Consider the following 57,671-nt stretch of genomic DNA (forward strand, 5'->3'; position numbering starts at 1 on the left):
TGAGTTCTAGCTCCATCAGAGCAAAGGTATTTTCTGTTGTGCGGACGTAATCGGCGCGTGTATAGAGTGGTTCGGGCTGGATCATATCACGCATGGTACGTGCAACATCTATTAGCTCTTTTTCCGGTTCAACCAACGTTAACCTGCCACCGTGTTCTTCCTGTACGCGAAAGTCGTTGGTTTTGGGCGTTTTTAGAATGGTGTGGCTGTAGGTATCTCCAAAAAAGAAGACTGAAAATTCGCCCTCCTTAGTGATATAATCCATAAATGGCTGCACTAAAAAGGGTCGATTGTTGAAAATGGTTTTCAGATCGTCAACAAAGATGTCATAGTTCGATTTATGAATACGAAATGTATCATCAGCACCGGCACTGATGGTCGGTTTAATCACGATCTCTTCTGATTTTAAATCAGAAAAAACAGAAGGGAACAGATCTGAATGAAAGGACTGATACCACTGGCTTGGGACAATCTCAATGCCGCTGGATTCAAGATCACGGAGGTAGGTTTTATCAATATTCCATTTAACGATTTCAAGACTGTTTTCGAGCACTGCATCCGATTGTTCGATCTCGGTCAATACATCCAAAAAAGCCTGAGGGTCTTTTTGATAGTCCCACGGACTGCGGATAATGACAGCATCATAGGTATTCCAATCCACATTATTGCTACGCCAGGAAACCTCCTCGGCATGCCACCCCAACTCTTTGAGTGGCTCAAAGAGCAGATGATCATATACTTCAAAATCATCGAGGTTATCCATCGAAAGAAAGGCGCAGTTTTTCATCGTAGTTTGAATTATTGTCGTTTAAATTTGCGCTAAAGATAGGGTACGATATTATCAGCACCAAGTTGATTGCTAATTGGTTCCTTCTATAGACATAAATTTCCAGTATCGCTAATCCAATTGTTGGACTTTTGAATATCAAAATTATTATTGGACAACATCTGCCGTAATTTACCAAGCGAACGCGTGTTTATATATTCAGGGCTGGACCAGCGTATCAACGTGTTTAGTATTCTGAAGAATCCTTCTCGATTCCAATCCAGGATGTAGAGTTTTCCGCCCGGTTTAAGGAGTTTATAAAACCGATTCAAAACCTGATCCTGTTTTTCATAAAAGTGAAAAGAGTTCAGGCAGATAATTTTAGTAAAATAATTCTGCGGATAGGAGAGATCCTGAACCTTCTGATTCTTAAAGCTGATTATGGGCTTGTCGGAAAACCGTTGGCGGGCAATAGAAAGCATTTCCTCGGAGGGATCATTAATCACAAAATATGTGAAAGAATAATTTTGGTCGACTAGGTTTTTGGCAAGTAATCCCGTACCACCACTGATATCCAAAATAACATCTGATGATTCTATTACGATATGTTTGATTAGACTTTGGTGTGTGTGCTCGAGATACTTATGCCACTTTTGTTCATAATTTGCTGCTTTACGATTATAGTGGGTGATGGTAGAGTCAGCCAAAGCAACTTATTTTGTTAATAGTCGTGATGAATTAAGCAATATCCCGACATCGGGCAGTGACTGAGCCGCTGCGGCTAAAACGGGAGGAAGGATGCCGAATGCCGCGAGGGAAAGTCCCACTAAATTATAAACGGTCGTAAATCCGAAATTCCACTTGATAATACCCATCGTTTTGTTGGCGGACATAAAAAGTTCGGGCACCAGGTTCCAGTCATCGCGCATAAGGGTGATATCTGCCGTCTCGATGGCTACATCAGTGCCGGTTGTTCCCATAGCGATGCCTACATCGGCCTGCGCAAGGGCAGGAGCATCATTGACGCCATCCCCGATCATCACCACGGTTTGACCATTTGACTGATATTGTTTTACGATATTAATTTTGTCTTCAGGCAAGAGTTCAGCTCTGAAATCGATATTTAATTTATTTGCTAAATGGCGGGCCGTTTCGGTATTATCTCCCGTCAAAAGCTCAATAGCACCAAACGAATGTTGTTCACGTAGATTTTTAAGAGCAATGCCTGCTTCGGAGCGTTCAGCGTCTTGGGCAGCAAGCACTCCAATCGGCCGCCCATCTTTTTGCACGATGATAGCGGTTTTACCTTCTTCTTTAATGCTGGTGATGGTTGATCGGATATCTTGCTTACCGTTTTCAAGCAAGCGCTCATTACCAACGGTAACGGTATAATCTTCAAACGAAGCACGAACACCATTGGCGGTAATTTCTTCAAAGTTATCGGGTTTTTGTAAATTCAGATGACGTTTTCGGGCCGCTTCAACAACAGCTTTGCCGAGGGGATGATCTGAGTATTGCTCGGCACTGGCCGCCATAATGAGCAGTTCTCCCTCGGTAATACCGTTGAGAGGAATAATTTTTGAAATTTCGGGTCGGCCAAAAGTGAGCGTCCCGGTTTTATCGATCAGTAAAACATCGGCGCGGGCAAGGGCTTCAATATATTTTCCACCTTTGATAAGTACCCCACGTTTTGCATTGGATCCCACCGAAGCCAGCAGGGCAACGGGGGTTGCAAGAGCAAATGCGCAGGCACAGGCTACCACCATAACGGCAACGGTTGCCATCAGGTCCCCGCTGATGAGATAGGTTAACACTGCAATGAGAGATACTACCGGCAGATACCAGGCCGAGAATTTATCGGCGTAACGCTGTACAGCACCTTTTTGGGATTCGGCTTCTTCCACCATGTTAATAATTTTGCCAAACGTGGAATCACTTCCGATTGCTTCTGCACGTAGAGTTAGAAACCCGCCCTGTGCTATGGTAGATGCAAAAACACTGGACCCTTCCGTTTTTTCAATCGGCATGGATTCACCGGTTATGGGTGATTCGTCTATGGTGGCTTGTCCGTCAATTACCGTTCCATCTACAGGTATTTTTCCGCCCGGGCGCACTAAAATATGATCTCCCTTTTTAACCTGATCAATGGGGATTTCCTTTTCGGTACCGTCCCGCAATACGGTGGCTGTTTGCGGTGCAAGCTTTGTTAATGAGCGAAGTGAATCGCGGGCTTTTTCGGTAGTATAATTTTCGATATAATCGCCGGTGCGCATAAAAAATACGACAATGCCGGCCGTTACCCATTCTCCGGCAGCCAAAGCGGTCAGTGAACCCAGAGCCATAAGCGCGTGTGGGGTAACGAGTCCCTTTTTAGCGGCCACAATAACCTGCTTGAATACAGGATAACCCATTAAAAGTACCAAAGTAGCACCTGCCCAGAATGGAACCCACTCTGTTAACGCTTGAAAAAGTCCCAGCCATTCTCCGGCAATAACGACCAGTAAAATCGCCCCGAAAACGAGTCCGAATAGTCTGAAAGATTTCTGGGCTTTTTCTTTTAGTGATTCGTTTTCCTTCTGAGATTTATCAGAAGTTTTATCGGGAATATGATAGCCAATGTCCTCGACAACTTTTTTAAAGGACTGGATGTCAGGCTGATTATTTTTTGTTTGAATTTTGGCTTTCTCGGCTGAAAGAAAGACTTCCACTGATTCTACTTCCTCAAGCTGTTCAAGTGCACTTTTTACGTTGTTGGCACAGCCCGTGCAGTCCATACCTTTGACCGTGAGTTGAATCTCTTTTTTACTCATTATTTTCTAAGTCGTTAGTTGAGTCATATCGCGTGCAATTATACACCCCTTTGGCAACTTCTGAGAGAAGCTGTTCAGATTTTTGCAGGATCATTGTTATGCGGGGATCACTTAGGCTATAGTAGATATAACGCCCGTCTCGCTCTTTTTTTACAAGATTACAGTCAGCCAGACAGCGCAAGTGATTTGAGACATTTGGTTGAGAGAGCCCGGTAATTTCTACTAATTCTCCGACGCTTCTCTTACCATTGCGAAGCACCTCAATGAGCATTAATCTGGAGGGATCAGCAAAACCGCGAAACAATTTCGCCTTTATTTGAATGGCTTGTTCATCGAGCAATAATTTATCCGTATCCATAAACTATTAATATATTATTATATAGTGATATAAAATACAGATAACGGATGTTAATTGAAACTTATTCTGGGTATTGAAATGCCTACTAAGAAAAAAAGCCCCGGAATTATTTCCGAGGCTTTTAATAAATAAAAAAGTAAAACTTATCGCCGATTGCCGGCTTGTTCTTTGGGACGTGCTTTGTTCACTTTTACAGTACGGCCATTGATTTCGGCGCCATCGAGCTCATCGATAGCAGCTTGGGCTTCGTCATTATTTTCCATCTCTACGAAACCAAATCCTTTTGAGCGACCGGTTTCGCGGTCCTTGATTACCTTGGCAGAAGTTACATCACCAAATTCTTCAAATACTTCCATTAAATCTTGATCTGAAACCTTAAAGGAAAGGTTTCCTACGTAAATATTCATTCGTCTAATACCAATTTATTATAGGTTAATGCAGGACTCGTAATAGCTCCCACAAATATAATATTACGACGTTTTCAAATAGAAAAGAAATTAATTTTTTGATCTGACAGCCAGATTCATTTCCATGGATTCTAGTCTGTGGTTCTTTAAGTGAAGGAGATCAACACTTACAGCTTTTTGTACATATAAAGATGATCTCGATACTCACCATCGAAATGGAGGGCATCCGGGATACGTCCAGCTTCAGTGAAATCAAACTTTTTGAGGAGCGCAATACTGGGTTTATTTCCACTTACTAAAATGGCAACGGCAATTCGGTAGTTTGTGTCTCTGCAAAATTGAAGACCATATTGTACCAGCTCAGTAGCTATACCTTGGTCGTGATGGTCGTAATCTACGTAGTAGCTTATTTCAATGACCTCATTCAATGCTTGTCGGTCAGAGCGGTAAGGGGAGACCGAAAGCCAGCCAAGCACGGTATCATCATCCAGATAAACAAAAACAGGGTGGGTATTGCTGGGATGATTACTAAGCCATTGTCTTCGCTGTTTTAGAGAAACCGGCTGAGTATGTGCCGTTCGCAATCCATCTGCTACAGCCTGATTGTAGATGTCATTTATGGCTTTAAGATGTTCAGGCTCGGCCCGTGTAATCATTAATGAAGAAGGTCGGGACGTAACTAAGAGTTAACTTTTGATTTCTTTTTACCTACTTGTTCCTCCTGTCGTTTTTCGCAGGCTTCGGTATCCTGACAAGTTCCAAAAAAGTGGAGGGAATGCCCTGTAATGTTAAATTTGTGGATTTTCTCCATCATCGTTTTGATCTCCTGAATTCGGGGATCGCAAAATTCTAAGACTGTACCACATTTTTTACAGATGATGTGATCGTGTTGCTGGTAAGCATAAGCACGCTCATAATAATATTGATTTTCACCGAACTGCTGCCGTTGAACCAGTCCGCATTCCACCAAAAGATCAAGCGTATTATAAACCGTTGCACGGGAGACGCGGGTACCGCCTTCTTTCATATTGAAGAAGATATCATCGGCATCAAAGTGACCGTCGGCACTGTAAATCTCTTCCAAAACCATAAACCGCTCGGGCGTTTGCCGTTGATTATGCTCTTTGAGATAAGAGCTAAAAATCTCCTTTACTAAATCGATTGTTTCTTCACTTGCGGGGTGAGCCATAAAAAGAGGATCAATTTTTCTTTTAATATAAGGATTTGGGCTTCTTAAAAAAATTCATTCACTACTCTTGTAACCATTAAGACTGTAAATATTGGAGGGGTGCTGAATTTTCGATTCAGAATGTTATATTCGAGCTGTACAAATAGATTAAGATCAGTGGTTCTAAACAGTAACTAACTTTTGATTTATGCCCACAGTTGTAGCTTTTGAAACGTTAACGGAACTGTTTCTAAACTTATCTAAAAAATATAAAGGGACCGATAAAACAGCATTTGCCCGTAAACCCAAGACGGATGAACCTTACGAAACCATAACCTGGGATCAGGTCTATGAAGACGCTCATTCGCTGGCGGCCTATATGGTAAAGCACGGTATCGAGGCCGGAGATCGAGTAGCTATCCTCAGTGAAAACCGTTATGAGTGGGCCGTTGTTGATTTGGCTTTGCAATTGATTGGGGCAATAAATGTATCCCTGTACACCTCGCTGCCGCCCAAGCAGTGTGAGTATATCTTAAAGAATTCTGAGGCAGAAATGTTCTTTGTGTCTACGGGGATTCAGCTTAAGAAAGCGCGCGAAGTATTTGATAACTGTGAGGATTTAAATCGTGTTATTGCTTTTGACGAGCCCAATATTTCCAGTTACCTGGACGATGCTTACATTTCTCTTTTTGATGATGCTATGGCTGAGGGAGTGAAACAGTTGCCAAAGGTGGAAGACGAAATTGATCGACGAAGTAAGGCTATTGAGCCGGAGGACTTGGCAACGCTTATTTATACCTCAGGTACAACCGGAAAACCGAAGGGTGCAATGCTTACACACCGCAATATTGTGAGCAATATAAAGGCAGCTCATCAGCGTATCGATATTATGGAAACGGATCGCTGTTTATCATTTTTGCCGCTTTGCCATTCGTTTGAACGGACGGCCGGATACTATGCAATGATGGCGGGCGGAGCGGAGATCTACTACGCCGAAAGTGTGGATACGGTGGCAAAAAATATGACAGAGGCTAATCCCACGATTATTATAAGTGTGCCGCGGCTCTTTGAGAAGATCTTTAATCTTGTTTCTAAGAGTGTAGAAGAGGGCAGTGCCATTAAGCAGAAAATTTTTAACTGGGCGCAGAAAGTGGGTCGAAAATATGCCGATGGACAGCGCGGATTGGTATCGATGCAGAAAAAGCTGGCCGATAAGCTGGTATTTAATAAGCTGAAAGAACGTACTGGTGGACGTATTCGCTTTTTTGTTTCGGGTGGAGCTGCACTACCAGCAGAAATAGGTCATTTCTTTATGGGAGCCGGACTCCATATCATTGAGGGCTATGGGCTAACTGAGACATCGCCTGTTATGTGTTGCAATACCTACGGTGATGAGCAGATGGGTACGGTTGGCAAAGTGTTGCCCGGAGTTACAGTAGCTATTCAGCGGTTGGAGGATAGTAAAATTGTTGCTGAGATCAGCGGGGAGGATTATCCGACGGATCATGATTCTGAGCAGGGCGAAATTTTGTGTAAGGGTCCCAATGTGATGGAGGGTTACTGGAAGAATGAGGAGGCGACCCGCGAAATGATCGATGATGACGGTTATTTGCATACTGGGGATGTGGGAAAATTTGTGGATGGAAAACTGCAGATTACTGATCGAATTAAGCATATGATCGTAAATGCGGGTGGTAAAAATATTTATCCAGGACCGATTGAGGATCTGTTTAAAACCAGTAAGTGGATTGATCAACTGGTGGTTGTGGGTGAACGTCAGCCCTATATGGCGGCCTTAATAGTACCGGATTTTGAAGTGCTTGAAGCTCATGCCAAGGAGGAGGGAATTGAATATGATTCTATCGAAGATCTGATCCAAAAAGGTGAGATACAGAAAATTTATAACAAAGAATTACGGAGTCACTCCAAAGATTTGGCATCACACGAAAAATTGCGGGACTTCCGCATTGTACCCAACGAGTTTACAGTTGAGTCTGGTGAGTTAACTCCTACTCTAAAGATAAAGCGCCGAATTGTTGAGGATAAATACGGTCATCTTATTGATGATATTTTTTCTGATTAATAAAAGCCTTAGCAAAACCCCTACTGTCATCGCGCCTTGTTCCGCCCATGCGGGGAATGTAATGTAGCTAACATCCGCAACAACGCTAGTCATTGCGAGCGAAGCGTGGCAATCTACTGGAAATAGTTGTCTGCCTAATAAAAGATTACCCCTCAGATCCTACGCGAATTTCATCGAGGAGATTACCGCGGTCGGGCAAGCCGACCTCGTAATGACACTGCTTTTTTATGTGGTTTCTACTGGTAGTGGCATTGCCTAAAATAAATGACAAGCTCATTTTCCGGGTTTTGTAAAGGCCTCTAATACTTGAAATTACCAATAAATCAGAAAATTGTTTGCTCAGTTATTTATAAAACGGCAGATGGTTCAGGCATTCGTCTATGCTTTCTGCTGTTTTTAATAACGTTCGATTTGATTCGGTAATAAATTTATTTTCGACAGCCTCGTCAATAAACTCAATCAACTTATCGTAGTACCCATCAATATTGAATATAATTACTGTCTTTTCATGGATGCCAAGCTGTAGCCAGGTGATGGCTTCCATTAGCTCTTCGAACGTGCCAAAGCCGCCGGGTAGGGCGATAAACGCATCAGATAATTCGGCCATCATCGCTTTCCGTTCATGCATGGTATCGGTGATATGCAGGGCGGTGAGATTTTCGTGAGCGACCTCCATATCATATAGATGCTGTGGAATTACACCGTGGACTTGTCCGCCGCGAGAAAGAGTAGCATTGGCAATTTTATTCATTAATCCTACCGACCCGCCGCCATAAACCAGTCCAATATTATTGGATGCCAAGGCATGTCCCAATGCTTTGGTCTGCGGGATAAAGGAAGAATTATTACCAGTTTTGGATCCGCAGTAAACGCAAACTCGTTTTTTAAAACTCATACTTTAGCTGTTGACATCATGCGTTCTACGACAACTTCGATTTTTTCGAGAAAGTAGTCGATCTCTTCAATTGTATTTTGTTTACCCAGGCTGATACGAATACTTGAATTGGCAATTTTATCTTCGAGTCCGATGCCACTTAGCACATGGGAGGGTTCCATAGCCCCTGAAGTGCAGGCCGATCCGTTCGACACACAAATGTTTTCCACATCTAGATTTAGAATGAGCATCTCTCCGTCGATACCACTTCCGTTTGAATCCTTAAAGGAGACATTAATAATATGGGGAACGCCATTTTTAGTATCCCCATTAATGTGGTAGCGATCTCCAAATTTTTCATCAAGTCCGCTAATAAGCTTTTTGCGCAATTTGATGAAGTGTTTACGATGGTCGTCCATTTCGTTTTGTGCCAGTCCCATTGCTTTTGCCAAGCCTATGATGCCGGGAACATTTAGCGTGCCACCGCGTCGACGTCGTTCTTGCGAACCTCCGTGCATCCAGGGAATCCATGGTGTGGCATGACGCATATACATCACCCCAATACCTTTTGGGCCGTAAATTTTATGTCCGCTGATGCTCAAAAAATCGAGTCCCAGCTCATCCACATCAACCGGAATTTTACCAACGCTTTGAACGGTATCAGAATGGAAGGGAATGTTGTGTTCTTTACAAACTTTGCTGATTTCTGCTAAAGGATTGATGGAGCCAATTTCGTTATTGACGTGCATTAGCGAAACCATCGCCGTATTATCGTTGATCGCTTTCCTCGACTTTCTCCGCGGTGATAATCCCTTTAGAATTCGGCTCCAAGTACACAGGCTTGGCTCCATGGCGTTTTAAAGCCTCAGCGGTATGCAGTACGGCATGATGTTCAAGCGGAGAAGTGATGACTTCTGTTTTGCCCGTAGCGTTAACAACTCCTTTAATGGCACTGTTGTCACTTTCAGTACCTCCACTGGTAAAGATAATTTCGGCAGGTTCGGCACCGATCATTTCGGCAATATTCTCCCTTGCTTCCTCAACAGCAACTTTGGCATTATTACCTAATCCGTGGGGAGAATTGGCATTTCCATAGTGCTTCGTAAAGTAAGGGCTCATTGCTTCAAGTACGCGCTCATCCACCGGAGTAGTAGCGGCATGATCGAAATAAACGGTATCCATATCTACATTTTTAGTTTTTTAATTGATCAATCAAAGATATTTAATTTTGGATAGAAAAGCAGGGTTTGACTGTACTCATAGTTTATAGTACCATTGGTCTATTCAGACATCCTGTTTGCTCAAAAAATTGATTAATATTTAATCCCGACTATCATCAATGGACAACCGGTTTTCTTCCAGAATAGCATTTTTGAGTGTCTTGGTATTTGTTTTTCAACTTGCTCTATTCAATACTGCCAGTGCACAGGATTCCACATCAACAGCTACGTTACTGGGATGGGAGCAGAGAATCCGAAATTTTATGCTGGATCGTTCTCATAATTACGGTGGCACTCATTTTAATCGAGGATTGTTTCGCGAGCATCTTAACGAAATGAGTCCCGAGCACAATCTGGATTTAATTACTTACCGATTTACGTTATTTCAGGATTATGATTTTGAACAAGCTGAGAATGCGTATCGAATGACGACAGGCAGTTTAAATGCCACGGATTTTGCGGTCGAAAATACGATTAAAAGTGATATTACTTTTAATAATAAGAATCAACTTTCTATTGATGGGTATCATGCAGAAAACATTCGTGCAAATCGATTTCTGTTCAATCTCGGCTATACCAGAAATATTACTGGCAAGCACTATTTAGGAGTGAGTCATACACTGAGCCAGGAAAAAGCCGATCTTGATGCTACTTTGTTCTATCGGTACGGAAACTTTGATGACGGTATGATTGAAGTGAGTGCAAGTATACTTGATTGGGGCAGTAATGTTGTTCAGGATTTAGCAAAAGACAGTCGAAATAAATGGAATAAACGGTACGAGGTTACTCACCAATATTCCAATAGTCCGGAATTGTTTTCGCTGAAATATACGAGCTCCCAATCCAATAGGTTGAAAATAGAATTTATGGGAGGCTTGCAAACGTATTCGCGAAAAAGGGTAGAAGTACATGCCGATACCAGTAACTATATCGATGAAGAGTGGGCGCATTATGTGGGGGGATTGGTTGAATATGATCATCCTCTTTTTACTGTTGGATTAACATATCAGCGAACCTTCTCAAAATTAAAAAGAAAGCCCACGTTGAATTCGAATTATCACCTCAATTTTGGTAATTGGCAGATCACTAATCAGTTGGGTCTGTATGCCACCGGCAGAGTAAACTCATTTGTTTTGGAACAATGGCTTTGGTATGGGCACGATACCGATCGGCTGCAGGGAGAGAAGGTACCCGGAGATTTAAGGAGACACAGTTTCGAGAGGGTACCGTTCGACTACTTGGAAGAACCTGTCAGTTTTAAAAGCAGGGTGTTTTATGATCCTGTTGATACCGGGCTCAGAACAGGACTGGAGTTTCATGCCGAGTACAGCCGACCGCAGGGAGAAAAAGCATCAAACGGTGTGCGGAGTTTTGAATTTAGAAGGACATACAGCATCGTAAGGGATTATAATGCCCGTTTTACCTATTCCATTGGTTATCGATTTAGCCCCCACTTTTATTTACTGGCTGGGATCTCTTACGATCTTGATCGAGATTGGCAAACCGGACGAGGCACTGAAAAAGTAATAGGTGATCCTACATGGTTTGATGGCGGGTTTGGACGGCTTTCAATAAGCTGGTAAATTCCCCCATAAATTATTAGTTAATCAGCTTAAAAATTACTGCTACTTATGGATAAGATGACGCTTGAAGATGTACAGGTTGAAGGCAAAAAGGTATTGATGCGGGTAGATTTTAACGTGCCTATAAAAGATGGTAAAATTGGCGATGATAATCGTATGGTACAGGCATTGCCATCCATTAATTATGTAACGGAGAATGGTGGTAAGCTCATTCTTATGAGTCACCTTGGACGCCCCGGAGGAGAGGTTGACGATACACTGAGTTTAAAACCGGTAGCTGAGCACCTACAAACACTGGTCGATGCAAAAGTACACTTTGCCGAGGATTGTATCGGAGAGAAAGCAAAAACTGTTATAGATAAGGCTGAAGAAGGTGAGATTGTACTGCTGGAAAATGTTCGCTTTCACAAGGGAGAAAAAGCCAATGACGAAGAGTTTTGTAAGCAACTTGCTAAGCACGGCGACTTATTTTGTAATGATGCTTTTGGAAGTAGTCACCGGGCACACTCGTCGGTGGCCGGGGTAACGCGTTTTCTGCAGCCGGCTGTGTCGGGATATTTGTTGGAAAAGGAGATTAAATATTTGAATGACTCCATCAACGATCCTAACAGACCTTTTGTGGCGATTTTGGGTGGAGCTAAAGTATCTGACAAGATTGGAGTGATTGAAAATTTGTTGGATAAGGTGGACAGCATACTTATTGGAGGTGGGATGACGTACACATTCTATAAAGCCAAAGGTCTGCCTATTGGCGATTCGCTGGTTGAGGATGATAAAGTTGACTTGGCGAAAGAATTGATGCAGAAAGCCGATGAAAAGGACGTCAATTTTGTGTTGCCTGTTGATTCGGTGTCAGCCAAAGAATTCAAAAATGATGCAGAGCACAAAGTCGTTGATGAGGATGGTATTGAAGATGGTTGGATGGGCGTAGATATTGGTCCGCAAACTGCTATTTCGTTCGGCAATATCATTAAAAATGCAAAAACGGTAGTCTGGAATGGCCCAATGGGCGTTTTTGAGATGGAAAATTATGCTGACGGAACTAATGCTGTGGCAGAAGCTCTTGCAGAATCCACAAAGCTCGGTGGAACTACGATTATTGGCGGCGGTGATTCGGCATCAGCTATTAAACAAGCCGGACTTGAAGAAGCGGTATCGCATGTTTCTACCGGCGGCGGAGCTAGCCTGATGTTCCTCGAAGGCAAAGATCTGCCCGGTGTGGTGGCACTCACGGATAAGTAAACGTTTTTTAATTGAGATAGATGCCCGGCACTTTCAAAGTGCCGGGCATCTTATTTAATAAATAGCCCAGAGAGGTTTATCATGTCACATCCCAAAAATCAAGTGCTCACTGATGATTTCAAAACCAGCCAAAATTTTTACAAGTCTGATTTAATTCTCCGTGATTACATAAACCGGCATTTTACCGCGCAGGCCAAACAATTTCTGGATGGAAAATTGAATCAGTTGGGAGAAGTAGCGGCAACTCATATGGATGAGCTTTCGCAGAAGGCGGATAAAAACGGACCGGTATTAAAAAAGCGCAACAAGCTTGGTGAGGATATTGACGAAATCGAATTTCATCCTTCCTATTGGGATTTGATGGATATTGCCGCTGAATCGGAGATGTTTTATTTGAAATATCATCCCGAGAAAAAGGAAGCGTTTTTGGGGAAACGCCATCAAATGGGATTTGCGCTCGGTCAGCTGTATGCGATGAGCGAATTGGGACAGTACTGTCCCCATTGCATGACCGACGGCGCGGCCTATTTAGTGGAACAGTTTGCCGATAAGGAAGATAAAAAACGGCTTTTACCAAAGCTGGGAGCTAAAGAGGGAAATAGGCTTTATTCGGGAGCCATGTTTTTGACGGAGAAGTCCGGGGGCTCGGATGTAGGTGCTAATTTGTGCACAGCAGAAAAAATAAACGGAGATGAATACCGACTGAATGGTGAAAAATGGTTTTGTAGTAACGTCAACGCGGATGTTATTATGGTACTGGCCAGAACCGGGCCGGTGGAAAAGGGTACTCGTGGACTATCACTTTTCTTGGTGGAAAAAGAGTTGCCAAATGATGAGCGAAATCCAATGGAGATTATTCGTCTTAAAGATAAACTGGGTGTGCGCTCGATGGCTTCGGCAGAAGTTCGATTTCAAAATACGGTGGGGAAGAGGCTAGGGAAAGAGGGCGAAGGATTTAAAATTATGGCTCAGATGATCAATATTTCTCGAAATTATAACTCTGTGGCCGCTCTGGCTGGGAATCGCCGTGCGATTATTGAGGCATGGCAGTATCTGAATCATCGTAAAACCTTTGGAAAACGAGCGGTTGAACATGCACTTATCAGAGAAAAATTTCTCGAGTTGGGAGCAAAGTATTTGGCTGATTTTCTGCTTGTTTGGCGTGGATTGCGAGCGATGGATGCGGCTGAAAAAGGAGATGAGGATGAACAACATCTGTTGCGGATGATAACCCCCATGGCCAAGTGGTGGTCGGCTGAGAATGCTGTTTACGGCGTCCGAGAATGTATGGAACTGATGGGTGGCAACGGCTATATCGAGGATTTTGTAATGCCCAAATTACTTCGGGATATCAATGTGCTGCCCATCTGGGAGGGTTCGGGAAATATTATTGTGTTGGATATGCTTCGTGCTACGGAAAAATCACGGGGACTGGATATTATTTTTGAGATGATTGAACAAGCAGCTGACCAATCGTCGGAATACGGTGGACTTATGGCAGAGAAACTGACTAAAATAAAAACGATATGGAAAGATATTAGTACGTTGAATGATCGTGATAAGGTCGAGGCCACTGCGAAACCATTGTTCAAGCAATTAATCAGGCTTTTTCAGATGGCTTTACTTGTAGATGAAAAACAAACGGGTAATAATAAGCGATTTGGTATTGCGCTTAATTATCTTGCATCTACTTTTGATAACGGTCTAAGTCCACAGAATCCGCTGGAAATTGGTCAGATCGAAAGGTTGATTGGCTGGGAGTATTAGCCTGCACTTGCCGAAGCACCGCCACCCGCAGCACTGGCAGAAGCTCCTGTTCCGCCGGATGTACCAGGAAAAGAAGTTGTGCCGGTTGCCCCGAGTGTAGAAAAGCTGCTGGCAACATTTGCTACCGTGGAAGTATTTGAGCTAAAAGTAAACCAGGTTATAACAGGTACAGCGTCAGTATTTGTAGCGATGATGTTTTCAAGTTCTTCTTCTCCCAGGCCGAAAGCCAGTCCGTAGATAAAATGCTTATCCAGCTTATCGGAAGAAATATTGTGCTCCTTGGCATTTTTAAGGCCTTCTTTGTAGTTACTCCATTGATGATATACTTCTTCACCTTCGGAAGTGCGGCGAATGATCAGAAAAGAAAATATCAACGCAAATATAGTAACAAATAGGGCTATTAATCCAACCGGACCTGCATAAATGAGTGCCGGTATACTTGCTATAAGAAGTAATGATTGTATAGCAATATTTAGGTAGCAACCGGTGTAGCTTTGCTTGTCAATCCATTCTTGATCAAATGCATACTCTTTTAATTCATTTTTCCACTTAGTAAACCATGAAGATACCTCAGAATTAGTTCCTTCAAAGATTTTATGCAATTTCCGATGTCCATCTTTAATACGTTGCTCAACAAAGGTGAGAATTTGTTTCTCCCATTCCTGTAACTCTTTATTATTCAATTGTTTTGTTGTTCGTTCAATCGAAAAGGTAGGTTTGTCATCAGCCAAAAATCCTTCTTCGGGTGGTTCCTCTTGTATGTTAAAATATCCTTCTCTGGCCAGATCAAGAACTGTAGCCATGAGCAAGTTGCTGGTGATATTTCTCCCCAGCATAAGCCATCCAATAGCAGCAGGGCGAATTTGGGCCGGTACCATAATTGTTTCTGTGGATGAAAAACGGGAGGTGGAATGTCGCTTTCCGTATTTTTGATAGAGGAAATAAAATCCACCAACGCTAAATAGGATGATAATATAGTTCAGCGTTTCCCAAAGATCAGAAAGATACTCCTGTTGTTCTATTTTTTGATCACGTTTTTCCTGGTAGGCTTGCTCCTCTTTTTGAGCCTGATTAAGAGAGAAATCTTCGTTAGTGGTAGAAATTTGTGACTTATTTAGCACTGTTGTGGGAAATAACACTCTGACTTTCGCAAATTCATCATCATCAATATTGGAAGCATTGAATGTGAACGTTCCGGGGGATTGTTGGAGGTTAAATTGCCCTTTGGGCCTTCGTGTCCAACCGAAAAGCGAGTCAGCTGATACTGAATCGGGTAGCTGAATACTAATATTAAGCTGGCTGGTGGATTTGTCTCTTTCATCCGATAAATAATTCCAGAAAAACTGAGACCATTGAGGACCAACAGTTAGTGCTCCTACCAAGACATATGAAATGGTAAATATTCGTTTTTCATTCTCCGCTGTATAGTACCACCTAACCTTAATTGCTTTCTCATTTTGTGCTACGCTAAATGTCCCGGCTGATTTAGTATTTTTATTGACATACGATTTCCCATTTTCCTTAATCTGGATGTTTCTAATAGCCGAAAATCCTTGTCGGGGTATTTGGTATTCTGCCCAGGAAAAATCCCCATCAAAAACATAAGTCAGGTGTTCGGTAACATGAATAGTACCATCTTTGTTGATCGTAACTTCTACTCGAACATCAGGGATTTCAAATGATTTTGCCGAAGCAGAAAGAAAACTGCTTCCAATCAGTAACATTGAGAGAATGAGTGCTCTAATCCACATGCCAGAATATTATTCTTTAAGGATATACTGCTTTATTTCACAGCGATATGATAATGTAATAATTTTAATTCCGGATAATATTTTTTACCTATTTAATAATAGGTAAGGGGTTTACCAAGAATTTTTTCTGTAAGGATTTCCTCCGAAATATATCTTACCTTTAGAACGAAACAATAAAAACAAACGAGGAAATATTATGAGTTCACTCAATAAAGCAATGATTATCGGCCGATTGGGACAAGATCCAGACGTACGTTATACGCAGTCCAATACAGCCGTAGCAAACTTATCTGTTGCAACATCTGAGCGTTATAAGGATAAACAGGGCGAATGGAAAGAGAATACCGAATGGCACCGCGTTGTGGCCTGGGGAAGATTGGCCGAAATTTGCCAGGAATATCTAAAGAAGGGATCACAGGTTTATATTGAAGGTCCTATTCAAACACGCAAGTGGGAAGATAAAGAAGGTCAAACGCGTTACTCTACAGAGATAAAAGCGTTGACTATGACGATGCTTGACAGTAAAGGTGAAGGCGGCGGCGATGTGCCATCCAAGCCGGATAATTCGCAACCGGTATCGAGCAATGTCGACTTAAATGAAGATTTTGACGATATCGACGACGACCTACCATTTTAATGGTATCCGTATTATATTTAGCATAGATTTAAAAGCGGCGGGGAATTTCCTTGCCGCTTTTTACTTTTCTTGCACTGCATAGCTACAGTCAATAGCTTTAAGGCAATCCCAAAATAAAAATAGGTAGTTGGACGACCCGAGTAGTTTACTGTTTATTTTCGATTTTATTTCCCGCCAGGGGGAATCTGTTCTTATTGATTCTACAATAGATCCTGTAGCGTTAACAATACAGATTGTAATAATTATTTCAGGGCTTCTTTTTTCTGCTCTTTTTTCGGGCGCTGAGGTAGCCTTTTTCTCTGTTATTAATCAACAAGATCTGCTAACCGATAAGGATACAGAAGGATCCATAGATCGTCTTATTTCCAAAATGCTGGCGTATCCACGACGATTATTGGCTACAATTCTGATTTGTAATACGTTTGCTAATATTGTGGCATCAGTGTTGGCTGCCGTGGTAGCCGGGAATATTGTTGCCTATTTTGGGCTTTCTGAAGTTTTGATCTATACGTTGGAAGTAATTGTCTTGACGTTCATGATTTTAATTCTCAGCGAAATTACGCCCAAAGTTATTGCTATAAATAATCCCTTAAAAAGTGCGCGTCGGATAAGCTCTTTTATCTATGTGTTATTTAAGTTACTCACCCCGCTTTCGAGTCTTATTGCCAATAGTACGCTTAGTTTGGAAGAGAGATTGCCCAAACCGGATAGTAAGATGACCTCAGAAGATATAATGACGATGGCCGAGGTAAGTGAGCAGGAGGGATCCATAAGAAGTGACGAGCGAGAGATTATTGAAAATGTGATCGAATTCGGGACAACTACAGTTCGTGAGATAATGACCTCACGGGTTAATATTGTTGCTATTTCTACTGACAACTCCCTGAATGAAGTATTGCAGCTCATCAGGGAAAAGGGACTCTCGCGGATGCCGATATATGAGAACGATTTGGATAATATATTGGGGGTTATTCACTCCAAAGATGTACTGCCTTATATTAACTCTGATATCGAACGGACAACCATAAATTGGCGTACTATTGCGCGTAAAGCTCTTTTTGTTCCGTCTACTAAAAAAGTAGATGATCTCCTTCGCGATTTTCAACAGGAAAAAACGCATATTGCTATTGTGGTTGATGAATACGGCGGTACTGAGGGACTAATCACGCTGGATGATATTTTGGAGGAAATTGTCGGAGAAATATCTGATGAGTATGATGATGTGGAAGAAAGTCTTTACACAAAATTTAAAAGTGGTGTATACATTTTTGATGCCAAGATTGACCTCGATGATATGGAGGATATACTAAATATTGAGCTCACCGCTGAAGATGATGAGTATGAAACACTCGGTGGACTCGTTTATCATCTTACGGAACGAATTCCCAATGTAGGCGAACGAGTTTACTATAATAATCTGGAGCTTACGATCCATTCAGTAAAAAATAATCGCGTAAAAAAGCTTCGTGTTAAAGTTCAGGATCGTCCTAAATCGTAAAATCTTTGCAAGCAAACAGTATAACCGTATAAATGAGCACCGATTTTGAATCGTTAGTAAAAACTGATGTTGATTTACAACCGTATAATACGCTGAATATTTCTGCGAAAGCGCGTTATTTTGCCTCGGTAGAATCGGAAATACAGCTTAAGGAAATATTACGACATCCCAAGACAGAAGGACTTAAAATTATGGTACTGGGTGGTGGTAGTAATGTTCTTTTTGGGGATGACTTTGACGGCTTAGTACTACATATCCGGATAAAGGGACGCGAAGTGGTTAAAGAAACAGATGACAATGTCTGGCTAAAGATTGGGGCGGGTGAGAATTGGCACCAAACGGTTCGTTATTGTGTGGATAAAGGATGGGGCGGCATCGAAAACCTTTCGCTTATTCCCGGGACGGTAGGTGCAGCTCCTATTCAAAATATAGGTGCTTATGGTGTGGAGCTTAAAGAAGTTTTTGAGTGGCTGGAGGCCGTGGATATTGAGGGCAGAGAAACACGGAGATATGAAAAGGAGCACTGCGAGTTTGGCTATCGTGACAGCATTTTTAAGGGGGAACTAAAGGGAGTTGTTATTGTCACCAATGTAGTTTTGAAACTGTCTAAGAATCCGGAATTAAATACTTCGTACGGAGCCATCCAGTCTGAACTTGATAAACGAAATATTGATCAACCAACGATTCATGATATCAGTGATATCGTAATTGATATCAGAAATAGCAAGCTGCCCAATCCCGATTTGCTTGGTAACGCAGGAAGCTTTTTTAAGAATCCCATTGTAAAAGATGATGACTATAAGCGCATCAAAAAGAAGTACCCTGAAGCACCGGGCTACGATATGGGAAATCAGAAAACCAAGGTGCCGGCGGGATGGCTGATTGAAGAGGCGGGTTGGAAAGGAAAGGTGGTGGGAAATACCGGGACTTATAAGCAGCAGGCGCTGGTAATTGTAAATCATGGTGGTGCGACCGGCAGAGAGATTTTGAATTTGGCCGGCCGTATCAAAAAGTCGGTAAAAGAAAAGTTCGGTATTGCTCTTGTTCCGGAAGTGAATATTGTGAGTTCGGATGGCAAGGTTTAACGATCGTGATAAATATTTTACCCGGCATCTTTTTGGCGCCGGTTTGGAGTGTCCGGTTAAGCTTTATTATTACCGTAAGGATTATCCCCAAAACCAGCAGTCGCGACCGTTTATTGAACATGCCATCTATAATAAAAGATTACTTACTGCTTTAGCTCGGTCCGTTTATCCCAATGGAATTTTTATAGACGCCAAGGAGATCAAAAAAGCAGCTGATAAAACCCGCCGGTTGTTGCAGGAGGATGAGGTTGTACTTTTTGACGCTATTTTTGAGTATCAGCAAATGATGGCCCGCTCACCCATTATTCATAAATACGGTAATAAGCTGACTGTTTTTTATATCCGCACCAAGGCTTTTGATTCTCGCAAACACAGCATTACAGATGCCAAAGGCCATATCAATAGTAAATGGGAAAAGTATATCCTGGATTTTGCCTACCAGGTATATTTGATTCAGATGAATCAACCCGACTTGGATATTCAAGCAATGCTGGTGATGCCGGAAAAGTCGAGCAGCGCATACACCGATAATCTACCTTTGTTATTACATCCTTTAGATAACAGTTCCAAAGCCGAATCTATTGATGTTTCAAATCAGGAGTTGTTGGCTAAATTAGATGTAACAGAAGTGGTGGAGAAGTTATTAACTCAACCAAGTTTTGCTGAAAACTATCTCCCAAAATCTACGTTCGCAGAGACCTTAAATTATTTTACAACGGTGTATTTTGGGGAGGAGAATCCCAATCCTGAGGTTGGCCTAAAGTGTAAAAAATGTGAATTTCGCATAGAGTCGGAAAGAATAAAAGAGGGTGAAGAAAGTGGATTTAACGAGTGCTGGTCGCCGGTGATGTCGGAAGAAAATCCATCCGAGAATCATATCTTTGATTTAATTGGTCCCGGTACCAATCGGCGACTTTCCAATGGAAATTATGATCAGAAAGATGTTCCCGCTGACACTATTTTTAGTTCAGCAAGCATCATCCAATCGGAAGGACGCATTTCCCAAGATATGCGTCAGGCTCTGCAGGTTCATAAAAGCAAGGATGAGGAGGTGCCCGAGGAGATTATCCGACCAGTACTATTTGAAGAACTAAGTAACTGGCAGTTTCCGTTGCACTTCCTTGATTTTGAGGCGGGAAACTATGCAGTACCAGTTCGAAAAAATCGCCGACCGTACCATCTGGTTGTTTTCCAGTTTTCATGTCATACATTGTATCAAGATGGTTCGTGGAAACATCGCGAGTGGATTGATGATCTCAAAAGTGGATATCCTAACTATGAACTGGTTCGCAAGTTGAAACGAATACCGGATATCGAAGAAGGTACTATCGTACAGTATTCTAACTTTGAACGCAATGCTTTAAAAACAATCCGCTCGGAATTAATAGATGAACGAGATGAAATCGCTGATGCCAATGAGCTTATACATTGGATAGAACAGATCATAAATCGACATGACTCTTCACATTCGCAGCCACCTTATATTGCAGATTTGAGTCGCTTGGTAAAGAACTTTTACTATAACAGGGCGATGGAAGACTCACTGAGTATCAAAGATGTGCTTCGTTCGGTGATGAGCCATAGTTCTCATCTAAAAAACATCTACTCAAAACCATATTCGAGCAACAATTTCGATCATATTATTTGGTGGCAGTCCGATGATGAGGGTGGAGCACGAAATCCCTATTCTATCTTAATGGAGACCGGAGATTCACCTATCCGCCGCGGTACTGAGGCCATGGTTGTATACGGTAAGATAATTGCGCAGGAATTGGAACCTGAAAGACATAAAGCTTTTCAAAATGCGTTGCTAAAGTATTGTGAGCTGGATACATTGGCTATGATGATGATTTACCAGCACTGGCAGGTAAAGATGGGGGGAATTTAAACTTGTGTAGCTGGAACATATAGGAATTACGTACATTTATAAATATTGACCACTGAACATTAATTCATCAACCCAATGACTTCTTCTCTAAGATTATTTTTTACAGCTGTATTACTGGTACTTTTCGTAGGCTCTTGTACTGTTCAAAAAAGTCCGATAACCGGTTCAAAAAGGGCCTATGGATATAGCTGGCAACAGGAGTTAAAGATCGGAAAAGAGGCTGATCAACAAATACAGCAGCAATATGGAGTGTATGATGATAAAGAGGTGCAGCAATATGTAGAGCGTATTGGTCAGGAAGTGCTGGAGGTGAGCCACATGCGTCGCGAAGATACAGATCCAAAGTATCGCAATACAGAGTTCTATTTCCGGGTACTCAACAGTCCGGTAGTTAACGCTTTTGCACTGCCCGGCGGCTATATTTATGTGACACGCGGATTGTTGGCCCATCTTAAAAATGAAGCACAGCTTGCTGTAGTCTTGGGGCACGAAATTGCGCACGTGGCCGCGCGACATGCTTCTCAACGTGCCTTTGAACAACAGATGGGACAACTTGCACTAATTGGCGGAGCGGTAGCCGGTGAGGAGTTATTGGGCGTACCCGGTCAAAGTGTTCTGCAATTGGGGAGTCAAGCGGCCCAATTTTTATTTCTGAGTTATAGTCGTGATGATGAACGCGAATCCGATCAGCTGGGCGTAGAATATGCTGCCATGAAAAACTATGAGGCTGAAGATGGGGCAGGGTTCTTTTCGGCGCTTGAACGAATATCAGAACAGTCGGGACAAAGTATCCCAAGCTGGCAATCTTCGCATCCCGATCCTTCGGAGCGTGCCAAGCGTATTCCGGAATTGGCACAGCAATGGCAACAAAAAGGATATGAGCAGAATATCGAAAATACGGATCAGTATATGAATGTGATTGATGGGATGATTTATGGTGAAAATCCGCGCGAAGGATTTACCGAAGATGGCAACTTTTATCATCCGGATTTGAAGTTTCAGTTCGACTATCCCGATAATTGGAAAATTGTCAATCAACCTACATTGGTAGCAGCTGTCAATGAAAACAAGGATGCCATTTCTCTTATGCAGATCGATAGTGAAGCGGATACGCCTCAGACTTCGGTGATGAATTATGTAACTCAGGATGGTTTTACGGTACAGTCGCAGAATACAACTCAAAAAAACGGATTGAACGGTTACGAGGCTACAGCAATAGCTACTACCGAGGATGGGACGAAGTATAAATTTTTGGTTTATGCGGTTTCCTATGATGGTAATATCTATCGATTTACGAACTATAGTTTGGCCGAAAAATTTGACAGTTATCGATCAAATTTTGAGCAAAATAGCTATTCTTTTGCCAAACTCACTGATCAAGAAAAGCTGAATCGGGAGCCTGTCCGCTTGCAAACACTAAAGGTGGATCAGTCTCAGCCTTTGTCATCATTAACGGATAATTTACCAATGGATATTACGTCCGAGAATGTGGCAATTCTCAATCAGGTTGATTCCGATGCCCTTATCGAACAGGGCAGCTGGATTAAAATTCCGCGCCGATAGTTTGCTAAGCAATAAGTAATATTGTTGGTTATTTATTACTTATTTACCTATTACTTTTGTAAAAAAATCCGATATCTTTGGGCGAACTTTCTATTTAATTACAGCCCAAATTTATTAATAATGATTGAGCGATATTCCCGTAAGGAGATGGCCGATATCTGGTCGCTGGAAAACCAATTTCAAGCTTGGCTGGAGGTTGAGCTGGCTGCCTGTAACGCATGGAGCAAATTGGGTAAGATCCCCAGAGAAGATGTCGAAAAGCTTTACCAAAATGCGTCTTTTGATGTTGATCGGATCAAAGAAATCGAAAAGCAGACCCGGCACGATGTAGTGGCGTTTACTCGATCGGTATCAGAATCGCTCGGCGAAGAGAAGAAGTGGGTGCACTACGGACTTACTTCCACTGATGTCGTGGATACTGCCAACGGTCTACGACTTAAGCAGGCTAACGAGATCCTGCGAAAAGATATTCAGCAAATCATTGATGTGCTGGCGGAAAAAGCCAAAAAACACAAATATACCGTGATGATGGGACGTACTCACGGAGTGCATGCCGAACCTACGACCTTTGGTCTCAAATGTGCACTGTGGTATGCCGAGATGAAGCGCAATCAAGAGCGTTTTGAGAAGGCTGCTAAAAATGTAGAGTTTGGTAAGATGAGTGGTTCAGTAGGTACGTTTGCCAATATTCCACCTGAAGTAGAAGCTTCTGTTTGTGAAGAGTTGGGCCTTTCTCCGGCACCTATTTCAACGCAAACTCTGCAGCGCGATCGTCATGCGGACTATATCTCAACGCTGGCACTGATCGGATCAACGATGGAAAAGATGGCCGTGGAAATTCGCCATCTGCAGCGCAGCGAAGTTCGTGAGGCCGAAGAGTTTTTCCGCAAGGGACAGAAGGGATCATCCTCGATGCCGCATAAACGTAATCCGGTAAGCTCGGAGAATATTTCGGGATGTTCACGGGTTCTTCGCGGGTATATGATGTCGGCTTATGAAAATATCCCGCTCTGGCACGAACGCGATATATCGCACTCATCCGTAGAGCGAATTATTCTGCCGGACGCTACCATTTTGCTGGATTACATGCTCAATCGCTTTTCGGGCGTGGTCGAAAAGTTAACCATCTTTGAAGATAATATGCATGATAATATCTATAAGACGTTTGGATTGACCTTTTCTCAGCGTGTGTTGCATAAGCTGATTGATACCGGCATGTCGCGCGAAAAGGCCTATGATACCGTGCAGCCTCTGGCGATGAAGGCTTGGGAAGAGAAAAGGATGTTTCGTGATCTGGTAGAAGCCGATGAGACGGTGCAGGAAAACTTAACTGAGGAAGAAATTGAGGAGGCTTTTGATTTGGATCATCACACGAGAAATGTGGATAGAATCTTTGAGCGCGTTGGATTAGAATAGAATACAGATTTGACGGATGCAGCAGATGACTGCGGATTAAAGATTTACGGTAAATCTGTATATACAGAGCTATCCTTATTCAATAAATAAATCAATTATGGAGAACTGGTCGGATATCATTTTTTCGGATGAGCTTTCTTTTGAGGAGAAAGCCAGTCAGGTATTCGAATACCAGTTAGAGAACAATTTCGTTTATCGACGGTATTGTGAGGCTTTAGGAAAGGTATCATCTGATCCTGACTCTTTTCCTTTATTGCCCATTAAGGCGTTTAAAGATACTAAGGTAACAACGCATCCCGATGATGAGGTTGAGCTCGTATTTAAAAGCAGCGGCACTTCCGATATGCAGCGAAGTATTCACAGGGTGTATGATTCAAATTTATATGAAGAGTCATTGTTAAAGGGTTTTAAGCAGTTTTATAATCTCAATAATGCCGTGATATGGGGCTATACGCCCGGTTACGCCGATAATCCGCATTCCTCGCTAATATATATGATTCAAAAGCTGATTGATCAGGATAACAGTGGATTGAGTCGTTTTTTACCGCTTGATGAGCCAATAAATCCCGGAGCAGTGAAGGAAGTCGATCGACAGGGAAAACAGTTAACTCTATTTGGCGCGGCTTTTGGATTGCTGGATTTATTGGAGATTGACGATATCAATTTGCCCTCGAAGAGCATTGTGATTGAGACAGGAGGAATGAAAACACATCGCAGAGAAATTTCTCGCGGGGAGCTTCATAAAATATTGGCCAAGGGATTTAACCTGGATGGGAGTCGCATCCATTCCGAATATGGTATGGCAGAGCTATTAAGTCAGGCATATGCTCCTGGAAAATGGTTTTCTACCGTTCCATGGATGCAGGTTACCATCCGTAACCCCGAAAATCCGGATGAAATTCTGCCGCCATACAAGGAAGGATTAATTGGTGTCATTGATCTGGCGAATGTACATAGCTGTTCATTTTTGTTGACGGGGGACAAGGGTGTTATGGATAAGAAAGGGCGTTTCCAGGTACTGGGACGCTGGAACCCCAAAGACTTGCGCGGCTGTAATTTTTTAATCGACGAAGATTAAATGGTTGAATAAAATTATAAACCCTGCGGGTTTCACAGGAGAAAATATATATGTTAGTAGCTTAGTTTTTGTCAAGCCCATAGGGTTTTAATGGTTATATATTTTTCTTATGTCAGATATCCAACAGCGAATAGATACCTTACTTAAAGCATGCAGCAACTGGCTTGCTGATGATAATCTGTTTCTAAAGGATGCTATAGATCAGACTGTACGGGAAGGATATTTCAGTTTTGAGGATGTCAATTTTGCTATTGAAGCAATTAGGGAAAGTATTAGTAAATCAGCTATAAGAAATTGGGTAGAACAGTCTGGATTGACTAATGAGAACAAGGCATCCCAAAAGAACGTACTATGTCTGCACGCAGGAAATTTGCCTCTGGTGGGCTTTCAGGATGCTTTTGCCACCCTGTTAAGTGGGGACCGTTATACGGGTAAAATTTCTCGCAAGGATCCGTACTTGTTGCCTACTTTTTTGAATGAGGTTAAGAAGACGGATTTATGGTCTGACCGGGACGTACAGTGGACTCATCGCTTGGATGATTTTGAAGGGATGCCGCATGATGCTGTTATCTTTGCCGGATCAGAGTCATCCGTTCCGGGAGTGAAGGAGGCTATTGAAGAATTTAATTTGGCAAAACGTGATGCTGGATTTTTGATTCGGACTTCCCACTTTTCGATGGCATATCTTGATAGAAAAGATGAGCATGCCATGCAGAATTTGACGGAATCAATATTTCGATATGGAGGTAAAGGGTGTCGATCGGTGGCCATCGTAGTTTCACCGTTTCCGTTGAATGAAGTAAAGGAGGAGTTAACAGATCATCTTAAAAGCTTCTGGCATAAAAATCCCCAGAACGAGTATCCATCCCCAAAATTGAAGCAGCAGTTTGCCTATAACGAAGCTGTCGAGCGCCCGCAGGTCTGGCTGGAGTACTTTCTGCTGCAGGAGGGAGGTTTGGAGCTGGATCAGGATTTTGTGTGTTACTGGATGCAGGGAGATGAGGGTACCGTGGCCGAGTTGGCGGATAAACATCGTGATGAGCTCCAAAGTATTTATGTGACGGATTCTGACGTTGAAATTTCAGAGTGGAAAGAGCGCACTGAGCTGCTATCGAAGGCTCAGCAGCCGCCCATATCGTGGAAGCCGGATGGTGTTGATACACTGGAATGGCTGATAGATATTAAGTAATTTTTTTATTTGTAAGAGCGTTGAATTTGTCATTTAACCTCGGATTCGCTGAATTGTCCAACCAGCTTATCACAGACAGTTTTTTCCAGGATCGAAAGAGCTAAGCTTTGATCTATTGCACTCCTGAATATTTCACAGCTGCAAAAATTTTACAAAATAAGAAAGGGACGCTTGAGCGTCCCTTTCTGTTAGTTAGATATCTGGGTTATAATTAACTGTCCTCAATCGGTGGTGCATCTGTAGCTTCGAGCGCTTTCTCGAGTTCAGGCATCACGTTTTCAACAAACTGGGTTAGATCTTGTTGGATAGTATCCAGCTCGGCTCTGCCGGCTTCAATAGTATTCACATGCATCGGCGTAGGTCCATATGTTGATCCAAGGGCGTTGTAACCTACATACAGACGTGAGCTGGGCGTTACTTGCGTGCGTTCACCGATCTCTTGCTTGGCTTTGCTGCCTTCCATCTGTTTCTGTAGATCAAGCAGCTGGGTTCGAGCTTCATGCAGTCGTTTTACCAATGCGGTATCTTCCTCCGAAGCTCTGGATAGCGCGGTTTTCATTGCGTTGACACGATTGATTTGCTCTTCAAGCTTGTTTTCGGTCTGCGTCAAGTTTTGCTGGAATGTTTCCAGTGTTTCCCGGAACTCAGTGATGGTTGTATTAGAGGCGCGTTCAAGCGTGCCTTCACGAAGAGGCTTAACTTCAAACTCTATCGGCTCGGAAAGCTGCTTAACTTCCCCCAGTACTTTTTGGGAAAGCGTTGCTGTGTAGGTACCGGGCGTGGCCATAAAGCCTCCGCTGTACCATCCGCCTTCTTCTTGATCAAGCTCTACGACATCTTTGGATGGATACCGGAGGTCCCAGTTCACGCGATGGAAACCAGAAGATGTTGGTCCTTCCACTTTGCGAACAACATTTCCATTGCTGTCTCTGATCGTGAGAATAATCTTGGGCCCTTTTTCGTGTTTTTCGGCCTCAAGGTTATCCCAGCCGGGAAAGGGGACATCTTCGTTCTCACCGAGTTCTTTTTCTCGTTCGAGCCGTTGCTCTCTTAGAGTTTTAAGGTCATCCTTCAGATAATAAGTGAATACAGCGCCAAATGGTGGGTTTTCGGCAGTGAAGAAATTAGAACCAAGATTTTCTACTTCTTCATCTGGCTTATACCAGAACGCGTCGCGGGCTTTAAACAGTTTTGCTTGTTGATCCAGCATCTCCGGGCTCACCTTTCTGAGCGGTGCATAATTATCGAGGATAAAAATGCCTCGTCCGAATGATCCTGCAACCAGATCATCACGCTGACGTTGAATGACCAAATCACGGATAGCAATAGTTGGCATGCCGCTTTCCAACTTCGTCCACTCTTCGCCACCGTCAACGGTAAAGAAGATGCCAAACTCGGTAGCGGCAAACATCAGATTTTTATTGACATCATCTTGCACAAGCCGCCAAACGACGTGATCATCCGGCAGATCATTACTGATGAACTCCCAGCTTTTGCCCAAGTCGGTGCTTTTAAGGATATACGGTTTCATGTCACCGTACTTGTGATTGTCAAGCACCAGATAAACCGTATTTTTGTCGAAAAGACTGGCTTTAATATCGTTGACGAAGGCGGTTTGCGGGACGCCGTCAATATCTCCAAGTTCGACTTCACGCCAACTCTCGCCGCCATTTGTGGTGACCTGAAAGAGTCCGTCGTCGGTACCGGCATATATCAATCCTTCTTGCAGAGGTGATTCAGCCAGTGATGTAATCGTGTTATAGTCCGACATCGCGTTTACATCCCAAGCATTGTCCCAGCTGCGTTTTTTGCCCATAATTTCAAATGCTAGGCGCTCTTGATCACCACGTGTCAAATCACCGGAGATCGCTTTCCAGGTATCTCCGCGATCTTCTGAAATCCAGACACGTTGCGAAGCAAAAAGGACTTTAGTGGGATTGTGTGGACTGATTTCTACGGGTGAATCCCAATTGAAACGCTCGTATTCTTCACCCTGTTCAGGTTGCGGCTGAATTAATGTAGCATCGCCGGTTTTTTTGTCCACACGGTGGAGAACACCCTGCTGATATTCGCCGTAGAAAATATTGGGATTTCCTGGCTCGGTAGCACCGTCGTGCCCGTCAGCTCCTAATGTTTTTTTCCAGTCCCGATTGGCGATACCCCTTTCATTATCCGTTCGTGATGGACCCATTTGAGAACCGTTATCCTGCGTGCCACCGTACACATTGTAGAAAGGCTCGGCATCGTCAACATAGATTTTGTGGAATTGGGTAATTGGAAGATTGCGAACCATATCCCAATCTTCCCCCAAGTTATGAGATTCATAAAGTCCACCGTCTGATCCCATCAACAAATACTCAGGTTCACCTTTTTTGAATGCCAGAGCATGGTTGTCAACATGTTTGTCGTCGTTATTAATATTTTCGAAAGTTGCTCCATGATTAGTGGAAACCTCAGCCACTACGTCCATCAAGTAAAGTCGTCCAAACTGGTGAGGAGAGGCATAAAGCTCCTGATAGTAATGCGGTCCAGTTCCGCCGCTAACGGCATCTGACATCTTCTTCCAGGATTCTCCTCGGTCATCCGATTTAAAGACACCGCCGTTTCGCCGATCGAGTTCAATAGCAGCGTATACGATATCTGGCTGTTGAGGGGAGATATCCATGCCAATTTTGCCGACATTTTCCGGAATTCCATTTTTCATTTTTTTCCACGTTTCTCCACCGTCGGTACTTTTGTGGATTCCAGATCCCGGACCACCGCCAACATAGATAGGCACAATGCGTTGTCGTTGCCACGTTGCGGCATATATGCGATCGGGATTGCGCGGATCAATTTCGATATCCGTAACGCCGGTCCATTCGTTGCCGCCGAGTTTCTTTTCCCAGTTTTCACCTCCATCGGTAGATTTGTAGAGACCTCGTTGGCCTCCACTGCTCCAGAGCGGACCTTGGGCTGCTACCCAGATAACATCCGAATTTTTGGGATGCACGACCACTTTTGATATGTGTTGCGACTCTTTGAGTCCCATATTTTTCCATGTTTGGCCGCCATCGGTACTTTTGTAGACGCCATCGCCATATCCAACATGACGACCACCGACATTTTCACCGGTACCTACCCAAATAGTGTTTGGGTTAGTAGGATCTATAGTAACACTGCCGATGGAAAATGATGACTGATTGTCAAATATTGGATCCCAGGTGACGCCATCATTAGTTGTTTTCCAAACGCCGCCGGAACCGACCGCTACATACCAGATGTTGTCATCATTGGGATGAATAGCAATATCTGCAATACGTCCCGAAAACAGGGCCGGACCAATATTGCGAAATTCAAGTCCGCTATAGCTAGCTTGCGAAACTGCTGATTTACTGTCTTGGGCGGTCGCGGTAAGGGATCCGCCAGCAATAAATATCAATAGCAGAAGATAGATAAGTTTGTTTTTCATACTGAGGTGATTAATTAACTGAATGATGATTAAAGAGCATAAAATTTTTAAAGCCATAGATCAAGGATCAAAAATGTTTTTACATTTGCTGGAAAATTGAAAAGTAGATTTTAGATTTTTTTCCTTATTTAAAATCTAATTTTATTATTCAGTCGAGATATCATTTTATCAAAGTAAACGTAGGTCAGGTAAGTTCGTTTCACCTACTTATACTCATAATTATTTTGTGGATAGGAGGGCCTCGAAAAATACGTCGAATAAATAGAGTAATACTATATACAGTTTGATCGGTTATTGGAAAGTGATATCAGCTATTTTTAGCAATGCTTATTGATACTACTGATTTCCAAAAACAATGGTGACCAAAAGAATAGTATCTTCTTTTACGCTGTACGAAAAAGGTTGTCCCTCTTTTAAGTACAGCCAGTCATCATCGGTAAGCGTTTCTGCCTTTGAGTTGATATGAAACAAGATTTCTCCCTTCAGGCACAGAACGGATAGTTCACTGTCAACAGAATGTTGTTCTACCGTTTTCCCCTTGGGTAATGCCATGCGAATAACTTCCATCTTGTCTGTCTTAACCAAGGCATAGGTGTTCTCTACGTCTAATTCCTCGCGCAGTGTTTGCAGGTTGATATGATCCCCTGATTTTACGTGTCCGTAACTCATGGTCAACCTCCGTTGGTTTAGTGGAAATTGCTATTAACAATCTACTTAGAAAAACCGAACGGGAAAAGAAATATGGACACGGTTAAGACATGTTATCCCTAGTTGAAAACCTCAGAAGTCGCTCAGCGGTTTTTGCATCACAACGTATATATCTCTACCGGTACCCTCTTCCGAACTGATAAGTGAAAACCCTGCGTGCTTAAGCTCTTCAATCACAGTTTTGGCGGTAACACCATGCTGGCTGCCTGATGCTCGTCCTCCGGGTTCTGCTTCGGATTCGCGCGGCTTAAAATCAATAATAGCCAAGCGACCGCCAGGTTTAAGAGATGCAAATAAGCTGCTGTTAAAGGCATCTGGGTTTGTGATATGATGGTATACGCGTCGCAAAAAGAGGGCCTCACAGCACTGCTCCGGGAGGTTTGTCCTCTCGGGATGTCCCTCGAGTACAGTTATATTACTGAGGTCAGTATTTGCTACTGATTGTTTCAATTCTTCAACTGATTCCTTTCCCAGTTCGGTGCTGTATATGGTGCCTTCGGAACCTATATGCTGGGCAATAGCTCGAGTCTGATCGCCGTCTCCAGCGCCGATATCGGCGACTGTAGATCCACTTTCGATCTCAAGAACTTCAATCAGCCAGTCTACATCTGATTGATTACCCGGAGCTTGGGCACAGGAAAGAGAGGTTGTTGCCAAAAGCACCAGGAAAATTAGGCATCCGTGTTTTGCAAACTTGTTTAAACTGAAGGATATCATTACTTGCGAAGTTTGATTGCTTTGCAAAAGTAGTATAAAATAATGTGTTGTTTAATACTAACAATATTGATTTCTGTTCTTTTTATTTCTGTAAAAAAATATTGATTTCCATTATGTTAATCCGCGCCTTTTTTTGGGATACAGTATATAGCTAATTTAGATCAGCACTAAAAAAACGAATAATGACTTATACGTTTTGGGATTTACTACAGCTTATAGGGGCACTTGCAGGCGTCAAGGTGAAAGCAGCCTACGAAAGAGATATCGAGTAAAGAGGATAATCCCTTCTTCAAACCAGTCTAAATTTTGCTTATCTTTGGCGACTAATCATTTAATTACAACATCCGCAAAAATTAGATTTAATGAGCTCGTACAAGCCGGAAGAGATCGAATCCAAATGGCAGGAATATTGGCAGAAGAACAAGACGTTTAAAACGCCGGAAGATCACAACAAGCCTAAGTACTATGTGCTGGATATGTTTCCCTATCCAAGTGGATCGGGGCTCCACGTGGGGCACCCTGAAGGATATACCGCTACCGATATTCTAGCCCGTTACAAACGGATGAATGGCTTTAATGTGTTGCATCCCATTGGATGGGATGCTTTTGGTTTGCCGGCCGAGCAGTATGCGGTAAAAACGGGAACACATCCGAGAGATACGACCCAGAAAAACGTAAACCGTTTTCGCGAGCAGCTGCAGGATCTGGGATTTAGTTATGACTGGGAGCGCGAAGTGAATACTACTGATCCGGATTATTACAAGTGGACACAGTGGATATTCCTGAAGCTCTATGAGAAAGGTTTAGCCTATGAAGATGATGTGCCCGTAAACTGGTGTCCGGAGTTGGGAACTGTATTGGCCAATGAGGAAGTAATTGACGGTAAGAGTGAAGTTGGCGGTTTTCCCGTAGTTAAAAAACCGATGCGTCAATGGGTTCTTAAAATAACCGAATATGCCGATCGTCTTCTTGAAGGATTGGATGATCTGGACTGGCCGGAATCCACAAAAAAGATGCAGCGCGACTGGATTGGAAAATCCATCGGGGCCAATATTGATTTCAAAGTGGCCGGACATGATGAGGGAATCCGCGTCTTTACTACGCGTCCTGACACTATTTTTGGAGCTACCTACATGGTTCTTGCGCCCGAGCATGACTTGGTGGATAAGATAACGACTGACGATCAGAAAGAGGACGTAGAGGAATATAAGGAAGAAGCGGTTCGCAAGTCGGATTTGGAACGCACCGAGCTCAGTGATGAAAAAACGGGCGTTTTTACCGGTGCGAATGCCATTAATCCGGCAACGGGAGAAGAAATCCCGATTTTGGTAGCTGACTATGTGCTGGTGACGTATGGAACCGGTGCGATTATGGCCGTGCCCGGGCATGATAATCGTGACTGGGAATTTGCCAAAAAGTTTGATCTGGATATCGTCGAAGTAGTCAAGGGTGGAGATGTATCTGAAGGAGCTTATACCGATGTTGAAGAAGGAAAACTGGTCAATTCTGAAAATGAAGATATCTCTTTAAACGGACTTAACGTTGACGAGGCGATTAAAAAAATTACTGACTGGCTCGAAGAAATTGAACAGGGTGAGAAAGCCGTAAATTATAAACTTCGCGACTGGTTGTTCTCACGTCAGCGTTACTGGGGTGAACCGTTTCCTATTATTCATGTTGATGGGGAACCTAAACCGGTAAGAGAAGATGATTTGCCGGTGACCTTGCCTGAAATGGATGATTTCCAACCTACTGAAGATGGTGAGCCGCCGCTGGCTAAAGCAACAGATTGGGTAAACACCGAAGATCTTGAAACCGGGAAGCCAGCCAAGCGCGAAACGAACACCATGCCGCAGTGGGCGGGTTCGTGTTGGTATTACCTGCGCTATTGCAGTCCTGAATTTGAAGAGGGGCCTGTAGATCCGGATGAAGAAAACTACTGGATGCCGGTAGATATGTATGTTGGCGGTGCCGAGCACAGTGTGTTACACCTGCTCTATGCTCGATTCTGGCATAAAGTGTTGTATGATTGTGGCGTAGTTTCCACAAAAGAGCCGTTTCAGCGATTGGTTCACCAAGGGATGATTCTCGGTGAGATGGAATTTACCGGTTATAAAAAAGACGGTAACTGGATTTCTGCCGATGTAGCTGATGAGATGGAGGACGTTAAGCGTGTAAAGCTGAATGAGGATCAGGTCGAGAAACAAGGTGACGATTTTGTGATCAAAGACACTGAGATCACGGTGGATGCCAAGGCGCACAAGATGTCAAAGTCGCGCGGTAATGTGGTAAATCCCGATGACATCGTGGAACAGTACGGTGCAGATTCGATGCGGCTGTACGAGATGTTTATGGGTCCTCTGGAGCAAGTGAAACCTTGGAGCACCAAAGATGTTGACGGTGTTTATCGTTTCTTGGGACGCGTGTGGCGCCTGATGATTGAAGAAGAAAGTGGAGAGCTTAATGATTCGGTTACGGATGCTGAACCTTCCAAAGAACAATTAAAGGTGCTGCACGAATGTATACAAAAAGTGACTGGAGATATCGAGGATCTGTCATTTAATACGGCCATTTCGGCGATGATGATTTTCATCAACGAAGCCAATAAATGGGAGACGCACCCAAAATCAGTTTTGGAGCCTTTTATTAAGTTGTTGTCTCCATTTGCCCCGCATATTGCTGAAGAGCTGTGGCGGAAACTGGGTCATGATGAATCGTATAGCATACGCTGACTGGCCGGAATTCAATGAGGAATACCTGATTTCCGATACACAGCTATATCCCATACAGGTAAACGGAAAAGTGCGCGGAGAGATTAACGTTCCTCGTGATAAGGCCAAGGATAAAGAGTTTGTACTTTCTGAAGCAAAATCTGAGGAGAATGTAAAAAAATATCTCGAGGAAGGAGATCTCGTAAAAGAGATTTTTGTCCCTGAACGTATTGTAAATCTGGTAGTAAAGTAAGACTACCAGCAGGATAACCTGTTTTTTAAAAAAAGGCTGGTGATTTTATAGATTGCCGGCCTTTTCTATATTAGCCTAATTATAGAGGCCTTTGCAAAACCCGAAAATTGAGCTTTTCATTTATTTAAGGCAATGCCACTACCAGTAGAAACCACATAAAAAGCAGTGTCATTACGAGGTCGGTTTACCCGACCGCGGTAATCTCCTCGATAAAATTCGCGTAGGATCTGAGGGGTAATCTTTTATGAGGCAGACAACTATTTCCGGTAGATTGCCGCGCTTCGCTCGCAATGACGAGCGTTGTTGAGGACAGTTCGCCGCATTACATTCGCGATGACAGTAAGGTTTTGCAAAGGCCTCAAACAAAATCTTTTTGCGTACCTTCGATTCTTCTTAAGATCCTCCATTAGCTCTGCCTCGGGGTCATTAATTTTGTGTAACAGGTTATACAAGAAATTTTGTTTTCAAATCAGCATATTCTTTTTTGAAGAAAATGAAAACGTAAAACGAAATAACAGCCGATCGTGATATTCCCTTTAATAGTTTTTATTGCCGGATTACTAATCATCGTCTATTTTTCTGAAAAGTTGGTAGAGGCAACGGTTGGTACTTCTCTGGGATTTGGTATATCCACTTTTCTGATTAGCGTCGTCGTCATTGGTTTTGATCCGGAGAACCTGGGACTTGGAGTGGTGGCTTCTTATGAAGAGGTTACCGGCATTGCCATAGGTACGATTATTGGCTCGGCAATGGTAGCTGTAGGACTTGCTTTGGGAATTACAGCCCTATTTGTTCCTATGAAATTTAAAGAAGTACCCATGCAAATTCCGTTAATCCCGGTAGGGGCTGTGTTGCTATTTGGGATTCTAAGTTTTGATGGGCATTTATCCCGAGTTGATGGGGCAATTTTATTGCTGGGCTATGTTATTTCAGTATGGTATCTGATTTATTTGGTCCGAAGAGGGTTAGATATTCGTCCCACGGGTGAGGCTGCTGAAGTTATAGAGGAGGGCTCGGATTTAAGCCGGTGGCAATCGGTCACCATGCTGGCGGGATCGTTGGTAGCAATTATTGTTGGGAGTGAATGGGTCGTATGGTCATCAAGAGAAATTATGGCTGGATTGGGATTATCAGAAACCCTATTTGGAATGACAATCATTGCTCTTTTGGTAAGTATCGAAGAGGTTGCCCGCGAGTTGCCCGCGGCATTAAAGGGGCATCCGGAAATTACTTTTGGCAATGTAGTTGGATCGGTGTTGGCTTTTTTTCTATGTAATGCGGGAATAATTGCGCTGGTTAATCCGGTGCCTATAAGTGGTGAAGTATTTAATTTTTATCTGCCTATAAGCTTGGGCATTGTGCTCTTTGTAACCTCGTTGATGATACAAAAATCTATTCCGCGTTGGGCAGGGGCATTATTAGTACTGGGATATCTGGTGTTTTTCGGCTGGGGATTTTGGTAATCATTTAAAAAAGGCTATGTCTTCCTCATCCCGTAAAATAGATGGCAGTTTGCCCTGTGCTTTATCTTTTCCCTTACTGGCCAGCCAGTTATTAATTTGCTGTTGAGAAATAGAATAAACTTTGGGAAGACCAAGCGCATCACTTTCTCTGCGAATAGCATAATGCCGATTGATTTCACAAACCTCTCGGTCAATTTTCTGGGCAAGTCGATCTAACGTATCGCGGTGAAGTTGATCTTGGGTACGGATAAACCAAAAGTGCTGAGGGGCAGATGCACCTTCTCGAAGAGTAGCACCAATCGTAAAATTACCGATTTCTAGATCCATTTCTTTTGAAATATTTTGCAATGCTTCTTCAGCTTCGTAGGCGTACAGTGCTTCACCGTAATCATCGAGCATTTCGCTAACGCGTCCCATCACCTTAATCCGGGGCGGATTTGTCTGTGTAAATTCTACTATATCGTTTAAAGCATAGCGCCAGAGGCCGGAATTGGTAGTTACGAGCATGGCATAGGGAGTATTTGGTTTTACTTCCCAGAGCGGTACTGTTTCCTGTATAGCCATGGATTCCTGATCGGGGAGGGGATTGGGGACGAATTCGTAGAAAATGCCGTTATCAACGACGAGTTTCATGTCTGTTTTAGTCAGCTTATCGGTGAAAGAGAAATAGCCCTCTGAAGCACCATAGGTTTCAATAAAATCGACGCCCGGTTTGCCAAGTAAATTTTCGATATGTGGTTTATAATTAGCCAATTTTACGCCCCCACAAACCAATAGTGTAAGGTTGGGCCACACTTCTTTAATGCTTTTGGCTCCAGTCTTATCAAGAACGTGTTTAAACATCGTAAGAATCCAGCTGGGCACGGCTGTAATTACGCGGACATCACTATTAATAGCCTTATTTACCGTTTGGTTTACCTTTTCATTAAAAGGAAGCTGGCTGAGTTTTGTTGGCGATATAACTTGAAATGGTGATAACCACCAAGGGGCATTATGTGCAGTATATGCACTAATTTCACCGATTTGATAGTCCTCTTTATGTTCAAGGGTGCCGGGAATACTAATATGTTTGCCCCAAAGATCTAAAATATTAGGCCGCTGGACGATATAGCTGCGAACAACTTTGCGCATGAAAGAGCGATCAGATTCCAGGCGCTCTTCTGTCAATGGCAGGTGTTTACCTTCACCGGACGTGCCCGCAGAAACAGCAAACTTATCAACTTTTCCGGGCCAGAATATATCTTGTTTCCCTTGTTTTAGTTCCTCTATCTGAGATTTAATATTCTTATAAAAGGAGATGGGGAGGCGGTCGGCAAAATCCTGATATCCCTTTATTGATTCAAAGTTATACTTTTGACCAAAATCAGTATGTTTAGCAGTTTCTACTAACGCTGATAGCTGCTCTTGTTGGATGTCTTTCAATTTTAAAGTGATAAGAGGTTAGCTAAAACGGTTTTTGTGTAAAATAAAAAAAGCCCCGGAATGTCGGGGCTTTTTATTTTTATGAATCAATCAAAATTTATCGGTTTTCAACGGGGACCCACTCTTTATTCTTTTCTCCGACATAAAGAGCACGTGGGCGAACGAGTTTGTTATTTTCGGCTTGTTCTATGTAGTGTCCTGTCCAACCTGAAACACGGCTCATGGCGAAGATACAGGTGAAGAGGTCGGGCTTAATTCCCATTGAGTAGTATACCGTAGCTGAGAAGAAGTCAACGTTGGGATCAATATCCTTCTCATCTTTCATAGTCTTGAGGATAGCTTCCGACCATTTGTAAAGATTTTCGTGGCCGGTTTCTTCTGAGAGTTCCTTGGACATACCGCGTAAGATTCGAGCGCGTGGATCCATTGTTTTGTATACGCGATGACCAAAGCCCATAATTTTTTCTTTGCGCTCCAGACGACCCTGTACATATTTAACAGGATCAGCATCTTTGTCGTCAATATCCATAAGCATGTTCATAACCTGCTGATTTGCCCCTCCGTGCAATGGTCCTTTAAGAGCCCCAATAGCTCCTGTTACCGAGGAATACATATCTGATTCAGTGGAGCAAATAGCCCGGTTGGTAAAGGTGGATGCATTCATGCCGTGTTCAGCGTGCAGAATAAGGCAGAGATCCATGGTCTGTTCAGCCTTTTCGCCCGGCTCTTCATCATTGAGCATGTAAAGGAAATTGTAGGCCGTGCTCTTTTTATCAAGTGGGGCTACAATATTTTTGTCATTTCGGGCACGATCAAAAGCGGCAATGATCGTCGGAATTTTAGCAGTAATTGAAATAGCTTGGTTAAGGCGAAATACCTTATCATTCTCTGTTTGCACTTCATGAAAGTCCCCAAGCATAGAAACAGCTGTTCGAAGCACAGCCATGGGCTCAGCATTTTTAGAGGTATTTTTGATGTAGGTTAATACCGGTCCGGGGAGCTCTCTATTGTTTTGTAGCTTGGAATTTAGCTCATTGAGTTCTTCCTGATTAGGGAGATGATCATTCCATAAAAGAAAGCAAACTTCTTCAAAGCTTGCGTTTTCAGCCAACGTGTCGATGTCGTATCCGGCATAGATAAGTTCGCCTTTTTCTCCGTCGATAAAACTTTTATTGCTGCTAAAGGCGACAATGCCTGCAAGGCCTTTATTTATGTGCGGATACTGACTTAAATCAATTTCTGTATTTTTGCTCTCAGCCATTCTATACTCCGAAATTTTGGATTGAATATATACTTTTTGTTTCGGTTAAATGTAATAAAAATAGATCTAAAAATCAGGGATAAGTTGAACGCTATCAATCAATAAAACCAATAATATAATTAGGTAACGAAAGTTTGGTTAACAGCGTTTACCTGAAAAGCTTAAATTAATACTTTTTAGTCTTAAATCGAAAGATTGGTGATAGTTATTTTGATTTTTTGGCTTCATTCCAATGTTTGTCCATATCTGCTAGCGTTGCATCGGATAGCGTCTTGTTTTCTTGATCGAGTTGGTCTTCAATGTATTGGAATCGATGGATAAATTTTTTGTTTGTTGATCGCAGGCTGTCTTCGGCATTAAGGTCAAAAAAGCGTCCGGCATTTACTAAAGAGAAAAGCAGATCACCAAACTCTTCGCGACTTTTTTGTGAGTCGCCTTCTTCCAGTACTTCTTTGAATTCCTGGAGTTCTTCTTCAAGTTTCTCCCAAACCTGGGAGAATTCTGGCCAGTCGAATCCAACATTTGCTGCTTTTTCCTGCATACGCTGGGCACGGATAAGGGCAGGGAGCTGTTTGGGGATGCCGTCCAACACGGATTGTTTTCCTTCTTTCATTTTTATGCTTTCCCAGTTCTCGGCTACTTGTTCTTCATCGTCAGCTGTTTCATCACCAAAAACATGTGGGTGACGGCGAATTAGTTTTTCCTGAATGGAGTAAATGACATCGGTGATAGAGAATGTATCCGTTTGCTCAGCCATTCTGCTGTGAAAAACGACGTGCAGCAACACATCGCCCAGCTCTTTTTCGAGCTCTTCGAAATCTTCATTGTCGATGGCTTCAACAGCCTCGTATGCTTCTTCAATGAGGTTATCCTTAATACTTTGGTGGGTTTGTTTACGATCCCACGGACATTCGTCGCGTAGAATTTCTACGATTTCAACGAGGTCGTCAAAACTTTTGGTCGGTTCTCGATCTTCTGCCATTCTATTCAGTGATCATTTAACAGTTATCAATGTTTTCGTATATATATTTTAATATAGTGATAATTCTGTAAGGATAGAGAAACTGGAGGGTCTTATTAATAACTCGAAATATAAGATCTGTTATGGAAAATAATTTATATCAAAAAGCTTATCAGTTTGCTATTCGAATGGTGAGGGCCCACAAGCATCTTAGTAAAGAAAAGAAAGAATATATCCTATCAAAGCAGCTTTTGAGAAGTGGTACTTCCATTGGAGCAAATATTGCTGAAGCAAATGGTGCCATTTCAAAAGCTGACTTCTCTGCAAAAATTTCTATCGCATACAAAGAAATTTTAGAAACGAAATACTGGCTTAATTTACTAAAAGACACTGGCTATATTAATGAAGAAATATTCGAAGAAGTTCATTCCGAAGCTGATGAATTGGCTAAAATCACATATTCAATATTAAAAACCACAAGAATTGAGAATTAAATTCACTGGTAACTGAATTACTGTTCACTGATCACTGAATCAAGTTTTGCGTTTTTTCTTTTTAGCGGCAGGGAACAGGATGTTGTTCAAAATCAATCGGTAGCCGGGACTGCTGGTATGTAAATTCAGGTCGGTGGGTGGATCGTTGACACGGTGCGTATAATCTTCGGGATCGTGTCCGGCATAAAAAGTAAAGGTTCCCCGCCCGTAATTGCCGTGGATGTATTTAACCATATCGCGGCCGGGACTTTCCCCTAAAATAACAACCGATTCTTTGATCTTATCCTTCTGGAAAGCTGTTGTTTGTCCGTAAAACCCGCGGATACTGCTTACGTGATTCTGGGTAAGCATGGTAGGTACAGGATCCCACTTGGCCGAAAATTCAAAAAGTGTAAAAAAGTCGATTGATTGGTCAACTTCATCTAATTGTACCGGGACATCGATATTGGCATGTTCATATTCGGCAGGATCAGTACTCAGCACAAAATCAGTAAAGGCCAGGGTATTCTCAAAGTTTAGTTTCTGTTGGGCTTTGGGATCCATGGGATCACCGTCAAACTGGGTGGGAACAATGTCAACATCCTGTGCTGCCAGTGCTATATCAAAGGTGTCGGTGCCCGAGCACATAGCAAACATAAATCCCCCATTACCAACATATTCTTTAATTTTAGCTACCACGGCTTTCTTCTCGTTGCTTACCTTGTTGAAACCTAACTCTTTGGCCATGGCTTCCATTTCGTTGACTTGCTTAATGTACCAGGGCTGATTGCGTGATGAGACCCAGAATTTTCCATACTGCCCGGTAAAATCTTCGTGATGCAGGTGCAGCCAATCGTATTCCGAAAGTTTCCCATTCAACACTTCGGGATCCCAGACTTTGTCGAATTCCACCTCAGCATACGTAAGAGCAAGGGTTACGGCGTCATCCCAGGGCAGGGCCTGCTTGGGAGTATAAACGGCAATTTTGGGAGCTTTATCGAGTTGTATAACAGAAGTATTGGCATCGGGCTGTTCTACCTGGTTGATAATTTGGGCAGCCTCGGAATTTGATATTACCTCGATCTTCACATTTCTAAGACGAGACTTTTTGACCAACTCATCGGAATAGTTCGTCATAAAGCTGCCGCCCTTGTAATTGAGCAGCCACTGTGATGAGTTGCCATCCTGTAGGTTATTGAATATGATTCCATAGGCTTTAAGATGATTGGACTGCGAAGCATCCATTGGAATAAAGAGTTTATCCTGAGCCAATCCCGGCAGGCTTGTAAAAAGCATAAATATCAACGAGATAAGAAGAGAACGTATCATCATATTAGACCTGAGTTTCTTCAAGTTCCTGAATTCGGTCGCGTGCAAATGTTGCATAAAATCCATTGGGAAATTGTAATAAAAGTTCTTCGTAAAGGGGCAATAATTGATCTACCGTTTGTGGAATTTTAATGTCGTTATTTTCAAAAAGTTGAGATTGTTTTGCCGTTGCCTGCAACGGTCCTAAATTTATATCACTATTTGTTATCAGCTGGTCGGCCAATCGTATTTTTGCCCACATTAGCTGTTCTCGTAGAGCAGAATATTTGCCCTGGGTTTCTAAATAGGTAGCTAAAGCACGGTATATAAAAGCTGCATTCTTTTTCTTTTTTTCGGTCGTTAATTCAAGCAGACCGTATCCGAGTAATGGATTGTATCGGTCTTTTTGAAATAGTTGCTCCAGGATAGTAATACTTTGCTGCTCTTCACCTCGTGAAAGATGTTCAATAAGCTGAGCAATGGGTTCAATTTTTGCTCCTGTGCTGTCTGCCTGTAACCCTTTTTGAATCCATAGTCGTAGCTGTACGGCATCGTTGGCATAATACGATGTGTTTTGCCGTTCGAGTGCGTTCAGCTGGATTTTAGCAAACTCATAATCACCGGCAAAAAAATCCGTCAATGCAAGATAATAGCGATTTTTTTCGGCCAGATCTCCAATGCGTTCCTGATTATTACTTTTTGAAAATGAAAGTCGTGCCCGGTTATATTCTTTGTCATAAAGATGCAGCCGGCCTCTTATATATGCTTGTTTGGCCTTTGTGCGATCTCCATTAGATAAATTTTGAAGCGCAGCCAAGTACTTTTCAGCTTTATCGGGAGCATGGAGAACATCCAGGGATAATTCACTTAGGGTGGTTAAAACCTGATCCATGCGATGATAATTACGGCCGTTGGTACGAAGAGTGTTTAGGGTAGAAAACGCTTTCTGATATAGGGATGAAGGTTTAGAGGTAAGATCAAGATTATTATTTTCAAGATATTTTGCCCACTCGATATATACGTTTGCCAGTTCTTCTCGGCATCTGTTTGCCAGAGATGCTACATTATTATCTATGTAGTAGGAATATGATTCTTCGGCCAGCTCGAACTTTTGCTCAGCCAGTAACTTGGATCCAATATTATATAGGCTATAGGTAAGAGTAGATGACTCCTGTTCCATATTTTTTGCTGTAGCCACAGCTCGTTCAAAAAGCTTTCGCTCCATCAATAGCCAAATTTCAAGCTGTTGCAGGTTATTGTAGCTGGGATGGGAGGGTGATAGTTTATCTAAAAAGTCTGAAATTTCAAGGATAGCTACATCATAGATATAATTATCCCTAAAGCGCATAAGCCGATGCTGTACATACGTTAACCGGTCGGGATTTTGTTCCACTAATTCCAGAAATTCTCGCATTGCCCGTTCATAGTTGCCCGCTTGCATATAGGTCTCTCCCAGTTCCGAGGAGATTAGATTTGATTGCTCCGACAAAGATTTTAAATCTTCATAAATATCAATTGCCTTCTCAAATTCTTTCCGATCGCTGGCCGTACGGGCTACACGTAAATATACTTGTTGATTGTCCGGGTACTCTTTGAGGACGTTATTCCAGATCTGTTTTGCTCGGTCAATGTCGCCGCTGATATGGTAAAGTTCTCCTAATCGGATTTTTGCTTGTGGGCGGTGCCGGCCTTTCTGAACAGCTTGTTTTGTTATTGCTATTGCTTTCTCATACTCCTTTAGATTGATGAGACTCTCAGTAAGTTTATTCAAAAACAGATAGCGGTTCGGATGTTGATTATACAGCTGTTCAAACTGTTTGGCCGCTTGCTCGTATTTTTGTTCCTTCAGCAGCTGATCAGCCTCAAAATAGGATTTATTTTGCTGGGCATGTACCGGTTGATGGCATAGTATTCCTGCCGAAAGGAAAATCAAAAACAGAATACTATTTGAAGAGGATTTAAGAGTCATCGGAATATTGATAAAATTTTTGCTGGGACAGGACCTCCGGTGCAAATGATGCAATCGTATTATAAAAGCTGTGGAGCGGAAATCCCACTACATTGTAATAATCACCCTCTATTGCTTTTACGAATAGAGCACCGTGCGGATCCTGAATGCCATATGCTCCGGCTTTGTCCATTGGACTTTTTGTTGTCACATAAGCGGCAATTAATTCTGGGTTTAAATCCCCGAATATAACATTTGTTGTCTCAATAAACGTGGTGCCGTTCGTTATGTTATTAGAGGTATCTGTTTTTAATAACGATACTCCCGTTAATACCTTATGTGAATGTCCACTCAACCGTTGCAGCATTGTATTTGCCTCGGATGGGGTGGCCGGTTTTTCAAGAATTTGATCATCATAGATCACAATCGTATCAGCACCGATAACCAGTGCATTGCCATATTGGGATGCTACGGCTCTGGCTTTTCTATCTGCAAGTGTCTTAACAATTTTACTTGCTGACCAATGAGAATCATAATCTTCGGCGATATCGCTGGCATGAACTTTAAAGGTGAGACCAATTTTTTTTAAGAGTTTTTTGCGTCGTGGACTTCCGGATGCGAGTATGATGGTTTCCAAAATGGAAGGGAGTAGTTTGGTTAAAAAATAAAATTACTTTTTCTAATTAATAGTACATCTTTTAATCAGCGTTTTATAAAATAATTACCAATGGCAAAAATTAAGATCTCAAATTGCCGATAATAATGTATAACCTTGGGCAGTATTTTTGTAGCTCAATAAATCAATCGTTACTTTAGCCGCTGAATTGGAATGAAAGAATAAAGATATTCTTTCGTTACATTGTTCAAATATTGTCAACGTATTTTTAAAAATGATTAATCATAATGGGATCACAAAAACATGGACGCAGTAGTTCTAAGCAACCAATGATTTTCGATGCCTGGAATTATAAAGTTCTGGCATTGGGATTGCTCCTTGTTGTTATTGGCTTTTCTGCAATGTATATCGAAAATGAAGTTGAAGGATTTATATCACTATATGTTTCTCCGATTGTTATCATGAGTGGTTATGCAGCCGTTATTGTCGCTATCCTTAAGCATGATCAGGGCTCCGAAAAAACATCCTGACAATCACTTGAATTGGACAGATGGATCGCAAGCTGAACGCTTTATTTCTATTTATAGCGGTTGTCGTATTCATTACGGCTGCTAATACAGCACAGCAGTGGAACATACTGCTTGGAGTGTTATTGGCTGGTGTTTTCTCTTTAGCGGCTTTTGCTTTAGGCGGGCTGTCACTCGATGGTATGTTCTCAGCTATTGTTGTTGGCATGTTTGCTTATGGACTTGGAGGATGGAAGTTGGCCGTAGTGTTATTGTTGTTTTTTATAAGCAGCGTTACTGTTTCAGATCGATCGAAATGGCGCGCAGAAAACATTTCCCAAAATGTAAGGAGAGGGGGTTTACAAGTTTGGGCGAATGGATTTTGGCTGGTCGTTTTTCTGATAAGTGCCACCGTTTTTAATGCACCCGCATTTTTGGTTGGAGCGTTAGCAGTAATTGCTACGGCAACAGCTGATACGTGGGCCACAGAGCTGGGTAGCAGAACCCCAGACAGTACCTATCTGATTACAACCTTTAAACAAGTGAAGCCCGGGACGGATGGGGGAGTGAGTATGAAAGGAACAACAGCAGCTTTAATTGCAGCCGTGATGATTTCCGGGGTTAGTGTATACGTTTTTTCATTTCATTATTCAGTTTTTATACTCATTTTTGCAGCAGCTGTTTTGGGATGTCTTATTGATTCTTATCTTGGTGCTCTTTTTCAACAGAATAAACGCTCGGTAACGCTTCCGATTATTAATGGAGAAATTACCTTTTCGAATAATTTGGTCAATACAATATCGACAGGGATCGGCGGCTTACTGGCAATAACTTTAAAACTGTTTTTTGCATGAAAAAAGTATGGTATAAGCGACTGCATTGGCAAATTATTATTGGACTTGTACTGGGATTAATATGGGGATTGGTGGCCAGCCTTGCCGGCTTCTCAAGCTTTACGGTTGACTATATACAACCTTTTGGAACCATATTTATAAATCTGTTGAAACTCATTGCCGTACCTCTGATTTTAGCGTCGCTTATTGTTGGGGTGACTAGCCTGAATGATATTGCCAAGCTTTCACGAATGGGGGGTAAAACTATTGGTATCTATCTAGTAACCACTATGCTTGCCATTACTATTGGATTGACAGTGGTAAATGTCATTCAGCCTGGAAACTTTCTACCGGTTGAGACACAGGAACAACTGATGGCAGGATATCAGGATAATATTGAGGGAGCTGATCAATCCGCCCAGGAAGTTTTGGATCGCAGTCCAATGTCTTTTTTGGTGGATATTGTTCCTGAAAACTTTTTTAAGGCGGCCTCTGATAATGGAAATATGCTCCAGGTTGTTTTCGTGGCTCTACTCATGGGAATTGGCCTCATGCAGATTCCGAGCGAGAAAAGTAAGTCACTGGTTAATTTTTTTGATTCCCTGAATGAAGTCATCATCAAAATAGTAGACCTGATCATGAAAGTAGCACCTTATGGCGTTTTTGCTCTTATGGCGGGGGTAATTGTAGATCTTGCGGGTGATGATATTGGTCAGGCCTTGGATCTCTTGGGAGCACTGTTTTGGTATACCTTTGTAGTAGTACTTGGATTATTTTTGCATCTCATGATTGTGTATTCGGGACTGTTTAAGCTCTTTAGTAAGATGAAATTACGTGACTTTTTCAAAGCTATTCGCCCCGCTATGCTTTTGGGATTCAGTACCAGCTCCAGTGCAGCTACGTTACCGGTTACGATGGAGCGCGTCGAAAAAAATGTAGGTGTGGATGAAGAAGTTTCCAGTTTTGTACTGCCCATTGGAGCTACGATAAATATGGATGGAACCAGTCTTTACCAAGCAGTAGCTGCAGTATTTATTGCCCAGGCATTGGGGATGGATTTAGGAATTGCCCAGCAGATTACTATTGTATTGACCGCAACGCTTGCTTCTATCGGCTCGGCCGGTGTGCCCGGAGCAGGAATCATTATGCTGGTTATCGTTTTACAAGCTATTCAGGTACCGGTAGAGGGTATTGCCCTGATTCTGGGTGTCGATCGCATTCTGGATATGTGCCGAACAGCGGTTAACATTACGGGTGATGCGGCTGTAGCTGTAGCTGTAGCTCATACCGAAGGACTACTGGGCGAAATGCATCTTGATGATTAATAGTTAATCTGAACGTTTGTTTTTCGATAAACTGTTTAAACTTCTAATATTTTAATCAAATATATTTCCTGCTTTACCTAATCTTGGATATGAATACAGAAGGCCTGAGCATATGACGGTAATCCGCCTGACATGGCTTTTTATTCTATGTAGTATTATTTCAAATTCTTTATTTGCTGCTCCCACCGAAATTCATGCGGATTCTTCGTCCTATGAACAAAAGCTTGAGGATGGAATTGATGCTTTTTATCGGGCTGACTGGATAGAAGCTAAGGCTGTATTTAAAGAACTGCAGCAGAAAAAACCTGGGGACTCACGAGCTTATTTTTTTGAGTCGATGATTCCTTTCTGGAAGTATTATTTTGGGGATCAATCTTCAAAAGCTGCCGAAACATTTCTTGATCAGTCAAAGCAAGCAATTAAAATTAGTAAGCAACAGCTAAGTGAAAACTCCAGCGATACTACAATGGTATTAATGCTCAGTGGTTTATATGGGTACCGTAGTTTGGTAGCAGCTGCGGAAAAAAATTACAAAGAGGCCCTGCAAAGTGGCATGACCGGGTTTAAATATACGCGGCAGCTTTTGGCACTTGATGCCGATGATCCCAAAGCCTTAATTGGTAAGGGCATGTTTTACTATATGGTAGGAAGTGTACCCAATGGATTAAAATGGGCTACCAACATGATAGGGATGTCGGCCGATATGCAGGAAGGATTTGAAGTTTTGGAACAAGCAGCACGGTCTGATAGCTACGTAAGAAATGATGCCCAAATGATTTTGGCATATTTATATGAGCGGGAACAAAAAAATGAAAAGGCGCTGAAGCATTTAGAAGCATTGTCTGAGCGCTATCCCGGAAATATCATCTTCCAATATAATCGGGCGCGTCTTTTGGAAAAAACGAATAAGCTTGACCGTGCACGCGAAAACTATCAGATGGTTGCAACAATGGATACCAATACACTGGATATTTTAAAACAGAAAAGTAAAAACAGGTTGCATAAACTGTAATCTATTTATTAAAAAATGTTTAATCCTTATTAATAAGCACTAAATTTTTGATAAATAGTACGAAAAATACTTAATTAGTTTATGACTAATAACATCATTATTCATTATCCAATGTAGAGCGTATGGGTATAGGGCTACCGAGTTATTCTATTAGAAAAATAATTTTTGTTTTAGCAATTCTTTTCTGTTTTGCTCTACAAGAGGGGTATAGCCAATCTGCCGGTGATGTAGCCTTTACAGGCTTTAATGGAGAAGGATCTGATTCTCAAGATGGTTTTGCCGTTGTTTTATTAAGTAGTGTTTCGGGCAATCAAAAAATTCATTTCACAAGTGAAGAGTGGAACGGAAGTTCGTTTGCGGGTAGTGGCGGATCGATAACTTGGGAAGCTCCGGGCAGTGGTATTTCTGCTGGTAGTGTGTTGGTCTTTAAAGATGTTGAAGATACACCATCCGTAAATATTGGGACTATTACGGATGATACCAATATGAACTTGTCAGGTTTTGGCGATGTGATTTACGCCTTTTTAGGACCAGATAAGGATACACCGTCTACGCCTACTGAAGATGCTTTTCTAGGAGCAATTGCTTCTGCTTCTGATTTATATAGCCAGTCAGATGGAATAGAAGGAACATTGGCTAACACAGGTCTTACGGAAGCAGGTAATGAGACAATTTTATTACCAGATAATATTGATAACGCTGAGTATATCGGTGATAGAAGCGGAAATACAACAAGTGGATACCTCTCACTATTAAATGATGTAGGCACCGAGGAAGCCACTGACGACAACTGGGATATTTATAAAGGAGAAGACATAGCGCCATTCCCACCTTTTGATAAAACTTCATTTACAATTGAATTACCACCAACTATAGCTTTTACATCATTAACGGAATCCGGTGATGAGGGAACCACAGTAAATTTAGAGATAGAGTTGGTTGAAGCGAATGGAGAAGCAGTCGATGTGGATGTTGCATTTTTGAGTGGATCCAGTACCGCAACTAACGGCGATGATTTTACGCTAAACTCTTCGAGTTACATAACCCAAACCGTTAGTTTTTCTGATACGGATGCCAGCGGGACTACAAGAGCAGTTCCAATAGATTTAGAAGACGATACAAATTTTGAAGGGTCTGAAAAGGCAGTATTTCGGCTTCAGAATATTTCGACGGGTACTATCATTAATTCTTCCGATCTGACTCTTACCATAGATGATAATGATAATCCGGATATTGTTATTAATGAAATTCATGCTGATTCAGATGCTAACAATGGAGATGCAGATGGCAATAGTAATGTAGATAGTAATGATGATGAATTTGTAGAGTTTGTCAATAATACTTCTTCAGATATTGATGTAAGTGGATGGACATTTTCTGACGAGACAAGCTTAAGACATACTTTTCCAGATGGTACTGTAATCCCTGCGAACGGTGTATTAGTTCTTTTTGGAGATGATGAGGTGAATCCAAAGGATACCTTTGGTGGTGCTATAGTACAAAGTTCTAATGAGTCACTCGAGTTAGGCTTAAATAATGGTGGAGACACAATTTATTTGAAAGATGATGATGGCAATGAAGTTATTAATTTGACATATCCCGATGCATCCAATGATCAAACAATTGTTAGAGATCCTGAAATTACTGGTAGTAGTTTTGTTGATCACTCAACGGTTAGTGATAATAACAATCTTTTTTCCCCAGGTACAAAAGTAGACGGGACCGCATTCGGTTCTAAATATGCTATGGGAATTCGTGGTAGTGAAGGTTGGCGTATGATATCTTCGCCCACGCAAAACACTTCTTTTGCAGACTTGTTTAGCAATCTCTGGATGCAGGGCGTTACCGGTTCTGATAATCCGAGTGGAAACGGGACACTTTTCTCATGGGATGAAACCGGAGGCGGTACATTTAGTGCTCCAAATGATATGGGTAATAACATTACCACTGGTAAAGGCTACATTGTCTATGTTTTTGAGGATGATGAATTCAACACTCCCGGCATTCAGGGCGGTTTTCCGAAGGTTATAAATACTGATAATGCTGAAAATAGCAGTACGGTATCGGTGAATGTATCGGCCAGTGACAATGATGGTCAAAATGGTATTGACAATAATGAAGGATGGAATTTGTTAGGTAATCCTTTTGGTACTGATCTTTCCGTTGGATCATTGATTAGCGCTATTGAAGATGTAGATCCTGTTGTGAATGCAAACATATATGTTTGGGATAATGAAGCTAATAGTGGGAATGGTGATTTTATCACATTGTCTGATGGTGATCGTATAGCACCCTTTCAGGCATTTTTTGTTCGATTTACTAATGAAGTTAATAGTGGTACGGTAACTTTTGATAAAAATGAGTTAGAAGCCAATACCGGTACTGAATTTTATAAGAATAATGCTGAGGATTCTTTTGTATTTAATGTAGAGTTGCATGGGAAAGAGTATTTTGATTCTTATTCACTAGAGTTCAGCGAAAACGGTACGGTCGATTTAGATCGTTATGATGCCTATAAGCTATTTTCGCTAAATCCTAATTCAATAAATCTGTTTAGCATCCACGGCAACAATCGCCTGCAAAAAAATGAACTTCCCAAAGATTTAGAAACGAGTTTAGAAATACCCTTTTCATTTGATGCAAATGGTCGTACAAATCTAACCTTCCGCTGGGATAATATTGACGATCTTCCGAGTGACTGGGATATTAAGCTTATTGATAAAGAAAAAAATAGAGAGATTGACTTACATGTTGCCGAAGAATATCAATTTACGATGTTATCAACTGCCCAGAAAAAAACAGCTGATCAAGAAGGGCTTTTGAATAAGAGAAAAGGTAGTGAAGAGAATTCACGTTTTGTGCTTTCAGTGAGCCCTAATTTTGAAACATCCAGTGATAGTGAAATTCCCGAATCGGTTAAGCTAAATCCGAACTATCCCAATCCCTTTAATCCTACGACCACAATTCCATACGAAATTGCCGAAGATGCAGAAGTGAAACTGACTGTCTGGAACATGATCGGGCAAAAAGTAGCCACATTGGTTGATGGAATGGTTGAGGCAGGAACACATGAAGAAACCTGGAATGCCAATAATATGCCGAGCGGTATTTATATCGCTCGTTTTGAAGTGGGTAATGAGGTCTTTACCCGGAAAATGACTTTGATAAAATAATGGAGAACTATTATGAAAGGGTCAGAGAAGAAAATTAAACTGTTTTTATTATCTCTTATTATTATAATCGGAGTATTGTTTGTCATTCCTGATTATGTTTTGGCACAGCCCGGATTACCCTCAGATCCCGAACAAACTCCCATTGATGGGGGACTGGGAATTTTGGCGGCTTTAGGCGGGGTGTATGCTATAAAAAAACTGCGCAATTAAGAATAGATTTTTTGATCTAACCTACTTTCTCTATTTTCAGTGAATCATACAGTATTTTAAACTGTTAAGACAACGATTATAATTCTAATAAGAATGGAGTACTCCTTTTAATACAAATGCAATATAAAAATATTCAGGGTCTTGAAGTGCCCGAAATTGGACTTGGAACCTATAAACTTCACGACAGAGAGTGTTCACAAGTAGTACGAAAAGCACTTGATATCGGTTATCGACACATTGATACCGCGCAAATGTATAAAAACGAGCAGGCGATAGCTGAAGCGCTGAATGTTTCAAATGTGCCTCGCGAAGATATCTTTTTAAGTACAAAAATATGGCATACGAATCTTGAAGCTGATGACGTACTTCAATCTACAGAGGAGACCTTGCGACAGTTAGATACTCCATATGTAGATCTGCTCATGATTCATTGGCCCAATGATCAGTATGATTTGCGAAAAACGATTGAATCTATGCTGGTACTGCGCGATCAGGGTAAAGCGATGAATATTGGTGTCAGTAATTTTCCACTGCACTTGCTTAAAAAAGTAAAAGAAGAAATTCGTGCTCCAATATTTTGTAATCAGGTCGAGTTTCATCCCTTTATCGATCAACTTGACCTTCTGGATTATGGAATCGAAAATGATATTATGATTACCGCGTATAGTCCATTGGCGCAGGGCAAGGTGATGGAAAATAAAGACTTGCAAGAAATTGCTGAAAAGTATGGCAAATCTCCCGCTCAAATTTCTCTTCGCTGGTTGATTGAGCAGGAAAATGTAGTAGCTATTCCTAAAGCTTCAAGTGAAGAGCATTTGCGTGAGAATTTTGATGTGTTCGACTTTTATCTCGAGGATGAAGATTTCGAGCGTATCGATCAGCTTGAGAAATCAATGCGTTTAGTAAATCCAAGTTTTGCGCCTGATTGGGGATAAGCTTCTACTAAGCAATAGAAAACTATTCTTAGTGCCCGATACTTTTAAAGTATCGGGCATTTTCTATTTAAGAAGAAAGTGGAAATCCTCTATCTGTTATCTTTATCGGGATGTTGCCTTGGCTAAAGTTTTATCGTCGGATGCTCTTAAAATTTGGTGATGAAAATACTGGCTGTCTGAATCAGAGCTGCGTTTCTGAACTTCTACAATATCGGTATCACCCAAAACTGATTCTGCCATAAATTGAATGTCAATTTCGTTAACATTCGATCCATCCGGCAAACATGAAAGTGCCCATTCGATAAGACGAACATTATTAACGTGTCTATTGAGGTCAAGATCTGTTTTACGAACCTCAAATTCTTGCGAATAGTCTGCTTGATTTAGATCAGAAAAACTAGCATCGGTAACTGGGAGGACATGATCAGTATCCTTTGGAGCCATTTCAAGAATCTTTTTGGGGATCCGAGCGGGGCGTCGACTTTGAATATTCATGATGAGCCAATAACTCAATGACCTGCCGAGAATGTCTCCGTTCTCATCCATAATCAAAAAATCACGGTAAGCACGCAGCCCGTCACCGCTGGAAGGCCAGGTTTTTATCGTAATCGTTTCTCTCCAATCGGGGAAACGATCCATTTTTACATGAAGTCGATGCAATACCCAGGTCAGTTCATCTTTTTGGAGATCAGTAATGTCAAACTCCAATTCGCGGGCATGATTACCGGCTACTTCTTGCAATAAGTTACAGATGGCGGGGAGTGTTGCCTTTTGATTAAAGTCAATTTCTGATGCCCTTATTTTGAAGCACTCTTGAAAAGTTATTTCGCTCACTGCATTACTATTTGATTAAAAAGAGGAAGGTAAACAATCTGTTTGGTCTCTGAAATAAAACAAATCCCCGATACTTTTAAAGTGCCGGGGATACTAGCTATAACTCCGAGTATGGTTATAGGATTATTTGCTGCGGCCGATTTGCCAAACTCTATTGCCCCATAATTTCACATCATCGAGGATGAGGTAGATAGCTGGTAAAATGACGAGAGTAACCACGGTAGAAAAAGTGAGACCTCCGACGATAGCTCGTGCCATGGGGAAATAGGGCGGACCGTCACCGCCAATTTGTGTAGTGCCAAAGCAGAGTGGTACCAGTCCAAGTACTGTAGTACCGGCGGTCATCAAAATAGGGCGCATGCGATCTTTGCATCCCTTAATAATGGCTTCAAGTCTGGATAGGCCCATTTCTCTAAGTTGATGGATATGATCTATTAGGACTATCCCGTTATTGACTACGATACCCATCAGAATGAGAATGCCGATCATTGCCATAAACGAGAAGGTTGTTCCGGTGATAAAGAAGAACCAGAAGACCCCTACAATTCCAAAAAATATGGAAGTGATAATGCTGGACGGGAATAAAACAGATTCAAAGAGTGAAGCCATCACCAGGTAGATCAAAAACATCGCCAAAAGTATATTTACCATCATCTCGTCCATGGCTTCTTGATCCTGCTGAAAACTACGGCCTTTACTCCATCCGTAACCGGAAGGATAATTGATTTGATTCAAAACTGGGAATATTCGCTCTTGTGCCTTATCCATCGTTATGCCGTCAAGGTTGATGGTTATTCCCAGTGATGTTTGCCGATCTTCTCGCTGTATGGTTCTTGGGCCCCGATCCATTTTGTAGTCAGCCAGGGATGCCAGTTGCACCGACTCTCCATTTCCAACACTAACCGGCAATTGCATAAGATCTTCAATGGTTTCGCGGTCAGATTCCTGCAGAGCCAGTACGACATCTGTTTCTCCGTGTTCGCCACGTACCCGGCGTAAATTCATTCCACGCATGGAGTTCGAAACCAAGCTGGCCACTTGTTGTGAGGAAACACCCATAGCACGCGCTCGTTCTCGATTTACTTGAACCTGAACTTCTTCGGTTCCGGTTTCGGCCTCTGATCGAACATCGGCAAGTCCGGGTACATCCTGTAAGCGTCGCTCAACTTCCTCAGCAAGATCTGCCAACACTTCGGTGGATTCTCCAATGACAAACACACGCAGTTGGTCTCCGCCGGTACGGTCTTGATATTCAAAAGAAGGTTCACCGATAGCAAGCTTAGGCATCTGCTCTTCAATTTCTTTTTTGATGAGAGTCACATCTTTTTGAGCGTCGTCTTCATCTGTCAAGAGGATGGTTGAAGTTGCAGAACCGGTTTCGAAATATGAATAAACGGCGTCAATTTCGAGGTCTTTTTTATTTGCATAGAGAAATTCCTCAATTCGGGTTACAGATTCTTCAACCGTTTCAAGGGTATAGGTGTCATTCAGGTTGTAATGTAATCGAAGTTCCCGTGATTCTGAACCTCCGAACATCTCTACATTTACGGAATTCATCGGTATGGCAACGCTTAACAGGGTACCCATTATTAAAGCTACAGATAGGTATCTGCGCTTGAGTAACCAGCTGAGCATACTGCCGTACCAATTTTGCAGACTGTCAACCCAATCTGTTTGTTCTTTCTTTTCCGGAGCTGCTATTTTGGAAGTCAACAGTGGAATAACAGTTAGCGAAATCAAGAGGGATGCCGACAGCGCCAAGATAATTGTGATAGCAACGTGATAAAGCTGAATTGCAATCATCGAATCTTCGCTAATAATATTAGGCAGGAATACAATGATGGTCGTTAATGTACCTGCGGTAACAGCCATCCCTACCTGTTTGACACCGCGTTTAGTGGCTTCAATTTTATCATCCATCATATTCTGGTTGCGGTGGATGTTTTCAGTCACCACTACTGCATTGTCAACCAGCATACCCACAGCCAGCATTAATCCCATCATGGAAAGGATATTGAGCGAAAGTTCCATAAAGTAGAGTAGGCCAAGGGTAACAATCAGTGAAAAGGGGACGGCCATGGCTACAATTAGAGTAGTACTGATGCGCCGTAAAAACAGGTAAAGGATGATGATTGAAAACAGGGCCCCTAACAATCCGGCTTTAAATAGCTCGGTAAGCGAGCTGATGATTCCGGTAGCCTGATTATGCATTTCAAAAATATTGATGCCCCGCATTTCGGGCAGTTTATTAACTTCATCAATTTCTGCTATTACGCGATCACCAACCTCTACGGTGTTGGCACCGGATTCTTTAAACACATCCAGTCCAATGGCATATTTTTGATCGAGATGCCGACCGTAATCGCGTTCGGGGCTTCCATAGCCAACCGTTGCAATATCTCTTAATTTTAGATTGTTGGGGCCGACAACAAGATTGGCAAATTCTGCGGGTTTAGTAATTTCCCCGGTAGGACGAACCAGATAGCGTTTACCGGCATCTTCCACTTTTCCGGCTGTTACCGAAAAGTTGCTTTGCCGCAACGTTTGGGCCAGCTCATTAATATTTATGTTGTGAGATTTAAGACGTTCGGGGATGAGCTCAATTCTGATCTGTTTTTTTTCAACACCATAAAGATCTACCTTCGCTACACCCTCTATGCGTTCAATGCGCTGTTTAAGATTGCGATTTAGCAGATCATAGGCGTTTGATAGATCACGTTCACTGGAAATCCGAAGATTCATCATCGGATTATCCTGTGCGGAAAATTTATTAATGGTAAAGCGCTCTAAATCATCCGGAAGCTGATTACGGATGCCGTCAATTTTCTCTTTTAGCTCCATTGCTTTCAGGCTGATGTCTGATCCCATCTTAAACTGAACGAAGATCCCAGCCTGATTTTCGCTGGAGTTTGAGCTGATTCGCTCGATACCGCTAATGGTAGCAATAGCCTCTTCAATCGGACGCGTAATATTGCGGTCGACTTCTTCGGGCGTGGAGTTTTGATAGGGGACGCTAATATATGCTCCGGGAAAGGAGATATCGGGAAAATATTCCAGCGGCACCATACGGCTGGCAATGATTCCAATAATCACAAAGCTGATAAAAATCATCATCGTAGTTACCGGCCGTCGCAACGAAAGATCAGTAAATTTCATAATAGCAATTCCTCCGTTTTATTTATTTGATTGTTCTATTGCCGGTTGATTCTTGTACACTTTGCGATCCATAATCGCATACATCGTCGGAATCACAATGAGGGTAAGCAGGGTCGAGATGATGAGACCTGCAATAACCGTGATTGCCATTGGTGCTCGTAATTCGGCGCCGTCCCCAAATCCTATAGCTAACGGTAATAGTCCGAGCGTGGTTGTCAGTGTTGTCATAATAATTGGACGAAGCCGTGATTTACCTCCTTCAAGGATGGCCTTAATTTTATTCATTCCTCGCTCGCGGTATTGGTTAATAAGATCTATCAGCACAATAGCATTATTCACCACAATTCCGGCCAGCAGAATTAATCCGATAAATACGACAACGCTTATTGTTGACCCCGTAATCCACAAACCAAGGATTGCACCAACCAAGGCCAATGGAATAGTAAAGAGGATAATAAACGGATGAAGAAGCGACTCAAACTGAGAGGCCATCACTAGATAAACCAGAAATACAGCCAGTGAAAGGGCAAAAAGCAGGGATCGAAATGAATCTGCCATCTCTTCGTTTTGGCCGGTTATTTGTGCCTGCACGCCCATTGGAATTGCAGTTTCATCAATAATATTGCGAATTTCATCCGCAGCAGTTGCAAGATCACCGTAATTTAAATTTGCTGATACGATAGCCACTCGCTGTTGTGCTGCCCGACGGATTTCGCTTGGTCCGGTAGCCACTTTTACATTAGCAATACTTGATAGCGGAACCGGAGATTCGCTGTTGGGATTGATGAGGATATTTTGAATATCTTCGATTGAGGAGCGATCCTGTTTTTTAGCCCGAACCAATACATCTATTTTCTGGTCTCTCCAGGAATACCGTGTCGCGACATCACCACGAACTTTACTGACGACAAGATCAGCAACTTCATGCACTTGCAGGCCAAGTGACGCTGCCTTGGGACGATCAAAGGTGATTTGGATTTCGGGACTGCCTTGTTCCATGGTAGATTTTACGTCAGCAAAGCGTCCGTCAGAGGACATTTTCTCGAGAATATTGTCGCTGACCTTTTTCAGGTCATCCAAGTTATAACCGGAAATTTCGACCTCAACCGGAGTTTTAAATGTAAACAGGGCCGGCCGCGAAAACTTGTAGTCTAAGCCAGGGATACGTTGCAAATCGGTCCGAAGCTCATCCATAGTGCTTTCCTCCAACGCACGCCCCGCACCGCTTGCTAAGGTAACATTCAGTTCGCCCCAGTTTTCGCCACCTTGATTGGGGTTGGCATCCATCTGATTACCGGTACCCGCGACAGCAAAAGTGGTTCGAATAGGATCAATATTTTGAGCTGCCTGCTGGACATTCTGCAGGGCGCGGTCGGTTTGTTCGATAGGTGTTCCCGGTGGAAGGTTGAACTCTACGTTAAATTCCCCTTGTGATAGAGAAGGGATAAGCTCCATTCCCAGTTGTGGGACCAACATCAGAGAACCTAAGAGACTCAAAAATGCAAAAGCAATAACCGCAAATCGGTGACGTAGTGACCATCGCAAAACAGCAGGATATTTGTCTTCCAGCGAGTCAAACCACTTTTCAAAAGCATTTAACAGAGGGTTTAAAGCAACCATAGCTCCCTTGCTGATAACGCTGACGATTTTAGAACCACCTTTTACGATATAGCTTGGAATAGTTTCAAAAGTGAAGATCCGTGCTGATCGCATCCAGCGGCCTACTTTCGTTTTAGGCTCTTTCAGTTTTGGTTTTTCGATTTCTGATTTTTCGCGTCCCGCCAATGATGAAAGCATTGGGATTAATGTAATGGCTACAACCAGTGAGGCGAGTAGTGAGAACGTTACTGTCAGTGCCTGATCACGGAATAGCTGTCCCGCTATACCGTGGACAAAAACAAGTGGAAAGAATACGGCAATGGTTGTTAGGGTAGAAGCAACCACGGCCATACCTACCTCTCCAGCGCCGTCACTGGCGGCTTTTATGGGATTCTTGCCCATTTCGCGATGCC

The 57,671-nt window shown here is 42.3% G+C and carries 46 protein-coding genes (2 of these 46 running past the window's edge); 23 read left to right on the forward strand and 23 right to left on the reverse strand.

Annotated features, from left to right (window positions below; translation table 11 throughout):
* The 7 genes from U5J89_RS10695 to U5J89_RS10725 form a co-directional block, all read right to left on the reverse strand.
* Positions 1-787, reverse strand: partial view of a hypothetical protein gene (locus tag U5J89_RS10695; protein ID WP_322575620.1) — the 5' portion only. Its footprint begins 86 nt before the window's first position; 787 of the gene's 873 nt are visible here — the first part of the coding sequence; it begins with the start codon at positions 785-787; its stop codon lies beyond the left edge, outside the window.
* Positions 788-873: 86 nt separating this feature from the next.
* Entirely contained in the window at positions 874-1,473 is a 600-nt protein-coding gene (locus tag U5J89_RS10700) for a class I SAM-dependent methyltransferase (RefSeq protein WP_322575621.1), read from the reverse strand.
* Positions 1,474-1,479: 6 nt separating this feature from the next.
* Positions 1,480-3,576 (reverse strand): cation-translocating P-type ATPase, encoded by a 2,097-nt coding sequence (locus U5J89_RS10705; RefSeq protein ID WP_322575622.1) that lies wholly within the window; start codon positions 3,574-3,576, stop codon positions 1,480-1,482.
* Positions 3,569-3,934, reverse strand: coding sequence for a metalloregulator ArsR/SmtB family transcription factor (locus U5J89_RS10710; protein WP_322575623.1), 366 nt, complete (start codon positions 3,932-3,934; stop codon positions 3,569-3,571). The genes U5J89_RS10705 and U5J89_RS10710 overlap by 8 nt, the downstream gene beginning before the upstream one ends.
* Before the next feature lie 143 nt (positions 3,935-4,077).
* Complete coding sequence (locus U5J89_RS10715) at positions 4,078-4,341, reverse strand: RNA-binding protein (protein ID WP_322575624.1); 264 nt, start codon at positions 4,339-4,341, stop codon at positions 4,078-4,080.
* Positions 4,342-4,508: 167 nt separating this feature from the next.
* Positions 4,509-4,997 (reverse strand): N-acetyltransferase family protein, encoded by a 489-nt coding sequence (locus U5J89_RS10720; protein ID WP_322575625.1) that lies wholly within the window; start codon positions 4,995-4,997, stop codon positions 4,509-4,511.
* 23 nt (positions 4,998-5,020) lie between these two features.
* Complete coding sequence (locus tag U5J89_RS10725) at positions 5,021-5,530, reverse strand: transcriptional repressor (RefSeq protein ID WP_322575626.1); 510 nt, start codon at positions 5,528-5,530, stop codon at positions 5,021-5,023.
* A 187-nt stretch (positions 5,531-5,717) separates the two neighbouring features.
* On the opposite strand from U5J89_RS10725, the gene U5J89_RS10730 reads away from it, so the two are divergent.
* Positions 5,718-7,592 carry a long-chain fatty acid--CoA ligase gene (locus U5J89_RS10730; RefSeq protein ID WP_322575627.1) on the forward strand — a complete coding sequence of 625 codons (1,875 nt, stop codon included), beginning with the start codon at positions 5,718-5,720 and terminating at the stop codon, positions 7,590-7,592.
* 343 nt (positions 7,593-7,935) lie between these two features.
* On the opposite strand, the gene U5J89_RS10735 is transcribed toward U5J89_RS10730, so the two are convergent.
* The 3 genes from U5J89_RS10735 to U5J89_RS10745 are packed head-to-tail and all read right to left on the reverse strand — an operon-like array spanning position 7,936 to position 9,648.
* Positions 7,936-8,487 (reverse strand): TIGR00730 family Rossman fold protein, encoded by a 552-nt coding sequence (locus tag U5J89_RS10735; protein WP_322575628.1) that lies wholly within the window; start codon positions 8,485-8,487, stop codon positions 7,936-7,938.
* The gene (locus U5J89_RS10740; protein ID WP_322575629.1) at positions 8,484-9,227 is read right to left on the reverse strand and encodes a cysteine desulfurase family protein; all 744 of its coding nucleotides are present in this window, start codon (positions 9,225-9,227) and stop codon (positions 8,484-8,486) included. Before U5J89_RS10740 ends, U5J89_RS10735 begins: the two co-directional genes overlap by 4 nt.
* A gap of 7 nt (positions 9,228-9,234) precedes the next feature.
* Complete coding sequence (locus U5J89_RS10745) at positions 9,235-9,648, reverse strand: aminotransferase class V-fold PLP-dependent enzyme (RefSeq protein WP_322575630.1); 414 nt, start codon at positions 9,646-9,648, stop codon at positions 9,235-9,237.
* Between the two features lie 157 nt (positions 9,649-9,805).
* Between U5J89_RS10745 and U5J89_RS10750 the strand changes: the two genes are divergently transcribed.
* The 3 genes from U5J89_RS10750 (at position 9,806) to U5J89_RS10760 (ending at position 14,278) form a co-directional block, all read left to right on the forward strand.
* The gene (locus U5J89_RS10750; RefSeq protein ID WP_322575631.1) at positions 9,806-11,269 is read left to right on the forward strand and encodes a hypothetical protein; all 1,464 of its coding nucleotides are present in this window, start codon (positions 9,806-9,808) and stop codon (positions 11,267-11,269) included.
* A gap of 48 nt (positions 11,270-11,317) precedes the next feature.
* The gene (locus U5J89_RS10755) at positions 11,318-12,511 is read left to right on the forward strand and encodes a phosphoglycerate kinase (RefSeq protein WP_322575632.1); all 1,194 of its coding nucleotides are present in this window, start codon (positions 11,318-11,320) and stop codon (positions 12,509-12,511) included.
* An 81-nt stretch (positions 12,512-12,592) separates the two neighbouring features.
* Positions 12,593-14,278 (forward strand): acyl-CoA dehydrogenase family protein, encoded by a 1,686-nt coding sequence (locus U5J89_RS10760; protein ID WP_322575633.1) that lies wholly within the window; start codon positions 12,593-12,595, stop codon positions 14,276-14,278.
* Here U5J89_RS10760 and U5J89_RS10765 read toward each other — a convergent pair.
* Positions 14,275-16,029, reverse strand: a complete 1,755-nt coding sequence (locus U5J89_RS10765; protein ID WP_322575634.1) for a DUF2207 domain-containing protein — start codon at positions 16,027-16,029, stop codon at positions 14,275-14,277. The two genes, U5J89_RS10760 and U5J89_RS10765, sit on opposite strands and share 4 nt — an antisense overlap.
* Positions 16,030-16,225: 196 nt before the next feature.
* Here U5J89_RS10765 and U5J89_RS10770 point away from each other — a divergent pair, with 196 nt between their 5' ends.
* The 8 genes from U5J89_RS10770 to U5J89_RS10805 all read left to right on the forward strand — a co-directional run bounded on the left by U5J89_RS10770 (position 16,226) and on the right by U5J89_RS10805 (position 26,383).
* Complete coding sequence (locus U5J89_RS10770) at positions 16,226-16,666, forward strand: single-stranded DNA-binding protein (RefSeq protein WP_322575635.1); 441 nt, start codon at positions 16,226-16,228, stop codon at positions 16,664-16,666.
* 127 nt (positions 16,667-16,793) lie between these two features.
* Positions 16,794-18,164 (forward strand): gliding motility-associated protein GldE, encoded by a 1,371-nt coding sequence (locus U5J89_RS10775; RefSeq protein ID WP_322575636.1) that lies wholly within the window; start codon positions 16,794-16,796, stop codon positions 18,162-18,164.
* A gap of 32 nt (positions 18,165-18,196) precedes the next feature.
* Complete coding sequence (gene murB / locus U5J89_RS10780) at positions 18,197-19,249, forward strand: UDP-N-acetylmuramate dehydrogenase (RefSeq protein WP_322575637.1); 1,053 nt, start codon at positions 18,197-18,199, stop codon at positions 19,247-19,249.
* A complete protein-coding gene (locus U5J89_RS10785) occupies positions 19,236-21,137 on the forward strand; it encodes a DUF2779 domain-containing protein (protein ID WP_322575638.1) in 1,902 nt (633 codons plus the stop codon). The genes murB and U5J89_RS10785 overlap by 14 nt, the downstream gene beginning before the upstream one ends.
* Positions 21,138-21,212: 75 nt before the next feature.
* Positions 21,213-22,700 (forward strand): M48 family metalloprotease, encoded by a 1,488-nt coding sequence (locus U5J89_RS10790; protein ID WP_322575639.1) that lies wholly within the window; start codon positions 21,213-21,215, stop codon positions 22,698-22,700.
* A gap of 120 nt (positions 22,701-22,820) precedes the next feature.
* A complete protein-coding gene (purB, locus tag U5J89_RS10795; RefSeq protein WP_322575640.1) occupies positions 22,821-24,116 on the forward strand; it encodes an adenylosuccinate lyase in 1,296 nt (431 codons plus the stop codon).
* Between the two features lie 97 nt (positions 24,117-24,213).
* Positions 24,214-25,194, forward strand: a complete 981-nt coding sequence (locus U5J89_RS10800; protein ID WP_322575641.1) for a hypothetical protein — start codon at positions 24,214-24,216, stop codon at positions 25,192-25,194.
* A gap of 109 nt (positions 25,195-25,303) precedes the next feature.
* Positions 25,304-26,383, forward strand: coding sequence for an acyl-CoA reductase (locus U5J89_RS10805; RefSeq protein WP_322575642.1), 1,080 nt, complete (start codon positions 25,304-25,306; stop codon positions 26,381-26,383).
* 211 nt (positions 26,384-26,594) lie between these two features.
* Here U5J89_RS10805 and U5J89_RS10810 read toward each other — a convergent pair whose 3' ends face one another.
* The 3 genes from U5J89_RS10810 to U5J89_RS10820 form a co-directional block, all read right to left on the reverse strand.
* Positions 26,595-29,834 (reverse strand): VPS10 domain-containing protein, encoded by a 3,240-nt coding sequence (locus U5J89_RS10810; RefSeq protein WP_322575643.1) that lies wholly within the window; start codon positions 29,832-29,834, stop codon positions 26,595-26,597.
* A gap of 336 nt (positions 29,835-30,170) precedes the next feature.
* Positions 30,171-30,503 (reverse strand): hypothetical protein, encoded by a 333-nt coding sequence (locus U5J89_RS10815; protein WP_322575644.1) that lies wholly within the window; start codon positions 30,501-30,503, stop codon positions 30,171-30,173.
* Between the two features lie 111 nt (positions 30,504-30,614).
* On the reverse strand, positions 30,615-31,286 hold the full coding sequence (locus U5J89_RS10820) for a class I SAM-dependent methyltransferase (RefSeq protein ID WP_416208518.1): 672 nt from the start codon (positions 31,284-31,286) through the stop codon (positions 30,615-30,617).
* Positions 31,287-31,621: 335 nt separating this feature from the next.
* On the opposite strand from U5J89_RS10820, the gene leuS reads away from it, so the two are divergent.
* From leuS to U5J89_RS10835, 3 genes are all read left to right on the forward strand, one after another.
* Positions 31,622-33,991 (forward strand): leucine--tRNA ligase, encoded by a 2,370-nt coding sequence (gene leuS, locus U5J89_RS10825; RefSeq protein WP_322575646.1) that lies wholly within the window; start codon positions 31,622-31,624, stop codon positions 33,989-33,991.
* Entirely contained in the window at positions 33,966-34,223 is a 258-nt protein-coding gene (locus tag U5J89_RS10830) for a hypothetical protein (RefSeq protein ID WP_322575647.1), read from the forward strand. The genes leuS and U5J89_RS10830 overlap by 26 nt, the downstream gene beginning before the upstream one ends.
* A gap of 524 nt (positions 34,224-34,747) precedes the next feature.
* Positions 34,748-35,686 carry a sodium:calcium antiporter gene (locus U5J89_RS10835; RefSeq protein WP_322575648.1) on the forward strand — a complete coding sequence of 313 codons (939 nt, stop codon included), beginning with the start codon at positions 34,748-34,750 and terminating at the stop codon, positions 35,684-35,686.
* Here U5J89_RS10835 and U5J89_RS10840 read toward each other — a convergent pair whose 3' ends face one another.
* The 3 genes from U5J89_RS10840 to mazG form a co-directional block, all read right to left on the reverse strand.
* A complete protein-coding gene (locus U5J89_RS10840) occupies positions 35,687-37,108 on the reverse strand; it encodes a GH3 family domain-containing protein (protein ID WP_322575649.1) in 1,422 nt (473 codons plus the stop codon).
* 97 nt (positions 37,109-37,205) lie between these two features.
* Positions 37,206-38,369, reverse strand: a complete 1,164-nt coding sequence (locus U5J89_RS10845) for a citrate/2-methylcitrate synthase (protein WP_322575650.1) — start codon at positions 38,367-38,369, stop codon at positions 37,206-37,208.
* 205 nt (positions 38,370-38,574) lie between these two features.
* Positions 38,575-39,351, reverse strand: a complete 777-nt coding sequence (gene mazG / locus U5J89_RS10850; RefSeq protein ID WP_322575651.1) for a nucleoside triphosphate pyrophosphohydrolase — start codon at positions 39,349-39,351, stop codon at positions 38,575-38,577.
* A gap of 122 nt (positions 39,352-39,473) precedes the next feature.
* Between mazG and U5J89_RS10855 the strand changes: the two genes are divergently transcribed.
* On the forward strand, positions 39,474-39,824 hold the full coding sequence (locus U5J89_RS10855; protein WP_322575652.1) for a four helix bundle protein: 351 nt from the start codon (positions 39,474-39,476) through the stop codon (positions 39,822-39,824).
* Between the two features lie 39 nt (positions 39,825-39,863).
* Here U5J89_RS10855 and U5J89_RS10860 read toward each other — a convergent pair whose 3' ends face one another.
* Genes U5J89_RS10860 through U5J89_RS10870 form a run of 3 tightly spaced genes read right to left on the reverse strand, consistent with a single transcriptional unit; the run spans position 39,864 to position 43,696 of the window.
* Complete coding sequence (locus tag U5J89_RS10860; RefSeq protein WP_416208522.1) at positions 39,864-41,132, reverse strand: asparagine synthetase B; 1,269 nt, start codon at positions 41,130-41,132, stop codon at positions 39,864-39,866.
* A 4-nt stretch (positions 41,133-41,136) separates the two neighbouring features.
* Positions 41,137-43,080 carry a tetratricopeptide repeat protein gene (locus U5J89_RS10865; RefSeq protein WP_322575654.1) on the reverse strand — a complete coding sequence of 648 codons (1,944 nt, stop codon included), beginning with the start codon at positions 43,078-43,080 and terminating at the stop codon, positions 41,137-41,139.
* The gene (locus tag U5J89_RS10870) at positions 43,070-43,696 is read right to left on the reverse strand and encodes a Maf family protein (protein WP_322575655.1); all 627 of its coding nucleotides are present in this window, start codon (positions 43,694-43,696) and stop codon (positions 43,070-43,072) included. The genes U5J89_RS10865 and U5J89_RS10870 overlap by 11 nt, the downstream gene beginning before the upstream one ends.
* A gap of 266 nt (positions 43,697-43,962) precedes the next feature.
* Between U5J89_RS10870 and U5J89_RS10875 the strand changes: the two genes are divergently transcribed.
* From U5J89_RS10875 to U5J89_RS10905, 7 genes are all read left to right on the forward strand, one after another.
* Positions 43,963-44,205 carry a hypothetical protein gene (locus U5J89_RS10875; protein ID WP_322575656.1) on the forward strand — a complete coding sequence of 81 codons (243 nt, stop codon included), beginning with the start codon at positions 43,963-43,965 and terminating at the stop codon, positions 44,203-44,205.
* A 20-nt stretch (positions 44,206-44,225) separates the two neighbouring features.
* On the forward strand, positions 44,226-45,035 hold the full coding sequence (locus U5J89_RS10880) for a DUF92 domain-containing protein (RefSeq protein WP_322575657.1): 810 nt from the start codon (positions 44,226-44,228) through the stop codon (positions 45,033-45,035).
* Entirely contained in the window at positions 45,032-46,339 is a 1,308-nt protein-coding gene (locus tag U5J89_RS10885) for a dicarboxylate/amino acid:cation symporter (RefSeq protein ID WP_322575658.1), read from the forward strand. Before U5J89_RS10880 ends, U5J89_RS10885 begins: the two co-directional genes overlap by 4 nt.
* Positions 46,340-46,451: 112 nt before the next feature.
* Positions 46,452-47,351, forward strand: coding sequence for a tetratricopeptide repeat protein (locus U5J89_RS10890; protein WP_322575659.1), 900 nt, complete (start codon positions 46,452-46,454; stop codon positions 47,349-47,351).
* 122 nt (positions 47,352-47,473) lie between these two features.
* A complete protein-coding gene (locus U5J89_RS10895) occupies positions 47,474-50,524 on the forward strand; it encodes a lamin tail domain-containing protein (RefSeq protein ID WP_322575660.1) in 3,051 nt (1,016 codons plus the stop codon).
* A 12-nt stretch (positions 50,525-50,536) separates the two neighbouring features.
* Positions 50,537-50,734, forward strand: coding sequence for a PID-CTERM protein-sorting domain-containing protein (locus U5J89_RS10900; protein ID WP_322575661.1), 198 nt, complete (start codon positions 50,537-50,539; stop codon positions 50,732-50,734).
* A gap of 116 nt (positions 50,735-50,850) precedes the next feature.
* Complete coding sequence (locus U5J89_RS10905; protein ID WP_322575662.1) at positions 50,851-51,669, forward strand: aldo/keto reductase; 819 nt, start codon at positions 50,851-50,853, stop codon at positions 51,667-51,669.
* A gap of 102 nt (positions 51,670-51,771) precedes the next feature.
* Here the strand turns inward: U5J89_RS10905 and U5J89_RS10910 are convergent, their stop codons facing one another.
* From U5J89_RS10910 to U5J89_RS10920, 3 genes are all read right to left on the reverse strand, one after another.
* The gene (locus tag U5J89_RS10910; protein ID WP_322575663.1) at positions 51,772-52,503 is read right to left on the reverse strand and encodes an acyl-[acyl-carrier-protein] thioesterase; all 732 of its coding nucleotides are present in this window, start codon (positions 52,501-52,503) and stop codon (positions 51,772-51,774) included.
* Positions 52,504-52,626: 123 nt separating this feature from the next.
* Positions 52,627-55,659 carry an efflux RND transporter permease subunit gene (locus U5J89_RS10915; protein ID WP_322575664.1) on the reverse strand — a complete coding sequence of 1,011 codons (3,033 nt, stop codon included), beginning with the start codon at positions 55,657-55,659 and terminating at the stop codon, positions 52,627-52,629.
* Positions 55,660-55,677: 18 nt separating this feature from the next.
* On the reverse strand, positions 55,678-57,671 hold the 3' portion of the coding sequence (locus tag U5J89_RS10920) for an efflux RND transporter permease subunit (protein ID WP_322575665.1). 1,294 nt of this gene lie beyond the right edge of the window; only the last 1,994 of its 3,288 coding nucleotides appear in the window; its start codon lies off the right edge, out of view — the gene reads right to left on this strand; its stop codon occupies positions 55,678-55,680.

Source organism: Fodinibius sp., assembly GCF_034521915.1.
Lineage (GTDB): Bacteria > Bacteroidota > Rhodothermia > Balneolales > Balneolaceae > Fodinibius.

Bases quoted from the DNA above. Each gene is read 5' to 3' on its own strand.
- U5J89_RS10875 (WP_322575656.1), top strand. From the start codon at position 43,963: ATGGGATCACAAAAACATGGACGCAGTAGTTCTAAGCAACCAATGATT.
- U5J89_RS10810 (WP_322575643.1), bottom strand. From the start codon at position 29,834: ATGAAAAACAAACTTATCTATCTTCTGCTATTGATATTTATTGCTGGC.
- U5J89_RS10725 (WP_322575626.1), bottom strand. From the start codon at position 5,530: ATGGCTCACCCCGCAAGTGAAGAAACAATCGATTTAGTAAAGGAGATT.
- U5J89_RS10905 (WP_322575662.1), top strand. From the start codon at position 50,851: ATGCAATATAAAAATATTCAGGGTCTTGAAGTGCCCGAAATTGGACTT.
- U5J89_RS10915 (WP_322575664.1), bottom strand. From the start codon at position 55,659: ATGAAATTTACTGATCTTTCGTTGCGACGGCCGGTAACTACGATGATG.
- U5J89_RS10900 (WP_322575661.1), top strand. From the start codon at position 50,537: ATGAAAGGGTCAGAGAAGAAAATTAAACTGTTTTTATTATCTCTTATT.
- purB (WP_322575640.1), top strand. From the start codon at position 22,821: ATGATTGAGCGATATTCCCGTAAGGAGATGGCCGATATCTGGTCGCTG.
- U5J89_RS10730 (WP_322575627.1), top strand. From the start codon at position 5,718: ATGCCCACAGTTGTAGCTTTTGAAACGTTAACGGAACTGTTTCTAAAC.
- U5J89_RS10895 (WP_322575660.1), top strand. From the start codon at position 47,474: ATGGGTATAGGGCTACCGAGTTATTCTATTAGAAAAATAATTTTTGTT.
- U5J89_RS10885 (WP_322575658.1), top strand. From the start codon at position 45,032: ATGAAAAAAGTATGGTATAAGCGACTGCATTGGCAAATTATTATTGGA.
- U5J89_RS10720 (WP_322575625.1), bottom strand. From the start codon at position 4,997: ATGATTACACGGGCCGAGCCTGAACATCTTAAAGCCATAAATGACATC.
- U5J89_RS10705 (WP_322575622.1), bottom strand. From the start codon at position 3,576: ATGAGTAAAAAAGAGATTCAACTCACGGTCAAAGGTATGGACTGCACG.
- U5J89_RS10800 (WP_322575641.1), top strand. From the start codon at position 24,214: ATGGAGAACTGGTCGGATATCATTTTTTCGGATGAGCTTTCTTTTGAG.
- murB (WP_322575637.1), top strand. From the start codon at position 18,197: ATGAGCACCGATTTTGAATCGTTAGTAAAAACTGATGTTGATTTACAA.
- U5J89_RS10755 (WP_322575632.1), top strand. From the start codon at position 11,318: ATGGATAAGATGACGCTTGAAGATGTACAGGTTGAAGGCAAAAAGGTA.
- U5J89_RS10815 (WP_322575644.1), bottom strand. From the start codon at position 30,503: ATGAGTTACGGACACGTAAAATCAGGGGATCATATCAACCTGCAAACA.
- U5J89_RS10855 (WP_322575652.1), top strand. From the start codon at position 39,474: ATGGAAAATAATTTATATCAAAAAGCTTATCAGTTTGCTATTCGAATG.
- U5J89_RS10845 (WP_322575650.1), bottom strand. From the start codon at position 38,369: ATGGCTGAGAGCAAAAATACAGAAATTGATTTAAGTCAGTATCCGCAC.
- U5J89_RS10830 (WP_322575647.1), top strand. From the start codon at position 33,966: ATGATGAATCGTATAGCATACGCTGACTGGCCGGAATTCAATGAGGAA.
- U5J89_RS10750 (WP_322575631.1), top strand. From the start codon at position 9,806: ATGGACAACCGGTTTTCTTCCAGAATAGCATTTTTGAGTGTCTTGGTA.
- U5J89_RS10860 (WP_416208522.1), bottom strand. From the start codon at position 41,132: ATGATACGTTCTCTTCTTATCTCGTTGATATTTATGCTTTTTACAAGC.
- U5J89_RS10865 (WP_322575654.1), bottom strand. From the start codon at position 43,080: ATGACTCTTAAATCCTCTTCAAATAGTATTCTGTTTTTGATTTTCCTT.
- U5J89_RS10735 (WP_322575628.1), bottom strand. From the start codon at position 8,487: ATGAGTTTTAAAAAACGAGTTTGCGTTTACTGCGGATCCAAAACTGGT.
- U5J89_RS10745 (WP_322575630.1), bottom strand. From the start codon at position 9,648: ATGGATACCGTTTATTTCGATCATGCCGCTACTACTCCGGTGGATGAG.
- leuS (WP_322575646.1), top strand. From the start codon at position 31,622: ATGAGCTCGTACAAGCCGGAAGAGATCGAATCCAAATGGCAGGAATAT.
- mazG (WP_322575651.1), bottom strand. From the start codon at position 39,351: ATGGCAGAAGATCGAGAACCGACCAAAAGTTTTGACGACCTCGTTGAA.
- U5J89_RS10790 (WP_322575639.1), top strand. From the start codon at position 21,213: ATGACTTCTTCTCTAAGATTATTTTTTACAGCTGTATTACTGGTACTT.
- U5J89_RS10880 (WP_322575657.1), top strand. From the start codon at position 44,226: ATGGATCGCAAGCTGAACGCTTTATTTCTATTTATAGCGGTTGTCGTA.
- U5J89_RS10805 (WP_322575642.1), top strand. From the start codon at position 25,304: ATGTCAGATATCCAACAGCGAATAGATACCTTACTTAAAGCATGCAGC.
- U5J89_RS10785 (WP_322575638.1), top strand. From the start codon at position 19,236: ATGGCAAGGTTTAACGATCGTGATAAATATTTTACCCGGCATCTTTTT.
- U5J89_RS10715 (WP_322575624.1), bottom strand. From the start codon at position 4,341: ATGAATATTTACGTAGGAAACCTTTCCTTTAAGGTTTCAGATCAAGAT.
- U5J89_RS10760 (WP_322575633.1), top strand. From the start codon at position 12,593: ATGTCACATCCCAAAAATCAAGTGCTCACTGATGATTTCAAAACCAGC.
- U5J89_RS10890 (WP_322575659.1), top strand. From the start codon at position 46,452: ATGACGGTAATCCGCCTGACATGGCTTTTTATTCTATGTAGTATTATT.
- U5J89_RS10710 (WP_322575623.1), bottom strand. From the start codon at position 3,934: ATGGATACGGATAAATTATTGCTCGATGAACAAGCCATTCAAATAAAG.
- U5J89_RS10765 (WP_322575634.1), bottom strand. From the start codon at position 16,029: ATGTGGATTAGAGCACTCATTCTCTCAATGTTACTGATTGGAAGCAGT.
- U5J89_RS10740 (WP_322575629.1), bottom strand. From the start codon at position 9,227: ATGGTTTCGCTAATGCACGTCAATAACGAAATTGGCTCCATCAATCCT.
- U5J89_RS10770 (WP_322575635.1), top strand. From the start codon at position 16,226: ATGAGTTCACTCAATAAAGCAATGATTATCGGCCGATTGGGACAAGAT.